This is a genomic window from Paraburkholderia sp. J7 (assembly GCF_905220155.1).
In the GTDB taxonomy this organism is placed as follows: domain Bacteria; phylum Pseudomonadota; class Gammaproteobacteria; order Burkholderiales; family Burkholderiaceae; genus Paraburkholderia.
In genome coordinates, this window is the sequence record NZ_CAJMYZ010000008.1 from 1 (window position 1) to 57,671 (window position 57,671).

The 57,671-nt window shown below is 64.7% G+C and carries 50 protein-coding genes (1 of these 50 running past the window's edge); 20 read left to right on the forward strand and 30 right to left on the reverse strand.

Annotated features, from left to right (window positions below):
* The first annotated feature begins 529 nt into the window (after positions 1–529).
* The gene (locus tag U5A58_RS14685; protein WP_321961947.1) at positions 530–1,744 is read left to right on the forward strand and encodes a mechanosensitive ion channel family protein; all 1,215 of its coding nucleotides are present in this window, start codon (positions 530–532) and stop codon (positions 1,742–1,744) included.
* Between the two features lie 105 nt (positions 1,745–1,849).
* Here the strand turns inward: U5A58_RS14685 and U5A58_RS14690 are convergent, their stop codons facing one another.
* A complete protein-coding gene (locus U5A58_RS14690) occupies positions 1,850–2,701 on the reverse strand; it encodes a 3-hydroxybutyryl-CoA dehydrogenase (protein ID WP_321961948.1) in 852 nt (283 codons plus the stop codon).
* Positions 2,702–2,738: 37 nt separating this feature from the next.
* A complete protein-coding gene (bktB, locus tag U5A58_RS14695; protein ID WP_321933248.1) occupies positions 2,739–3,926 on the reverse strand; it encodes a beta-ketothiolase BktB in 1,188 nt (395 codons plus the stop codon).
* Positions 3,927–4,297: 371 nt separating this feature from the next.
* Between bktB and U5A58_RS14700 the strand changes: the two genes are divergently transcribed.
* Complete coding sequence (locus tag U5A58_RS14700) at positions 4,298–4,900, forward strand: phosphatase PAP2 family protein (RefSeq protein WP_321961949.1); 603 nt, start codon at positions 4,298–4,300, stop codon at positions 4,898–4,900.
* 49 nt (positions 4,901–4,949) lie between these two features.
* On the opposite strand, the gene U5A58_RS14705 is transcribed toward U5A58_RS14700, so the two are convergent.
* A complete protein-coding gene (locus U5A58_RS14705; RefSeq protein WP_321916446.1) occupies positions 4,950–5,696 on the reverse strand; it encodes a carbonic anhydrase family protein in 747 nt (248 codons plus the stop codon).
* Positions 5,697–6,027: 331 nt separating this feature from the next.
* Here U5A58_RS14705 and U5A58_RS14710 point away from each other — a divergent pair, with 331 nt between their 5' ends.
* The gene (locus tag U5A58_RS14710; RefSeq protein WP_321961950.1) at positions 6,028–7,734 is read left to right on the forward strand and encodes a site-specific integrase; all 1,707 of its coding nucleotides are present in this window, start codon (positions 6,028–6,030) and stop codon (positions 7,732–7,734) included.
* 24 nt (positions 7,735–7,758) lie between these two features.
* Here U5A58_RS14710 and bfr read toward each other — a convergent pair whose 3' ends face one another.
* Positions 7,759–8,235 (reverse strand): bacterioferritin, encoded by a 477-nt coding sequence (gene bfr, locus U5A58_RS14715; RefSeq protein ID WP_254336224.1) that lies wholly within the window; start codon positions 8,233–8,235, stop codon positions 7,759–7,761.
* A 282-nt stretch (positions 8,236–8,517) separates the two neighbouring features.
* Here bfr and chrA point away from each other — a divergent pair, with 282 nt between their 5' ends.
* Positions 8,518–9,753, forward strand: a complete 1,236-nt coding sequence (gene chrA / locus U5A58_RS14720; protein ID WP_321961951.1) for a chromate efflux transporter — start codon at positions 8,518–8,520, stop codon at positions 9,751–9,753.
* Positions 9,754–9,763: 10 nt separating this feature from the next.
* Here chrA and U5A58_RS14725 read toward each other — a convergent pair whose 3' ends face one another.
* The 10 genes from U5A58_RS14725 to U5A58_RS14770 form a co-directional block, all read right to left on the reverse strand.
* Positions 9,764–10,387 carry a DAK2 domain-containing protein gene (locus tag U5A58_RS14725; protein WP_321961952.1) on the reverse strand — a complete coding sequence of 208 codons (624 nt, stop codon included), beginning with the start codon at positions 10,385–10,387 and terminating at the stop codon, positions 9,764–9,766.
* Complete coding sequence (locus U5A58_RS14730; RefSeq protein WP_321961953.1) at positions 10,384–11,412, reverse strand: dihydroxyacetone kinase subunit DhaK; 1,029 nt, start codon at positions 11,410–11,412, stop codon at positions 10,384–10,386. Before U5A58_RS14730 ends, U5A58_RS14725 begins: the two co-directional genes overlap by 4 nt.
* A 57-nt stretch (positions 11,413–11,469) precedes the next feature.
* Positions 11,470–12,474: an ABC transporter permease gene (locus U5A58_RS14735; protein WP_233271699.1), complete on the reverse strand. Its 1,005-nt coding sequence runs from the start codon at positions 12,472–12,474 to the stop codon at positions 11,470–11,472.
* Positions 12,471–14,018 (reverse strand): sugar ABC transporter ATP-binding protein, encoded by a 1,548-nt coding sequence (locus tag U5A58_RS14740; RefSeq protein WP_415774232.1) that lies wholly within the window; start codon positions 14,016–14,018, stop codon positions 12,471–12,473. Before U5A58_RS14740 ends, U5A58_RS14735 begins: the two co-directional genes overlap by 4 nt.
* Before the next feature lie 82 nt (positions 14,019–14,100).
* The gene (locus tag U5A58_RS14745) at positions 14,101–15,210 is read right to left on the reverse strand and encodes a sugar ABC transporter substrate-binding protein (protein ID WP_321933253.1); all 1,110 of its coding nucleotides are present in this window, start codon (positions 15,208–15,210) and stop codon (positions 14,101–14,103) included.
* Positions 15,211–15,334: 124 nt separating this feature from the next.
* Complete coding sequence (locus U5A58_RS14750) at positions 15,335–15,970, reverse strand: class II aldolase/adducin family protein (RefSeq protein ID WP_321962145.1); 636 nt, start codon at positions 15,968–15,970, stop codon at positions 15,335–15,337.
* Positions 15,971–16,041: 71 nt separating this feature from the next.
* On the reverse strand, positions 16,042–17,118 hold the full coding sequence (gene mtnA, locus U5A58_RS14755; protein ID WP_321916432.1) for an S-methyl-5-thioribose-1-phosphate isomerase: 1,077 nt from the start codon (positions 17,116–17,118) through the stop codon (positions 16,042–16,044).
* Positions 17,119–17,188: 70 nt separating this feature from the next.
* Positions 17,189–18,448: an S-methyl-5-thioribose kinase gene (gene mtnK, locus U5A58_RS14760; protein ID WP_321961954.1), complete on the reverse strand. Its 1,260-nt coding sequence runs from the start codon at positions 18,446–18,448 to the stop codon at positions 17,189–17,191.
* 35 nt (positions 18,449–18,483) lie between these two features.
* Complete coding sequence (locus tag U5A58_RS14765; protein ID WP_321916428.1) at positions 18,484–19,197, reverse strand: GntR family transcriptional regulator; 714 nt, start codon at positions 19,195–19,197, stop codon at positions 18,484–18,486.
* Positions 19,198–19,323: 126 nt separating this feature from the next.
* Positions 19,324–20,004: a MarC family protein gene (locus U5A58_RS14770; protein ID WP_321961955.1), complete on the reverse strand. Its 681-nt coding sequence runs from the start codon at positions 20,002–20,004 to the stop codon at positions 19,324–19,326.
* Between the two features lie 476 nt (positions 20,005–20,480).
* Here U5A58_RS14770 and U5A58_RS14775 point away from each other — a divergent pair, with 476 nt between their 5' ends.
* Positions 20,481–21,290, forward strand: coding sequence for a serine hydrolase (locus tag U5A58_RS14775; protein ID WP_321961956.1), 810 nt, complete (start codon positions 20,481–20,483; stop codon positions 21,288–21,290).
* 20 nt (positions 21,291–21,310) lie between these two features.
* On the opposite strand, the gene U5A58_RS14780 is transcribed toward U5A58_RS14775, so the two are convergent.
* The 6 genes from U5A58_RS14780 to cyoA form a co-directional block, all read right to left on the reverse strand.
* Complete coding sequence (locus U5A58_RS14780; RefSeq protein WP_321961957.1) at positions 21,311–21,928, reverse strand: histidine phosphatase family protein; 618 nt, start codon at positions 21,926–21,928, stop codon at positions 21,311–21,313.
* A 267-nt stretch (positions 21,929–22,195) separates the two neighbouring features.
* Positions 22,196–22,393, reverse strand: coding sequence for a CsbD family protein (locus U5A58_RS14785; protein WP_321916424.1), 198 nt, complete (start codon positions 22,391–22,393; stop codon positions 22,196–22,198).
* Between the two features lie 136 nt (positions 22,394–22,529).
* Entirely contained in the window at positions 22,530–22,904 is a 375-nt protein-coding gene (gene cyoD, locus U5A58_RS14790; RefSeq protein WP_321961958.1) for a cytochrome o ubiquinol oxidase subunit IV, read from the reverse strand.
* A complete protein-coding gene (gene cyoC, locus U5A58_RS14795) occupies positions 22,901–23,500 on the reverse strand; it encodes a cytochrome o ubiquinol oxidase subunit III (protein ID WP_321961959.1) in 600 nt (199 codons plus the stop codon). Before cyoC ends, cyoD begins: the two co-directional genes overlap by 4 nt.
* A gap of 3 nt (positions 23,501–23,503) precedes the next feature.
* Positions 23,504–25,513, reverse strand: a complete 2,010-nt coding sequence (gene cyoB, locus U5A58_RS14800; protein ID WP_321961960.1) for a cytochrome o ubiquinol oxidase subunit I — start codon at positions 25,511–25,513, stop codon at positions 23,504–23,506.
* A gap of 7 nt (positions 25,514–25,520) precedes the next feature.
* A complete protein-coding gene (cyoA, locus tag U5A58_RS14805) occupies positions 25,521–26,546 on the reverse strand; it encodes a ubiquinol oxidase subunit II (protein ID WP_321961961.1) in 1,026 nt (341 codons plus the stop codon).
* A gap of 171 nt (positions 26,547–26,717) precedes the next feature.
* Here cyoA and U5A58_RS14810 point away from each other — a divergent pair, with 171 nt between their 5' ends.
* The 4 genes from U5A58_RS14810 (at position 26,718) to U5A58_RS14825 (ending at position 31,419) form a co-directional block, all read left to right on the forward strand.
* Positions 26,718–28,112: a PLP-dependent aminotransferase family protein gene (locus U5A58_RS14810; protein ID WP_321961962.1), complete on the forward strand. Its 1,395-nt coding sequence runs from the start codon at positions 26,718–26,720 to the stop codon at positions 28,110–28,112.
* Between the two features lie 133 nt (positions 28,113–28,245).
* On the forward strand, positions 28,246–29,364 hold the full coding sequence (locus tag U5A58_RS14815; RefSeq protein WP_321961963.1) for a porin: 1,119 nt from the start codon (positions 28,246–28,248) through the stop codon (positions 29,362–29,364).
* Between the two features lie 292 nt (positions 29,365–29,656).
* The gene (locus U5A58_RS14820; RefSeq protein ID WP_321961964.1) at positions 29,657–30,553 is read left to right on the forward strand and encodes a fructose bisphosphate aldolase; all 897 of its coding nucleotides are present in this window, start codon (positions 29,657–29,659) and stop codon (positions 30,551–30,553) included.
* Positions 30,554–30,714: 161 nt separating this feature from the next.
* Complete coding sequence (locus tag U5A58_RS14825; protein WP_321961965.1) at positions 30,715–31,419, forward strand: transglycosylase SLT domain-containing protein; 705 nt, start codon at positions 30,715–30,717, stop codon at positions 31,417–31,419.
* A gap of 24 nt (positions 31,420–31,443) precedes the next feature.
* Here U5A58_RS14825 and U5A58_RS14830 read toward each other — a convergent pair whose 3' ends face one another.
* The 6 genes from U5A58_RS14830 to U5A58_RS14855 form a co-directional block, all read right to left on the reverse strand.
* Positions 31,444–32,805: a DUF1254 domain-containing protein gene (locus U5A58_RS14830; protein WP_321961966.1), complete on the reverse strand. Its 1,362-nt coding sequence runs from the start codon at positions 32,803–32,805 to the stop codon at positions 31,444–31,446.
* A gap of 56 nt (positions 32,806–32,861) precedes the next feature.
* On the reverse strand, positions 32,862–34,181 hold the full coding sequence (locus U5A58_RS14835; protein WP_321961967.1) for a DUF1254 domain-containing protein: 1,320 nt from the start codon (positions 34,179–34,181) through the stop codon (positions 32,862–32,864).
* A gap of 51 nt (positions 34,182–34,232) precedes the next feature.
* A complete protein-coding gene (locus U5A58_RS14840) occupies positions 34,233–36,347 on the reverse strand; it encodes an acetate--CoA ligase family protein (protein WP_321961968.1) in 2,115 nt (704 codons plus the stop codon).
* Between the two features lie 35 nt (positions 36,348–36,382).
* Positions 36,383–37,720, reverse strand: a complete 1,338-nt coding sequence (locus tag U5A58_RS14845; RefSeq protein ID WP_321961969.1) for an MFS transporter — start codon at positions 37,718–37,720, stop codon at positions 36,383–36,385.
* 136 nt (positions 37,721–37,856) lie between these two features.
* The gene (locus U5A58_RS14850; RefSeq protein ID WP_321961970.1) at positions 37,857–38,774 is read right to left on the reverse strand and encodes a LysR family transcriptional regulator; all 918 of its coding nucleotides are present in this window, start codon (positions 38,772–38,774) and stop codon (positions 37,857–37,859) included.
* A gap of 232 nt (positions 38,775–39,006) precedes the next feature.
* Entirely contained in the window at positions 39,007–39,954 is a 948-nt protein-coding gene (locus tag U5A58_RS14855; RefSeq protein WP_321961971.1) for a ProQ/FINO family protein, read from the reverse strand.
* Between the two features lie 211 nt (positions 39,955–40,165).
* Here U5A58_RS14855 and U5A58_RS14860 point away from each other — a divergent pair, with 211 nt between their 5' ends.
* The gene (locus tag U5A58_RS14860) at positions 40,166–40,942 is read left to right on the forward strand and encodes an SDR family oxidoreductase (protein WP_321961972.1); all 777 of its coding nucleotides are present in this window, start codon (positions 40,166–40,168) and stop codon (positions 40,940–40,942) included.
* A 70-nt stretch (positions 40,943–41,012) separates the two neighbouring features.
* Here U5A58_RS14860 and U5A58_RS14865 read toward each other — a convergent pair whose 3' ends face one another.
* Positions 41,013–42,101 carry an OpgC domain-containing protein gene (locus U5A58_RS14865; RefSeq protein WP_321961973.1) on the reverse strand — a complete coding sequence of 363 codons (1,089 nt, stop codon included), beginning with the start codon at positions 42,099–42,101 and terminating at the stop codon, positions 41,013–41,015.
* 538 nt (positions 42,102–42,639) lie between these two features.
* Between U5A58_RS14865 and U5A58_RS14870 the strand changes: the two genes are divergently transcribed.
* From U5A58_RS14870 to U5A58_RS14910, 9 genes are all read left to right on the forward strand, one after another.
* The gene (locus U5A58_RS14870; RefSeq protein ID WP_321961974.1) at positions 42,640–45,000 is read left to right on the forward strand and encodes a bifunctional salicylyl-CoA 5-hydroxylase/oxidoreductase; all 2,361 of its coding nucleotides are present in this window, start codon (positions 42,640–42,642) and stop codon (positions 44,998–45,000) included.
* Positions 45,001–45,002: 2 nt separating this feature from the next.
* Positions 45,003–45,782, forward strand: coding sequence for an SDR family NAD(P)-dependent oxidoreductase (locus U5A58_RS14875; RefSeq protein WP_321961975.1), 780 nt, complete (start codon positions 45,003–45,005; stop codon positions 45,780–45,782).
* Positions 45,779–46,342 carry a MarR family transcriptional regulator gene (locus tag U5A58_RS14880; protein ID WP_321916394.1) on the forward strand — a complete coding sequence of 188 codons (564 nt, stop codon included), beginning with the start codon at positions 45,779–45,781 and terminating at the stop codon, positions 46,340–46,342. The genes U5A58_RS14875 and U5A58_RS14880 overlap by 4 nt, the downstream gene beginning before the upstream one ends.
* 35 nt (positions 46,343–46,377) lie before the next feature.
* A complete protein-coding gene (locus U5A58_RS14885) occupies positions 46,378–47,232 on the forward strand; it encodes an enoyl-CoA hydratase family protein (RefSeq protein ID WP_321961976.1) in 855 nt (284 codons plus the stop codon).
* A 1-nt stretch (position 47,233) separates the two neighbouring features.
* On the forward strand, positions 47,234–48,421 hold the full coding sequence (locus U5A58_RS14890; RefSeq protein WP_321916390.1) for an acyl-CoA dehydrogenase family protein: 1,188 nt from the start codon (positions 47,234–47,236) through the stop codon (positions 48,419–48,421).
* Positions 48,422–48,461: 40 nt separating this feature from the next.
* Positions 48,462–48,878, forward strand: coding sequence for a RidA family protein (locus tag U5A58_RS14895; RefSeq protein ID WP_321916388.1), 417 nt, complete (start codon positions 48,462–48,464; stop codon positions 48,876–48,878).
* Positions 48,879–48,927: 49 nt separating this feature from the next.
* Positions 48,928–50,565, forward strand: a complete 1,638-nt coding sequence (locus U5A58_RS14900; RefSeq protein ID WP_321961977.1) for an AMP-binding protein — start codon at positions 48,928–48,930, stop codon at positions 50,563–50,565.
* 204 nt (positions 50,566–50,769) lie between these two features.
* On the forward strand, positions 50,770–51,057 hold the full coding sequence (locus U5A58_RS14905; RefSeq protein ID WP_321933287.1) for a helix-turn-helix domain-containing protein: 288 nt from the start codon (positions 50,770–50,772) through the stop codon (positions 51,055–51,057).
* Entirely contained in the window at positions 51,054–52,289 is a 1,236-nt protein-coding gene (locus U5A58_RS14910; RefSeq protein ID WP_321961978.1) for a type II toxin-antitoxin system HipA family toxin, read from the forward strand. The genes U5A58_RS14905 and U5A58_RS14910 overlap by 4 nt, the downstream gene beginning before the upstream one ends.
* Before the next feature lie 38 nt (positions 52,290–52,327).
* Here the strand turns inward: U5A58_RS14910 and U5A58_RS14915 are convergent, their stop codons facing one another.
* Positions 52,328–55,018, reverse strand: a complete 2,691-nt coding sequence (locus U5A58_RS14915) for an ATP-dependent Clp protease ATP-binding subunit (RefSeq protein WP_321961979.1) — start codon at positions 55,016–55,018, stop codon at positions 52,328–52,330.
* Between the two features lie 198 nt (positions 55,019–55,216).
* Positions 55,217–56,299 (reverse strand): AI-2E family transporter YdiK, encoded by a 1,083-nt coding sequence (ydiK, locus tag U5A58_RS14920; RefSeq protein ID WP_321916458.1) that lies wholly within the window; start codon positions 56,297–56,299, stop codon positions 55,217–55,219.
* A gap of 174 nt (positions 56,300–56,473) precedes the next feature.
* Between ydiK and surE the strand changes: the two genes are divergently transcribed.
* The gene (surE, locus tag U5A58_RS14925; protein ID WP_321916381.1) at positions 56,474–57,262 is read left to right on the forward strand and encodes a 5'/3'-nucleotidase SurE; all 789 of its coding nucleotides are present in this window, start codon (positions 56,474–56,476) and stop codon (positions 57,260–57,262) included.
* Positions 57,263–57,285: 23 nt separating this feature from the next.
* Here the strand turns inward: surE and U5A58_RS14930 are convergent, their stop codons facing one another.
* Positions 57,286–57,671: the 3' portion of a thioesterase family protein gene (locus tag U5A58_RS14930; RefSeq protein ID WP_321961980.1), read on the reverse strand. 52 nt of this gene lie beyond the right edge of the window; only the last 386 of its 438 coding nucleotides appear in the window; its start codon lies beyond the right edge, outside the window; its stop codon occupies positions 57,286–57,288.

Genomic DNA, 57,671 nt, shown 5'->3' on the forward strand with positions numbered 1-57,671 from the left:
AGGCCCAAGAACCACTCGTCAAGAGAATCTGGAATATTTATTTCTGGGGCCGCTACACTGATTATTCGACGCGAAGTCGGCGAGTGGTTTCCCTCTACAGAAATAGCGTTGTCGATCTCGTCCCGGTGCAGCCCGCCTGCGCTGATTTCGCAACGCAAGCGCTGCTCGCCAGCCTCCTGCAGCAATCACGAAAAACCCGCGAGCGGAACCGCGAGATGCCGGCATCCGGACGTCGGGATACGAAAGCGCCCTTGTCGGCCGACGCTGCCACAGGTGATGGCGACGGCCTGCCAAGGGGATCCGGGCCATGCCGGTGGATCGTACAAACCATGAAATGTATGATGCCGCTTAGCACGACAAGGCGACGCCACTACATTGACGCTCGGACAACGCGCTAGCCGAGCCAGGCCGCGTACGCACTGGGCACTCCCCGCCGGCAGGCTTCGCGCCGCAGCCGCTGTGTCGTCCTGTATTACCGGTTTGAACGGGGCTTGTCCGCAGAAACGGCTTACCGGCACTGGAGGGATCCATGTTCGACAAGGCGCTACGCATCGAGGGCGGTCCGGACTGGCATCACTTCCACATTTACACCGACAGCACGCTTGTGGCGGTGCTGCTAATCGCAGCCTTGCTGCTCGCGATCCTGCTGGCGAGCGCGATCTGCTACTACGTCACGCGCTCGATCATGCTGATGATCGTTGGCCGCCTTGCGCGCGAGCCGCAGCGCAAGTGGCTGCGCGCAGCCGAGTCCCACAAGGTATTCCATCGGCTCGCGCCGCTGGTGCCCGCCTTGATCCTCTATGTTTGCGCCCCGCTGATCTCGGGACTCACGTTCCCGCTGGTTGCGGCGCTCGGACATCCGTTGGCCGTGCTCGCGGCGTGCTACATGGTGTATACGCTCCTGCGCGCCGCGCTCGCGTTCCTCGAAAGCGTGGGTGAGCGCTACAGTCACTTCCCATCCGCAAGCGAGCGCCCGATCAAAAGCTTTTTGCAGACCGCAACCATCGCGCTCTACGTGATCGCGTTGATCGCGGGGATCTCGGTTTTGCTGGAACGCTCGCCGGCCTACTTCCTCACCGGCCTCAGCGCAATGACGGCGCTTCTGATCATCATTTTCCGCGACTCGCTGCTCGGCTTCGTGGCCAGCATCCAGCTCACCGTCTACGACATGGTGCGGGTGGGAGACTGGATTGAAGTGCCCGGCTTCGTCGCCGATGGCACCGTGATCGACATTGCACTGAACACGATCAAAGTCCAGAACTTCGACAATTCGATCGTCATGCTGCCAAGCTACGTCCTGCTCACCAACAGCGTGAAGAACTGGCGTGGGATGACTGAGTCCGGCGCTCGGCGCGTCAGGCATGCGATACATTTCGATGCCGACACTGTCTGCATTCCAGACGACGCACTGCTCACCCGGCTAGGCAACGACCCTGAAGGGCCACTTGTGCGAGTGGCGCCCGGCCACACCCAGCGCCGCACGAACCTCGGCCTGTACCGCCTCTATCTGGACGCGTATTTTCGCGATCATCCGTCGGTCCGCAAGGACATGCCGATCGTTATCCGGCAGGTGCAGTCGAGCCAGCCCGTCATCGCACTTGAAATATTTCTCTATGTCGACGAGACGCGCTGGGAACCGTACGAAAACCTGCAGTCGGACATGCTCGATCATGCCTACGGGGTCGTGTCGCAGTTCGGCTTGCGCTGCTGGCAGGAGCAGCGCGCGTCACCGCGGCAACTGTAATCTGCCCGACGCGACCTGCCGCTCCTGACCGTGCATTGGAATCCGGCGACACCGGTCATCGGCTGTCTTGATGCCGACCGCGACGCCGATTCCTTCAAAGCTCTCCTAGTCGTAACTGTAAACGCCGCGCCCAGTCTTGCGGCCCAGACGTCCGGCGGACACCAGTTCGCGAAGCAGCGGGCACGCGCGGTATTTCGAATCGCCGAAGTCCTTGTAAAACACGTCCAAGACCGAAAGGACCACGTCGAGCCCGACGAGGTCGGCCAGCGCCAGCGGGCCAATCGGCTGATTCGCGCCAAGACGCATGCCGGTGTCGATATCCTCGGCTGGCGCGACACCTTCGGCTAGCAGGAAAAAAGCCTCGTTGATCATCGGTACGAGAATACGGTTGACCACGAAACCCGGCGAATTGCGCACACTGATTGGCGACTTGCCGAGCCGCAAGGTCAGTTCGCGAACCGCCTCCGCGGCGGCGCTGCCGGTTGCGAGGCCCCCGATGATTTCAACAAGCGGCATCAGCGGCACTGGATTGAAGAAGTGCATGCCGACGAGGCGCGACGGGTCGGCGAGCGCCGCGCCAAGCGTGGTGATCGAGATTGACGACGTATTGGAAGCGAGAATGGCGCCGGGGCGCGCAACCGCTTCGATCTGCTTCAAGATGCGCAACTTCAGATCGAGGCTTTCGGTGGCCGCTTCGATAATGAGGCCTGCAGCGCCGAGCCGCTGATAGTCCGTAGACGTCTCGATGCGCGCAAGCGCGGCGTTGCCCGCCGCTGCGTCCAGCTTGTCTTTCGCTACGAGCCGATCGAGGCTTCCCCTCACCGCGGTGAGGCCTCTGTCGAGCGCCGCGTCGCTAACGTCGACCACGATCACGCGCAGGCCAGCGAGTGCGGCGACCTGCGCGATGCCGGAGCCCATCGTCCCGGCGCCGACGATTCCCAATGTTTCGATTTGCATTGCGTTTTTTTCGCGCGACCGAAGTCGCTTTCAACGATTACTGCAAGTTTTCGAAAATGGCGGCGATACCCTGCCCGCCTCCAATACACATCGTGACGAGCGCATAGCGGCCACCAATGCGCTTGAGTTCGTGCAGCGCCTTCACGGCAATCAGTGCGCCCGTCGCGCCAATGGGATGGCCGAGTGAAATACCCGAACCATTCGGGTTGACCTTTTCAGGATCGAGGCCCAGTTCCTGCGTGACCGCGCACGCCTGAGCGGCGAAGGCCTCGTTCGACTCGATCACGTCCAGGTCCGCGACGGTCAATCCCGCGCGCTGCAACGCAAGACGCGTAGCCGGCACCGGGCCAATGCCCATGTAGAGCGGATCGACGCCTGCGTGCGCGTACGCGACGAGTTTCGCCATCGGCGCGAGGCCGCGCGCCTCGGCCGCTGCGCGCGACATCAGCAGGACGGCTGCGGCCGCGTCGTTGATGCCCGAAGCGTTGCCCGCCGTGACCGTACCGTTCTCTTTCGCAAATACGGGCTTGAGTTTCGCGAAGTCGTCGATCGTTGCATCGTGGCGCAAGTGTTCGTCGGTGTCGAAAACGCTCTCGCGCCCTTTTACCGTGCGCTTGACCGGCACGATCTGGCTGGCGAACCGGCCTTCGGCGATAGCCCGCGCCGCACGGCGGTGCGACTCGAGCGCCAGGTTGTCCTGGTGCTCACGCGTAATGCCATAACGGCCCGCGACATTTTCAGCGGTGACACCCATCGGCACCGTGTGGAACGGATCGTTGAGCGCGCCCAGCATCATGTCGATGAGGCGTGCATCGCCCATCCGTGCGCCGAAGCGCGCCTCGGTCGTGATGTAGGGCGCGCGGCTCATGTTCTCGGCGCCGGCGCCGATCGCTACCTCAGCGTCGCCTAACAAAATGGTTTGCGCCGCGGAAACGATCGCCTGCAAACCCGACCCGCACAGCCGGTTGACGTTGAACGCAGGCGTCGACTCAGGAATGCCGGCGTTGATCGCGGCGACGCGAGACAGGTAGAAGTCCCGCGGCTCTGTGGCGATCACATTGCCGAACACCACGTGCCCCACGTCCTTTGCTTCGACGTGGCTACGCGCGAGCAGTTCGCGCACGACGATTGCACCGAGTTCGGTTGGCGGCACGTCCTTCAGGCTGCCACCGAATTTTCCGATCGCGGTCCGCACACCGCCCACCACCACGACTTCCCTGCTCATATGGATTCCTTAGTGATCTGTTAGCTGCCCGTGAAGCGGCGGCGCAGCGCGTTGCTACGCCTCGCCCCAACCTGTTTTGCAGGTATTCAAGGCACGTCACGCGAATCGTAGCGCCAACGGAAGCTGGGCAGACTGATGAAACCGGCCGACATACTGACAAAACTGGCCATGTCATGCCGTCAACGGCGGCCACGCGATGGACCTCGGGCGCGCCTGTCTGCCAGAGCACTCGTGGAGCGCGTGATTTCGTCAAGACCGATCCGGCACCGGTTAAGGTTTCGTTAAGCGGGCCGTGCGTAGAATCGATTTCGCCAACCGGAACCGCTCTCCAGCGGTGAGACAAGAACGCACGTGCAAGCAAAGGGCATCTTATGGATGCAGTCGAAACATTGAACCGAACCCTCTTTCTCATACTCAATGCCACACCCGCAACGCCGCACTGGCTCGTCGTTTCGGGCATCCTGATTGCCGACTATGCGATCCTGCTTGTTCCCGCCCTGCTGGTGGCACTATGGCTGACGGGCGCAGACGAGCGGCGCGCGTTGGCCGTGCGCGCTTGCCTTGCCGGACTTCTTGCCCTCGGCGTCAACCAGTTGATCGGTCTGACGTGGTACCATCCGCGCCCTTTCGCAAGCGCAACGGGTCATACGTTCCTCGCCCATGCGCCAGATTCTTCGTTTCCTAGCGATCATGTGACGTTGCTGTCCGCCGTTGCGTTCACGTTCCTGTATGGCGGAAAGCGAGGAATCGGCTTGCTTGCCGTGTTCGTCGATATCGCCGTTGCCTGGGCTCGCATATTCGTCGGGGTGCACTGGCCGCTCGACATGATCGGTGCGGCGATCGTTGCGTGGTTGACCTACGTGGTTAGCAGCCCCCTCTGGCGAGTCGGGGGCATGGCACTTACCCGCGCGCTGATCGCGCTCTACAGGAAGGTTCTCGCCGTGCCGATTGAGTTGCGGTGGTTACGGCCGTAGAGAGACGCACTGGCCGCGAGCGCGGCCATCGACACACCCGTTCGAATTCTCACAGGAAGGTTAGCTTGCCGTTCTTGATGTCATACATCGAGCCCGCCATCTTTACGCTCCCTTTGTTTTCCAGATCGGACAGAATCTGGCTTCCGCTGCGGATTGCGGCTATCGCGCCCTGAACATTCGATCGCGCGACGGCGTCGACAAACGCTTCGTTTTTACTGGTTCGTTCTCCAGAATATTGTGTTGCTGTGATCGCCGGCTGGATCTTCTGGAGCAAACCCGTCAAATTTCCTAGCTGAACGTTATCGATTGCCCCCTTTATCGCTCCGCATGCGGTGTGCCCCATCACCAGAATCACCTTTGCGCCGGCGACGGCACAAGCGAACTCCATACTCCCAAGTATGTCCTGGTTTGCGATGTTTCCCGCGATCCTGGCATTGAAGGTGTCGCCGATTCCCATATCCAGAATGATCTCGGCTGGCGCGCGCGAGTCGATGCAACTGAGGACGATCGCAGCAGGATACTGCCCGGCCGCGCTCGCTCGTTTCTGCGCGAGAAAATCCTGTTTTTTCATCTTGCCGGTGCGAAACCGCTCGTTGCCGGCCTTCATCATTTCGATGATTTGATCTGGAGTCAGCGCGTTGCGCTGCGATTCGGACAGCGCCGCCGCCTGCACATCGCCCGCGGCGAACTGGGCACCTGCAACGAGCGTAGCCACACTGATGCCGGCCTTGATCCACTTGCGCCTGCCGCCATCCTCCGGGTCGTCCGGGACATCAATCGCCGTGTTTGCAGACATTGGAAATCTCCTTCATTTGCGGGGCTCGAGCCGTGGCTCGGGGAGAAGTCTGGGCCGATGTTCGCTAACAGCCTGAAATCAGCACGTAGGCAATGTGAAGACGGCTGGTCAGCAGTATAGGCGGCACGTGAAATCGTGATAGTTGGCTGCGCCTGCGCCGGGAGGGTTGCGCTTCCTTCCAGCGCCCGATTTCAGCGGCCGCGAAACGCCCCCCGTAATCGACGTCGGCCCGGAACACCCCCCGTTTTCCGTGAAAAATTGCCATGGTTTGCAGCTATAAAGATAATCCTTCTTATCATAAGGTACTAATTTTTACGCTAAACTACGAGACATGAAAACGCGCCACACGCCCTTGCCAGCCCCCGCTCCCAGCGCACCGCCCGGATTCCCCGACGCCGACGAACTCGCCATGCTGCGCGCGTGGTACGCGGGCCTCGCCGTGCGCCCGGCTGTAGAGCGCTATTTGCCCTCGGCACTCGGCGACGGAAAATCGGCACGTGGCGTGCTCGGGCGCATCCGGCGCAGGCTGGTCGCCATCGCGCGTGCAGCGCATCGCGACGATCTGGTGGCGCTGTTCGAGCATCCGGCTGAAGAACGCGAGCGCCACGCCAAGGCTGTCGCGCAGGCAATCGACAGCCTGCGCACCGCCCGCCCCCCCGAACCCCAGATCGCCGACGACATCGCACAGTGGTTCGCCCCGCGCGCCGTGCGGGTGCTGTACGCGCACGGCATTACCACGCTCGCCGACCTTACCGTGCGCATTCCGCGCCGCCGCCAGTGGTGGAAGGCCGTGCCAGGACTCGGCATGGCGAGCGCCCGCGCAATCGAAGCGTTCTTTGCGGCGTGGCCCTCACTCACGGAAAAGGCGCGCGCGCTCATCGTGGCGAGCCAGCGCGGCGACATCGCGCCATGGGAAGCCCTGAAGCTGCCGCACGAAGTCGATGGCTCCGAAGGCGCGTTCCGTGCGCCACGCGCGACCTGCACGCTGGACGCCTCGAACGACTATGAAGCCGTGCAGACCTGGCTTGCGTTGCATGAATCGCCCGCCACGCAGCGCACCTACAAGAAGGAAGCCGAACGTCTGATCCTCTGGGCGATCGTCGAGCGCGGCCGCGCGCTCTCTTCGCTCACGACCGAAGACGCCATCGCCTACCGCGCGTTCCTGCGGCATCCCTCACCGCGCGGCCGCTGGGTCGGCCCCGTGCGTGCGCGCACCTCGCCAGACTGGCGGCCGTTCAACGGCAGCCTCTCGGCGCGCTCGGTCGCGCATGCGCTGTCGATTCTTGGCGCGCTGTTCCGCTGGCTCATCGAGCAGCGCTACGTGCTCGCCAATCCGTTTTCCGGCGTGAAAGTGCGCGGCGCGAGCGGCGCGCAGGTTCTCGACACCTCGCACGCATTCAGCGAAGGGGAATGGGCGCTCACGCGCACGATCGCAGACGGCCTGGAGTGGTCATACGGCTGGTCGGCGCCGGCGGCGCAGCGGCTGCGCTTCCTGCTGGATTTCGGTTATGCGACCGGCCTGCGCGCAAGCGAGCTGGTTGGGGCCACGCTCGGCCACGTCGAGACGGATGCGCGCGGCGATCACTGGCTGCGCGTAACAGGCAAGGGGAAAAAGCTCGCGCGCGTCGCCTTGCCGCCGCTCGCCTGGGATGCGCTCGCGCGCTATCTGGCCGAACGTGACCTGCCGGTCGTGCCCCAGCGCTGGAATCCGGCCACGCCGGTCATAGGCAGTCTCGAGGCCGACAGCGACGCCACGATCAGTAGCGCGCGCTTGTGGGGCGTGCTTCGGCGTTTCTTCGTGCTGGCCGCAAAAGCCATCGAGGCCGATCACGCGCCGCTCGCGGACAAACTGCGACGCGCGAGTCCGCACTGGATGCGCCACACGCATGCGACGCACGCGCTCGGGCGCGGCGCGGAACTCACCACGGTGCGCGACAACCTGCGGCACGCTTCTGTCTCGACCACCTCGATCTATCTGCACAGCGACGAGGTCAAGCGTGCACGGCAAATCGCAGACGCATTCGCCAAGCCAAAGTAAGCACGATCCACGCAAGCTTGCGTATCAGCTGACCGACCCCATTGCCGACTGTTGATAGTTTTCAAGGCCGATCTTGTCGATCAACCCAAGCTGGATTTCGAGCCAGTCGATGTGGTCCTCCGTGTCGTCCAGGATCTCGACGAAAATCTCTCTCGACACGAAATCCCGCACAGATTCGCAGTACGCAACGGCTTCCTTGCACTGTGCCTGCGCGGTGCGTTCGAGCTTGAGGTCGCACTCGAGCACCTCGCGTACGTCCTCGCCAATCAAAAGTTTGCTAAGGTCCTGCAGATTAGGCAGGCCGTCGAGCATGAGAATGCGCTCGATCAGTTTGTCGGCATGCTTCATTTCCTCGATCGACTCGTCGTATTCGTGTTTGCCGAGTCCTGCGAGGCCCCAATGGCCGTACAGCCGCGCGTGCAGAAAATACTGATTAATCGCCGTCAGCTCGTTCTTGAGTTCCGCATTGAGATATTCGATAACTTTTGGATCTGCTTGCATGACTCCCTCCTGGGTGCTGCGCCGCTGCCGCGTCGACACAATTAGAACGAGCATAGACATTCGGCGCGCGCGACGCACGAACGAGAGTGTCAATGAGAAGGATTCCGCGTTTTATCGGCCCGATTTAAGCAGAGGAATGACGTTTTGAACCTCTTCCTCAATCGGAGATCATGTTTGCGAACAACGGGATCAGCGCGGGACTTTCTCGGCGCGGCCTGGTCGCTGTCGGCACGATCGGCGGCGGCATCGAATACTATTCGTATTCCTTATAAATAAATTGCCATGGAAACAGGGATGTCGACGTCACAGCCGGCCCGTGCGGGATCCGCGTTTGAAGTCCTGCGAGTCTTTCTGAAACTCGGCCTGACGTCCTTTGGCGGCCCCATCGCCCATATCGGCTATTTTCGCCGCGAGTTCGTCGAGCGGCGGCGTTGGCTCGACGACGAAACCTTCACGGATCTGGTCGGCCTCTGCCAATTTCTCCCGGGTCCAGCCAGTAGCCAGACCGGATTCTCCATCGGTCTGCTGCGCGCCGGCTGGCTCGGCGGCCTCGCAGCCTGGTGCGGCTTCACGTTGCCATCCGCCGCGCTGCTGATCGCCTTTGCCATCGTGGCGCCCGAACTCGGTGGCCCTGCGGGAAGCGGGCTCATTCATGGCCTGAAACTCGTTGCCGTTGCCGTCGTCGCGCAAGCCGTCTGGGACATGGCGCGGCGCTTATGCCCCGACTACCGCCGCGCCGGCATTGCACTCGTTGCGCTCGTGCTTCTCGCTGTGATGACGACGGCCTATGCGCAATTGATCGTTATCGTGCTTGGCGCGGTGCTCGGCATCGTGCTGTGCCGGTCCACGCCTTCGGGAGCCGTCGTCGGCACGCGTGGGCATACGCAGGAATTTCATGTTTCGCGTACCACAGGTCTGTTCGCGCTTGCCCTCTTTTGCGCGCTGCTTTTCGGGCTTCCGGCGCTTGCCGCATTCGACACGACTCACACCATCCGCGTGTTCGACGCCTTCTACCGCTCGGGCGCTCTCGTCTTCGGCGGCGGTCACGTCGTACTGCCGCTGCTGCAGCGTGAGACCGTAGCGACCGGCTGGGTATCGCCTACCGATTTTCTTGCTGGCTACGGCGCTGCCCAGGCTGTGCCTGGTCCGCTTTTCACGTTTGCCGCTTTCCTTGGATGGATCATGAGCGGCCCATCCACTCACGCGCTGGGTGCGGCGGTGGCCCTGGCAGGCATCTTTCTGCCAGGCCTGCTTCTCGTGCTCGCCGCGCTGCCATACTGGCTAGCGCTGCGCGCCCACCCGTCGATGGCGGCCATGCTTGCGGGCGTCAACGCAGCCGTGGTCGGCCTGCTTGCCATGGCGCTCTACTCGCCCGTCTGGACGAGCGCCGTCCAGACGCGAATCGACTTTGCGATCGCGGCCATCGGCTTCTTGTTGCTCACACGCTGGAAAGCGCCGCCACTCGCTGTCGTGGTGCTTTCAGCAGTGGCTGGCGTCGCTGAAATGCTGTTGCGGTAAGCGGCAAACCTCAACCTCGCCAGGCTTGAAGAAACCTGAGCCACGCGGTCGCGCCAGGATCGGCGTGACCGATACTGCGTTCCTGCACCCACGCCGCGCGCCCCTTCTTCGACTGCAACGCGGCAGTCGCACGAACCTGTCGATCAGCCGTGTCGATCATCGCGTCGAGGAGCGCACGCTCGCCAACACTGCCTGATTCAAACGCTTCAAGCGTATCGAGGCTCGGGACGAGTGCGTCGAGCAACGTCTTGTCGCCAAGCTGCGATTTGCCCCGCTCGGCAATGCGCGCGGCCACCGCGCGCCCCATGGCGAGCGCTTCGGCCCTGCCCGCCTCCTGCCGGCCCACCACGGTCTTCGCAGCCGCGAGCAGCCCGCCGCCTACGAGCGCGCCGAACGTCGACGGGTTCGCCGTGGAGAACGCCTTGCCCACGGCGATCAGCACGTCGCCGAGCGCGGCGTCGGGGGGCAGCTTCGCGATGGCATCGGCCGCCGCGAGCGAGCCCGCCTTCACGGTCACGCCCAGGTCGCCGTCGCCGAGCGCAGCGTCGAGTTCGCGCAATTCTTCCGCGCTCGCGGGCATTTCGTTCAACGCACCAATGAGGCGCGCCTTGATTTCGCTTACCGAAAGAGTCATCGCGGACCTCGCTCGTCAACGCGCCATCCTTCGCGCCAGAACGGCGAACGCACCGGTGCGTCGAGCAGCGTGTCGAGTTCTTCGTCGAGTTGCATCACGGAGATCGAGGCGCCCGCCATTTCGAGGCTCGTCACGTACTCGCCCACGTAAGCGCGCGCCACGCGCAGCCCTGCTGCAGCAACGGCCTGTTCGGCACGCCGATACAGCAGATACAGTTCTTCGAGCGGCGTCGCACCGAGTCCGTTGACGAGCAGCGCCACGCTCGCGCCCGCCTCGGCCCGCAGGTCGCCCAGGATCGCCCCCGCAAGCCGCTCGGCTATGGCATCTGCGCTCTCGAGCTTGCCGCGGTGCGTGCCCGGCTCGCCATGAATGCCGATGCCTATCTCCATCTCGCCATCGGGCAGCGTGAAGGTGGGCTTGCCTGCTGCCGGCAGGATCGTGGGCGAGAGGCCCACGCCCATGCTGCGCGTTGCGCCATTCGCCTTCGCTGCAATGCGCGCGACTTCGTCGAGCGTGTCGCCGCGTTCGGCCGCCGCGCCCGCGCACTTGAAACCGAACACCATACCCGCCACGCCGCGGCGGTCCGAAGCCCGCTCGGGCGGCGCGGAAGCCACGTCGTCGGCTACGAGCACAGTGCGGGTCTCGATGCCGTCTGCGTCTGCAAGATCCGCGGCGAGATCGAAGTTGAAGACGTCGCCACCGTAGTTGCCGTATAGATAGAGCACGCCGGCGCCGCCGTGAACGGCCTTGGTGGCTTCGTAGATCTGCTCCGACGATGGCGAGGAAAACACGTTGCCCACGGCCACACCGCTTGCGAGCCCCTTGCCTACGTAGCCCAGAAAAGCCGGCAGGTGTCCGGACCCGCCCCCCGTTACAATCCCGACCTTGCCGGCGTTCGGCGCGTCGGCGCGCACGAGCGCGCGCCGGTCTGCGGTGAGCGGCTTGAGCCACCCCGGATGGGCGAGCAGCAAGGCGTCGATCATCTCGTCGACAAAATGATCAGGATGATTAATGATCTTTTTCACGTGTCGCGTCTCCTGTATGGATGGCCTTCGCACCACCGCTAACGTTGACTTCTGCGTTCAAAGCTTGCGCCGTTGGCTCAACGCGTCGAGCAAAACGGCTGCGAGAATCACGCCGCCCTGGATGAACTGTGTCCAGAACGGATTGACGCCAAGCAGCGAGAGCCCGACATTGATCACGCCGATCAGCACGACGCCGATGAATGTGCCGACAATCGAGCCGCGGCCGCCCGCGAGCGAGGTGCCGCCAATCACCACGCCTGCGATCACCTGCAGTTCCAGCCCGTTGGCGGCCGACGGCAACGCCGAATTGAGGCGCCCCGCGAGCACGATGCCCGCAATCGCGGCCGTCACGCCCGCGAACATGTAGGTCAGAAAGATCACGCGGCTGACCGGAATACCCGCGAGCCGCGCCGCTTCCTTGTTGCCGCCCACAGCGAACACCTGGTGACCAAATTCGGTTTTTCGCAGCAATACGTGCCCAATGACGAATACGGCCAGCATCACGAGCATCGGCGCGGGCAAGCCTGCAAACGTCTTCGCACCGAAAGCGGTAAACACATTGGGGAAGTCGAATTTCGTGCGCCCGTCCGAAATGGCAAGCGTGAGGCCGCGCCCCATCGCCATCATCGCGAGCGTGACGATGAACGGCACGAGCCGCAGCCACGCAATGCCGAAGCCGTTGAGTGCGCCCACGGCCGCACCGGTTACGAGCGCGATGACGAGGCCCGCCACGCCAAGGCCAACGGCGTCGGGGCTCGCCCCGGCCATCACCGTCGCCGCCACCATGCCGCTCAGCGCGACGAGCGAGCCCACGGAAAGATCGATGCCCGACGTGATGATCACGAACGTGCCGCCCACCGCCGCGATGCCGACCACGGACACCTGCACCATGATGTTGGTGAGCGTGCTCGTGGTGAGAAACTCCGGCGAGGCCAGCGAGAGCGCAACGCAGATCAGTACGAGCGCCGCAATGAGCGGTCCGAGGCCGCTGCGCATCTGGCGCAGCACGCGCTGTTGCAGGGTGGGTGTTTCTTCACGCGGTCGAACCGTGGTGGACGTCATGCTGCAACTCCGGTGGTAGCCCATTGAATGATCGTCTCCGAGCTGGCGTGCTCGCGCGCGACCTCGCCGACGATGCTGCCGCGATACATCACGAGCACGCGGTCCGACATGCCGAGCAGCTCGGGCAGTTCGGAGCTGACGAGCACGACGGCTGCGCCCGCGCGCGCCATCGCGACGATATGCGCATAGATCTCTGTCTTCGCGCCGACGTCGATGCCGCGCGTGGGCTCGTCGAGCAGGATGACTGCCGGCGACGTGGCGCTCGCGCGCCCGAGAATCACTTTCTGCTGATTGCCACCCGAAAGATTGCCGGTGAGCGACGTGACCGATGGCGCGCGCACCGCGAAGCGCTCGACCGCCTCGCGCGCGAGCCGGCGTTTTTTCGCGGCGCTAACAAAGCCGCCGCGCACCAGCGCGCGCAAGCTCGAAAGCGCAACGTTTTCCTCGATGCTCGCTTCGAGCACGAGTCCTTCGAGCTTGCGGTCCTCGGCGGTGTAGACAATGCCTGCGCGCATGCCTTGCGTGGGCGAGCGCAGCGCGATCCTGCGCCCGCGCAGCCGCAGTTCGCCACCGGTGAGCGGCAGCGCGCCGCATAACGTTTTCAGAAGCTCGGTGCGCCCCGCGCCCGCAATGCCGCCTATGCCCACGATCTCGCCCGCGCGAATGCTGAAACTCGCGTCGCGCAGAACAGGCGCGCTCGCCACGTTGTGCGCTTGCAGCACCACGTCGCCATAGGGACGTGCCTCCCATGGATAGAACGAGTCGAGATTGCGCGCGACCATGGCCTGCACGAGCGCCGGTTCGTTCCAGTCGGACATCGGCCGTGCGCCGACCGTTGCGCCGTCACGCATCACCACGGCCGAATCGGCGAGTTCGAACACCTCTTCGAGATGGTGCGAAATGAAGATGATGCCCATGCCCGACGCGCGCAGGCGCCGCACCACGGCGTAGAGATGCTCGATATCGTGATGCTGGAGCGCGGCCGTGGGCTCGTCCATCACGAGAATGCGCGCCTCGCGCGCGAGCGCCTTCGCCACCTCCACGAGCTGACGCTTGTTCAGCGGCAGATCGCCCAGGCGCATGGTCGGCGGCACGCCTTCCAGCCCCACCTGGGCGAGCGCTTCGCGCGCCATGGCGTTCGCGCGGCGATGATCGACGAGGCCATAGCGCCGCGGCATGCGGCCAAGAAAGAGGTTTTCGGCCACCGTCATGTCGTTGACGAGCGAAAGCTCCTGATAGATCACGGCCACGCCCGCGTCGATCGCGGCCTGTGTGCCGCGCGCGAGACGCACGCCGTCGATCTCGATCGTGCCTTCGTCCGGCTCGTAAGCGCCGGAAAGCGTCTTGATGAGCGAGGACTTGCCCGCGCCGTTCTCGCCGACGATCGCCATCACGTGCCCGGCGTGCAGTTCGAGGCTCACGCCTCGCAGCGCCTTCACGCCGGGAAAACTCTTGACGATGCCGCTCATGCGCAAAAGCGGCGGCGCGCCTGTCCTGCCCTCCGCGCGCGTGTTCTCTTGCTGCGATACGTGCATTGCGTGCATTGCCGAACCTGATTCGCGTTTCATCCGTTCATCCCGGGCGCCGGCGCACGCAACGCATGCGGCCGGCGCTTAAGACCGCCCGTTACTGCTTGACTTCGAGCGCCCACAGGCCGTATTGCTTCACGCCATCCGAATCGATATTCGACTTGTCGATCAGATAGGTCGGCCACGCGTAGTTCGCGGGCACGTCCTTCTTCGTCTCGTAGTCGGTGATGAACGTCATCGCCTTGGCGGACATGCCGATCGGGTTCTGCGAAATCGTCGCATCCTGCTTGCCCGCACGGATCGCCGAAAGCGCCTGCGCCGTGCCGTCCGCACCGATCACCATGATGTGGCCCGGGTCGCCGAGCGGCTTGTAGCGGCCCGCATTGTCGATGGCTTTTTCCGCGCCCACCGTGTTGTCGTCGTTCGCGCCGAACACCGCGTCGATCTGCGGATATTTCTGCAGGATGCTCGTCATCGCGTTGAGCGACTTCTCCTGATCGAAGCCGCCTTCCTGGCGCGCGACGACCTTGATGTCGGGATACTTCGCGATCTCTTCGGAGAAGCCCTTTTCGCGATCCGTCGCCGCCGTGGTGCCGATGAGGCCGATCAGGTCCACCACATTGCCCTTGGGCGAGCCGTAACGCTTGCTCAACTGGTCGGCGATCCACTTCGCGCCGGTGGCGCCAAGCGCTACGTTGTCCGAAGCGACGAACGAAGTGACCTTCCCGCCGTCCGAGCCCCGGTCGAGCATGAAGACCGGCACGTTCATCGAATTGGCTTTCTCGACGGCCGGGATAATCGCCTTCGAATCGATCGGATTGAGCACGATCGCCTGCACGCCCTGGCTCAGCAGGTTGAGCGTGTCGTTGACCTGCTGCTGGGCGTCGCCGTTTGCGTTGGTCTGCACGAGATCGAAGCCCTGCTTTTCCGCGCCACGCTCCACACCATTCTTCAGGCCGACGAAGAATGCGTTATTGAGCGTGGCGATCGAAAAGCCCACCTTGATCTTCGTGACCGGCGCCGCCGCGGCTTGCGCCGGTGCGCTCGCGGCAGCGGCATCGCTTGCCGCCGCCGTGGTCGAAGGCGACTCGCTCTTCGAGCAGCCTGCCAGCATTGCGGCGGCGGCGAACATTGTCACGCCGGCCGTTGCGCCCATGCGCGCGCTGCGCGCCACCCATCTGTCGAACCCTGCTGAACTCCACGCCATCACCGTCTCCTGTTTTTGATCTGCTGGTTTTTGACTGACCTGCGAACCGCCAACCGACTGCGTAATCGTTTTTACCGCGTGTGTTGCATCGCCGCGACTGCACGGGCGCGCGAGCGCCCGCGCATTACTTGCGCGGGCCGTAGCCCTTGAACTTCTCGATGACTTCCTCCATTTGCGCATCCGAAAGCAGCGGCGGCTCGCCCAGTTGGCACGCCAGCAAATACTGCTTCGCGAGCACTTCCACTTCGTGGGCGAGCCACAGCGCCCGCGCGAGATCGCGCCCAAGCGCAATGACGCCGTGATGCGCGAGCAGGCATGCGAGCCGCTCGTGCAGCGCTTCGAGCGCGTGGTCGGAGAGCGCCTGACTGCCGAAGGTCGCATACGGCGCGCAGCGAATCGAATTGCCGCCCGCCGCGGCCACCATGTAGTGATGCGCGGGAATGCCCCGGCTGTGAATTGCAAGCGCCGTGGCGGCTTGCGAATGCGTATGGACCACGGCGTTCACGTCGGCGCGCGCGCGCAGAATGTCGCGATGAAAACGCCACTCCGAAGAAGGGCGTTGTGCTTCGAACAGCTGATCGTCGTCGCGCACATCGAGCGGCATCCACACGATGCGCTCGCGCGTAAGCGCGGCGCTCGGCACGCCACTCGGGGTAATCAGGAGGCCGTCATGCCAGCGCGCGCTCACGTTGCCCGACGTGCCCTGATTGATGCCGAGACGCTCCATCTCGCGCGAGGTGTCGACGATCTGCTGGCGCATTTCGGTCTCCGCCCGCACATCGCGCGCGCGTTGCGCCGTCTCGCCCGCACGGCGCGCTTCGCTCGCGCCGCTCACGCTGCCGCTCCGGTCGCGAAAAGCGCCGCCAGATTCGCCTCGAATGGTGCGCGTACGATGCCGCGCTCCGTCACGATGCCGGTCACGAGCGCATGCGGCGTCACGTCGAACGCCGGGTTGCGCACCTGGATGCCCTCGGGCGCGGTGCGTTGCCCCGCGAGATGCGTCACCTCCGCGGCGCCGCGCTCCTCGATCACGATGTCCGCGCCGCTTGCGGTACGCAGATCGAGCGTGGACGAAGGACATGCCACGTAGAAGGGAATGCCGAAATGCTTCGCAGCGATCGCCACGCCAAGCGTGCCGATCTTGTTCGCGACGTCGCCATTCGCGGCCACGCGGTCGGTGCCGACGATCACGAGGTCGATAAGCCCCTGGGCCATCAATGTGGGCGCCATGCTATCGGTGATCAACGTCACGTCGAGCCCCGCCTGCTGCAACTCGTAGGCGGTGAGCCGCGCACCTTGCAGGAGCGGTCGCGTTTCGTCCGCATAGACACGAAACGCCACGCCGTCCCGATGCGCGCAGTAGAGCGGCGCGGTCGCCGTGCCGATGCCGGCCGTGGCCAGCGCACCGGCGTTGCAGTGCGTGAGCACGCCGCTGCCGGGTGTAATCAGCGCGCGCCCCGCTTCGCCGATCTGCGCGCACAACTCGATATCCTCTTGATGAATGCGCTTGGCCTCGGCAACGAGCGCTTCGTACTGCGCTGTTCCCGTCGCGCCCGGCGTGGCGCGTGCGCGCGAAAGCATCCGCTCTAGCGCCCAGCGCAGATTCACCGCTGTCGGCCGCGCGCTGTCCAGATACGCGGCGTGCGCTTCGAGCCGCGCGAGAAAAGCATCGCGTGAATCGGCCGGCTCGCGCCGCATCGCCACGCACAGCCCGTAGGCGGCGGCGACACCGATCGCGGGTGCGCCGCGAACGCGCAGTTCGTGTATCGCGCGCCAGACCGCCTCGACCGTGTCCACGGTTTCGACCACGCACTCGCGTGGCAAACGTGTCTGGTCGAGCAGATAAAGGGTGCCGTCGCGCCACTCGATGGTGGGGGGAAGACTCGATTGTTGCGCCTGCAACGTCATACTTTCTCCGTCGATGCGGGTTGTCCGGACTGTTCGGGCTCCGCCGCTCATTGTGGCAGCCGATTTTCGCTTACGCCGATTCCGCGAGTACCTGAGCGGCCAGTGCGGTGACCGCCTCGATCGAAGCCAGCTCGCGACGCCGCACCAGCAGCGCTTCGGCAAGTTTCAGGCAACGCACTTCGATCTGCGCACGCACTGTGTCGTCCTTGATACTGGTAATCTCCGCCACCTTCGCCATGCCCACGATGCGGCGGATCATCTTGCAGCCCGCAAAGCCGAGCGTATCGGCGAAGAGCCGCCTGATAAAAACGTCGCGGAAGGCCTCCGCCGCAGGCGTGCCTGCCGGACCGCCAATGTACGCCTGGCCCGTCTCGCGCTCGTGCGTGCGCCAGATCTGCCCGAACTTCTGCGCGAAAGCGTTCCATACCGCCTCGACTTGTTCGAGCAGCCAGCCCTGGTATGCGGCGGGCTCACGCCCTGCCTCGCGGTCGTGCCAGTCGCGCGCGTAATACGCGAGCAGCAGGTTCGCAATGAACGCGCCGGTATCGAAGCCCATCGGCCCATAAAAAGCGAACTCGGGGTCGATCACATAGGTCTCGTGCTCGTTCGCCATGATCGAGCCCGTATGCAGATCGCCGTGCACGAGCGTTTCCGCATGGTTCATGAAGGCCCATTTCATCTCGCCCGCCGCGATGCGCAACGGCTCGTGCGTGCGCAACCGTTCGATCGCCGCCGCGGGCAGCGCGGGGCTGTAGACGTTCGAAGGATGATCTTCGAACGGGAAGGTGAAGACGAGTTCCTCGGTGATCTTGCACAATTCCGTATTGATGTCGCCGCCCACCGCCGCTTTCTTCGCGTCCGGCGCAAGATAGAGGTCGGAGCCATGGAACAGCGTGCGCGCGAGATACGTGGAAATGTGCTCGGCGAGCCGCGGATACACGACGCCGTCGATCAGCCCCCCACGCAGCACGCGATGCGAATCGAGCCGCTGCATGACCATGAGGAACTTCTCGTTGTCCGCGTGAAAAACGCGTGGCACGTGCTCCGGGCACAGTGCGCCGAAGCGCCGCAACGCCGCCACTTCGCGCTCCATGCGCTCGCGCGGCAAGGGCCACGCTTCGCCAACCAGCCGCAGGTACGGCGGCGCCTGCTTCACAACGACGCTCAGGCGCGGGTCGCGCGCGCTGCTCACGAAGTAGACGTAGTTGAGGTTGCCGTCGCCCACTTCGACGACCTGCAATTCGCTGTCGTCGCCAAGCCTTGCGCAAACGGCCGGAATACCCAGCAGGTATTCGGTCAGTTCGGAAGAGCTGAAAGCTTCGAAGTGCATACGTTTCCTGTCGGGAAAATGGGCCGCTGGCCCGCCTAACGTCGCTTGCGCACGAGATCGAACTTGAAAATGCTGGCGTTGTAATAGTCGTTGCTGTAGCAGACCGCGCGACCGGTCTCATCGAAATCCACTTCGTCGATCAGCAGAAACATGCCGATGTTCTCCTGCAATTCCGGCAAATCGCGTGGGGTGAGAATGGTCGGCTGGATCGAACTATGGGTGTGGGAAAGCCGCACGCCCGCGCGCTCCAGCGTGCCGAACAGCGACTCGCCCAGTTCATGCCCTTCCAGCAACGCCTTCGGCACGATATCGATGCAGTACGCGGCAATCGCGTCGTCGGCGCGACGCACGCGCTCGAACCGCACGCAGGGATCGCCTTCGGCGAGGCCGAGTTTTAGCGCGAGACTGCCGGAAGCCGCGATCGTCCTCACCTGCAAGCGGCTCGTGGAAGGCACCGCCCCGACACTGCGTATCATGTCCGTCACAGACATCAGATCATCCAGACCGCCTTGCAGCTTGAGCGTAATTTGTCTGACGAAGGTCCCCTTGCCGTGCACACGCGTGAGAAGACCGTGGGAAATCATCTGCGCGACCGCCTCCCGCAGGCTGGAGCGGCCCACGCCCAACAGCTCGCAAAGTTCGGGCTCCGGCGGGATTTGATCGCCCGGCTTGAGCGAGCGCTCGCGGATCATTTCCAGCAGCGAATCCTGGATTCGCTCGCACATCGACTGATCGACGCTCAGGCGCATGTTTGCCGCATCGTTGCGTGGGTTGGGTACATAGGGCTCCAATCTACATCAGACGTCTGATGTCTTGGCTCGTGGTTTTCCCTCTCATGCGGCGCAACATGACGATGGCCGCGGCGGCGCGCGGCGTTATTTGATACTGACCGAAAGCGCCGCGGACTCGAGCAGTTCTTCGAGCCCGAGCCACAAAATCTGCAGGCCGATGCACAGCAGCACGAATGCGAGCAGCCGCATCAGCACTTCGGTGCCAACCGGCCCGAGCCGCTTGCCCACGTGCCCCGCGAAACGCACGCACAGATAAATGCAGCCGCAAAGCACGATCAGCGCGAGCAACACGCCCACGACATTGACGAGTTGCACGTGACCGCGCGGCCGGCCGGTGCCCAGCGCAATCGCGACCGCAATCGACCCCGGCCCAACGGTGACCGGCAGCGTGAGCGGATAAAACGCCGTGGCGCGCAGCGTCGCTCTGCGCACCGGGTCCGGCGGCGCCTGCGAGGCCGAGCTCTCCCCGCCGTCGGACGATTTGTGAAGCAGATTCCATCCCGCGAACGCAATGACCAACCCGCCCGCGACCCGCAAAACCGGTATCGATATGCCGAAAAACGAGAGCACATAGGCGCCCATGATCAGCGAACCGAGCAGAATGAACAGGCTGTTGATGGCGATGATGCGCGCGAGAAATGCGCGGTCGCTGGCGCTCGCATGCGGCAGCATGCTCAGCACGATGAACCCCGCCGCCGGCGGATTGAGCACAGGAAAGAGCCCGGCGAAGACGAGGAGGAACGTGTCGGAGAGTTGATTGAGCATCTCTGCGCCCCCTTGGCTTCGCGAAGTATATGGCCCGCTCGAGGCCCGTTCCATACGACGATGGTCCCACCGAACGATGATTATGGAGCCGGAATGGAACTTCATCGTCCAATGTGGCTCGAACAAAGCCGCCAAAATCCCAACGCACGCAGCACAAAGCCAGCGTTCAAGCCCAACTGTCGATGCCACTCGTTTCCCGACTTCGGTTGCTGCCCAGTCTACTCGTGCTGATTGCCGCGGGCCTCGCGGCTGGCGCGTCTCCCGCTTCGGCTCGCGCTACCGTTCATCACACGGCGGCCGAAGGAACTGCTCACGCACCGTCCAAAAAGAAAAAGAGAGTCGCGCACAAGACGAAACCGGCACATCGCTCGATGCCTGCCGATGCACCCGCCACCAGACTCTCGGGACCGAAGCGCCGTACCAAACGTGCGAAACCGAAGCCCAGCTCGCCGCCGGTTCCTCAACACACAGCACACGTGAGCGCCAAGAACGCGCACACCCCTCGCCTGCTCGCGCGCTGCGGCTTCACGCCGGCGTCGCGCAAGCAGCTCTTTTCGCATGCGATCTACGTTGTCGACGAAAACACCCACACGCCGCTCTACGCGCGCAACGCCGACGCAGTCGCGCCGATCGCGTCGGTGTCGAAACTCATGACGGCGATCGTCTGGCTCGACAGCGCGCATGCGCCGCTGCAACAACAACTCTCGGTCACGACCGCCGATCTCGACACGCTCAAATTCACGCATTCGCGCCTTGACGTCGGAGCCTCACTCACGCGTGCCAACATGCTGCACGTCGCGCTGATGTCCTCGGAAAACCGTGCAGCTGCGGCGCTCAGCCGCGACTATCCGGGTGGGCGGCCTGCGTTCATCGCGGCGATGAACGCGAAAGCACAGCGTCTGGGCATGACGCACACGCATTTCGCCAACGGGACCGGGCTTTCGCCGCAGAACGTTTCAACCGCGCGCGAGTTGGCGAGCCTCGTGCGGGCGGCCAATGGCTATCCGCTCATTCGCCGTTATTCGATCGACCATGAGGAACGCGTGGCCACGGGCCACGGACAGTTGCAGTACGTGAACAGCAATCGGCTAGTGCGCTACGGTCAGGTGCGCGCGAGCGTGCAGAAAACCGGCTTCATCAACGAGTCCGGCCACAATATGGTGATGCGCGTGATGGTGCACGGGCGGCGGCCCGTGATCGTCACACTCCTCGGGAGCGCCACCCCGGAGGGTTCGCGCCTGGACGGCGTGCGTGTTGCGCATTGGCTGTCGTGTTCCTTGCGCTGAGCAAACGCGCCAGGGCTACTTCACATCAACGCCCTGCGTTCGCCGAGCGCATTCCAGCGGCGTATGGCACGGCTCTCGTGGTCGAAGCCGAGAATGCTCACCGAAGCCGTGTCGAGATACAGATGCTCGCCTAGCGCCGCCGAACCGGAAATCCAGCAGCCCGCCAATGCGCGCAGGAAATGCGCGTGCGAAAACAAGGCCACGCGGCAATGCATGGCCAGCAAGCCGTCGATCACCGCCGCGGCGCGCGACTGAACGCGCGCGAGATCCTCCCCCTGCGCGATGGGCGAATGCCACACGCTCCAGTCGGGTTCGGTCTTGCGGATGTCGGCGGTCTTGAGGCCTTCGTAGATCCCGTAGTCCCATTCGTGCAGGTCGGCCGAAATTCTCATCTCGCCGCCAAGGCCCGCGAGCCGGCACGTCTCGATGGCCCGTGCCATCGGGCTGCAAAGCACCGCGTCGAAGCGCTGCGTGGCGAGCGACGGCGCCAGCGAGCGCGCCTGCTCGCGTCCGTGCTCGGTGAGCGCAATATCGGTGCGCCCGGTGTGCTGCCCAGAGAGGCTCCACTGCGTTTCGCCATGACGGATCAGCCAGACTTCGCGCAGTCCGGAGGACACGCTGGCAGGATTGGCAGACATCGGAAACTCCACGTTCGCGCCCCGCGCGGGACACACGGGATGCCTGCAGCATACCTGTTTCGAGGACATTTCGCCGCGCCGCGCGCCGCGCCGCGGCCACCGTGTTTCACACGGAATAATGAAGGCATATCGAAAGCGGCGAGGTCGCCGTGCCGCGCCGTCTCACCATCGATTGGCACTCCGTATCGATTCGCTTTCGCCGCATGTGCACAGCATGACGCCGCCGCCTCTTGCGAGACGGCGGCGCCGTGGGTTAGCCATCGTTCATCAGTGATGGCGCTTGATGTCCTTCGCCATGTCCTTTGCGGCCTCCTTCATGTCACCAACGTTCTTGCGTGCCTGGCCGGCTTCCTGCTGGAGGTCGCCCTTCAATTCACGCGCCGGGTTGTCGGTTGCGCGGCCCACGGCCTCGTTGATCTTGCCCTTCACCTTTTCAGCCGTGCCCTTCACCTGGTCCTTGTTCATGGTCCCACTCCACGTAAAAGCGACGGTGTGTCGCGACGCTTCGTGTAGCGCATGCACTGTGCCCGAGGTGCCAGATGGCCGCGCGCTGCCGTATTCCGCAGCGCGCTGATTCAGGGACGCAACGTATTTTCTGTCGTCAATCGTGCGCCATGGCCCGGTCGATCGAGATCTGCGTGGGCATCATGTTGACGTTCGCGTTGTGCATGACCCACAGCGAAAGCCCGACGATCACCGCAATCAGAAACGCCGTGCAGATAAAGATCGCCGTATTCGAACGCTGCTCGCGCGACGCGCCGATATGCAGGAAATACACGAGTTGCACGACAAGTTGCGCAATACAGAGCACGACGATGGCGGCCAGCCCGAAGCCCGGCGAAACGACTCGAAACATCACGACGCCGAACGACGCCAGCGTGAGCACGAGCGAGAGCACGGTGCCGATCATGTAGCCCTTGAGGCTGCCGTGCGACGCGTCATGCACGGCGTGATGAGTGGCATAAGATTGGCTCACAGGAAACCTCGCAGATAAACGAATGTAAACACACAGATCCACACGAGATCGAGAAAGTGCCAAAAGAGGCTCAGGCACGCGAGGCGGCGGCGGACCGTGCCGGTCAGGCCGAACTTGAAGGTCTGGTGCATCATGATCGCGATCCACAGCAGACCGGCCGTGACGTGTAGTCCGTGCGTGCCGACCAGCGTGAAATACGCCGACAGGTACGCGCTCGTGCCGGGTCCCGCGCCATCGGCGATGAGTTTGGCGAACTCGTTCAACTCCATCGCGACAAAGCCCGCACCGAACAGGAAGGTCACGGCGAGCCACACGATCACCTGGCCGCGCCGCTGCGCGTACAGATTGAGCATGGCCATGCCGAAGGTGACGCTGCTCGCGAGCAGCAGCAGCGTTTCGCCCAATACGTACGGAAGTTCGAACAGATCCTTCGCACCCGGACCGCCTGCCGTCGCATTCGCGAGCACGCCGAAGGTGGCGAAGAGCGTCGCGAAGATGAGGCAGTCGCTCATCAGGTAGATCCAGAAGCCTAGTGTGGTCTTGGCGCTGTCGTCGTGACCATGACCATGGGCGTGAGTAGTAGCAGCGTGAGCCATGGTTTAAGCCATCTCCTCGAGTTGCTCGGATTGATCGATACGCCGGATGCCGAGTTGCCTGAAGCGCGCGTTCTCAATGCGCTCGACCTCGGCCGCCGGGACCCAGTAATCCACATCCTGGTCGTAGGTGCGCACGATGAACGTGGCGATCATGCCCACGAGCCCCACCGCCGCGAACAGCCACATGTGCCACACGATCGCAAAGCCGAACAGCAGGCTGAATGCGGCGATGATGAAGCCCGCGCCGGTGTTGCGCGGCATGTGGATGTCTTCGTACTTGCGCGGCTGCACGTAGGCGCGGCCGGCTTCCTTGTTGTCCCAGTGCTGCTCCATCGAGGTGATCTCCGGCAGCACGGCGAAGTTGTAGAACGGCGCAGGCGAAGCCGTCGACCATTCGAGGCTGCGGCCGTCCCACGGGTCGCCGGTCACGTCGCGGTTCGCTTCGCGATCACGCAGGCTCACGACGATCTGCACGATGAACGCAAGAATGCCGAGGCCCACGAACACTGCGCCCACGAGCGCCACCACGAGCCACGGATGCCACTCGGCCACTTCGTAGTGGTTCATGCGGCGCGTCATGCCCTCGAAGCCGAGGATGTAGAGCGGCGTGAACGCGAGCCAGTAGCCGATCAGCCAGCACCAGAACGACACCTTGCCCCAGAACTCATTGAGCGTGAATCCAAACACCTTGGGGAACCAGAAGCTCACGCCTGCGAGGCAACCGAACACCACGCCGCCGATGATCACGTTGTGAAAGTGCGCAACGAGAAAGAGCGAGTTGTGCAGCACGAAGTCCGCGCCCGGCACGGCCAGCAGCACGCCGGTCATGCCGCCCACCGCGAACGTCACCATGAAGCCGATGGTCCACAGCGTGGCGCTGTGATAGCGAATGCGGCCGCGATACATCGTGAAGAGCCAGTTGAAGAGCTTCACGCCGGTCGGGATCGAAATGACCGTGGTCATGATGCCGAAGAACGCGTTGACGTTCGCGCCCGAGCCCATCGTGAAGAAGTGGTGCAGCCAGACGAAGAACGAGAGAATGCCGATCGACGACGTGGCATAGACCATCGACTTGTAGCCGAATAGCGGCTTGCCCGAGAACGTCGCGATGATTTCCGAGTACGCACCGAACGCAGGCAGGATCAGGATGTACACCTCCGGATGACCCCAGACCCAGATCAGGTTGATGTACATCATCGCGTTGCCGCCCAGCTCGTTCGTAAAGAAATGCATGTCGAAGTAGCGGTCCATCGTGAGCAGCGCGAGCGTGCCGGTGAGCACAGGGAACACGGCGACGATCAGGATGTTGGTGATGAACGCCGTCCACACGAACACCGGCATCTTCATCATGTCCATGCCCGGCGCGCGCATGCGCAGGATCGTGACGATGAAGTTGATGCCCGAGAGCGTGGTGCCGAGACCCGACAGCTGCAACGACCATATGTAGTAATCCATACCAACGGTCGGACTATAGCCAAGCTCCGATAGCGGCGGATACGCTACCCAGCCCGTAGCCGCGAAATCGCCCACGAACATCGAGACCATTACGAGCACCGCGCCCACGACGGAGAGCCAGAAGCTCAGCGAGTTGACGAACGGATAGGCCACGTCGCGCGCGCCGATCTGCAGCGGCACGACCACGTTCATCAAGCCGAGAATGAGGGGCGTGGCCACGAAGAAGATCATGATGACGCCGTGCGCCGTAAAGATCTGATCGTAGTGATGCGGCGGCAAATAGCCCGCCGAGTCGCCGTATGCGAGGGCTTGTTGCGCGCGCATCATGATCGCGTCGGCGAAACCGCGCAGCAGCATGACGACCGCAAGAATGATGTACATGACGCCGATACGCTTGTGATCGACCGAGGTGATCCACTCGCGCCACAGATAACCCCACTTGCCCGCGATCGTGATCGCGGCGAGCAAGGCGAGGCCGCCGAGCACGACGACTGCGCCCGTGCCCATGATGATCGGCTCGTGCCAGGGAACGGCGTCGAGCGTGAGTTTTCCGAACATGGTGTGATTACTCCGCTGCCAGAATGGCGCTACGGTTGAACGTGAGTGCCGGGGCGCTTGTGCCAGGGGTCACGCTGTGAGCCGCGCCGGGGACCGTGCCGCAAATCGGGTTGCCGTGCACGTCGCGCATGTATTTGCCGACCACGCCGTCGAACAGGCCCGGCGCGACATTCGAATAGAGCGTCACGGGCGTCTTCTCGCCGGGTTGCGCGAGCTGTTCGTAGGCCGCGCGGCTCAGCATCGTGGGCGACGCCTTGGCTTGCGCGATCCACGCGTCGAAATCGGCGCGGCTCTTGGCTAGCGTGTCGAAATGCATGTCGGAGAAGCCCGGACCGCTGAAGGCCGCCGAGCGGCCCGCATACACGCCGGGCTCGTTCGCGATGAGGTGCAGCTTCGTCTGCATGGCGGGCATCGCATACACCTGGCTGCCCAGTTGCGGAATGAAGAACGAATTCATCAGCGACTCGGCGGTGAGGTTGAACTCAACGGGCGTGTCCACGGGAATCGCGAGCTGGTTCACGGAAGCCACACCGTAATCCGGGTAGATGAACAGCCACTTCCAGTTGAGCGCGACCACGTCCACGCGCACCGGCTTCGTTTGCGATTCGATCGGGCGATACGGGTCGAGCGAGTGCGTGGTGCGCCAGATGAGCACGGCGAGCGTGAGCACGATCACGCAGGGAATTGTCCACACCACCACTTCGATGGCCGTGGAATGCGACCAGCGCGGCGCGTAGGTCGCGCTCGTATTGGAAGCGCGGTAGCGCCACGCGAACCACAGCGTGAGCGCGATCACGGGAATCACGACGAGCAGCATCAGCCCGAGCGCGATCAGAATCAGATTCTTTTCCTGCACGCCGATATCGCCCTTCGGGGCGAGCAGCGCCATGTTGCAGCCGCTGAGCAGCACGAGCGGCCCGGCCGCCGCGGCGAGGGCAGCCCGGCGCGCAAGGCGTGCAAGAAGCGGAGGACGTGATGAAGAAGGCGGGCCGGCCGTAGCGGCCCGCCCTGAGCGAGGGTCTGGATTGCGCATGTCTGGTTCCAAGGTTGACGTTCGCGCAAACCCATCCATACGTGCTCACTCTGCTGCCGCACGAGCCGCCCCGCAGGGCCGCACAGAAGCCATACATAGCCTATATGTATGGATTTACGCGCTTCATGCACGCATGCTAGAGTAAGACATGACGCATACATCCGCGACACAATGACACACAACCAACCTGCCGAAGGCAGCGGCGAGATCAATGTGTGGGCCACGGCAATGCAGTCCGGCAATGGCCCGCGCTATCTGCGGCTCGCCGACTTCATCGAAGGCGCGGTGGCGCAAGGCACGCTGCGCCCCGGCGAACGCGTGCCCGCGCAACGCAGCCTCGCCACCCTGCTTTCAGTCGATCTGACCACCGTCACGCGCGGCTTCAACGAAGCGCGGCGACGCGGGCTGATCGAGGCGCGCGGGCCACTTGGTACGTTCATCGCCGCGCCACGCGCCGAGTTGCTGCAGCGTGTGGACCTCAGCATGAACATTCCGCCCGCACCCGCTGGCCTCGACATGAACGCGCTGCTGCGCGAAGGCATGGCGCGCGTGCTGGTACGCAGCGACGCCGATCTGCTGATGACCTACCACATGGGCGGCGGCGGCCGCGCCGACTGGCAAGCGGGCGCGAAGTGGCTGCAGCCCATGCTCGGCCCCGTTGCGCCGGAGCGGGTGGTGGTCTGCCCAGGCGCACAAGCGGCGCTCGCCGCGCTCATCCTCGCCTTCACGCAGCCCGGCGACGTCATCCTCGCCGAGCCGCTGCTCTACCCGGGCCTGCCGCACGCGGCGGCGCAACTGGGCCGCCGTATCGAGCCCATTGCCGTCGATGCCCACGGCATGCGGCCCGACGCGCTGGAAGCAGCTTGCCGCGAGCACGCGGCACGGCTCATCTACCTGAATCCCACGCTGCAGAACCCGACCACGGCGACCATGCCAGAGGCGCGGCGCCTCGAGATCGTGCGGGTCGCGCAGCGCTGCGGCGCGCGCATCATCGAAGACGATCCTTATTGGCGCTTCGCGCCCGATGCGCCCGCGCCGCTCGCGCGCATCGCGCCCGCTCAGGTCTGCTATCTCGCGACGCTGTCCAAAACGCTCTCGCCTGGTTTGCGCACGGCCTATCTCGCGCTGCCCGATGAAGAGGCGCATACGCGCCTCGTGAGCGCGCTGCGCGCGTTCTCGCTCATGGCCGCGCCGCTTACCAACTCGCTCGCCACGCACTGGATCGAAGAAGGCATGGCCGAGCAAATCTTTGCCGATGTGAAGACCGAGGCGCGCGAGCGCCAGCGCGTCGCGGCGCACACGTTGGGATCGTCGGCGGGCGCGGGAATTCATCTCTGGTACACGCTGCCGCGCTACTGGCAGGCACGCGAACTGGCCGTCGCCGCGAGCAGCGAAGGCCTCGCCGTCGCGCCCTCCACGGCATTCCAGCAAGGCCCGGAAACCGCGAACGCGATCCGCATTTCACTAGGCGCGACGGGCGGCCGCGAACAGTTGCAGGCCGCGCTGCGCAAGCTCTCGGCGCTGCTCGCGAACGACCGCGGCACACAGACGCTAGTGATCGTGTGACGACCACGATTCATGCAAGAACTGCAATTTCGCCATGAAAACAATGCAGTAGACAGCTAGTTTTGGCGGCCCTCTAATTAGCACGGTCATGCTTTTTTGATGACTTTTCACACAATTAGAGGAGGAGACTTTCATGCGGGCACGCGTGCATGGAATGTGTGGCATCGCGCTGGCGCTGGCCGCCGGCGGCGCAGCGGCAGCCGATTCGAGCGTCACGTTGTACGGCGTCGCCGACACGTATCTGCAATACCTTGGCAACGGCGGCACCCATACGTTCGCCATGAAAAGCGGTGGCTCGACGGGCTCGCTGTTCGGCCTGAAGGGTGTGGAGGATCTGGGCGGCGGCCTCACGGCGCAGTTCACCGTGGAGTCGGGCTTCAACATCAACAACGGCGGGCTGTTCGCCGACACCAGCACGCTCTTTTATCGCCAGTCGTGGGTGGGCCTCAAGGACGAGCGCTACGGCTCGCTCACGTTCGGCCGGCAGTACGACGCGAGCTTCCGCGTGGTGTATCCGACCGACCCGTTCAAGGTCGACGAAACGCTCTCGCCGTTCGCCGCTTTCGTGCTCACGCCCGAGCGCAACACGCTCTCCACGCAGTACGACGGCGGCCGCCTGAGCAACTCCGTTCTGTATCAGACGCCCAAGCTCTACGGCGTGCAGGCCTACGCCATGTACGCGTTCTCGGCCACGGTTACGCAGCCCGTGCCGGCGACGACGGGCAACGTGCTGAACCTCGGCATCAACTATTCGGGCGCGGGTCTTTATGCCGGGTTCGCCTACCTGTATCAGCATCCCGGCCAGGAGACGATCACGGGGCTGCCGGGGCCGCTCACCCTGCTCGGCACCGAGCATTTCATCGGCGCGCTCGCTTATCGCATCGGCATCGTCAATCTTCAGGCGAACTACTCGTACCAGCGTGCGAATGATCCGGCGGCGCACACGCTCGCCGCAGTGCTCGGCACGGCGCATTCGCTGAGCATCGCCGAGGTCGGCGCGACGATTCAGGCCACGTCAGTCGACGAGATCCAGCTCGCGGCGCTGTATCGCAACGTGCGCGGCGCGCATGACAACACGCCGGGCTTCCAGATCGGCGCCGACCACTGGATCTCGAAGCGCACGAGCTTCTACGTGCGGGCGGGCTACTTCAAGAACAATGGCAGCGCCACCGTGAGTTGGCCCGGCGTGAGCGTGACCCAGGCGGGCACGAAGCAGTACATGGCGGCGCTCGGCATGACGCATCGGTTCTGAGGGGCGCGGCGGCGCGAGCCACGTCGCGCACTCGCGTGCACCAGCACGCGCCGGCAGGAATCAACACGCGCAAGCGCGGCTTTCACGGCTCGCGCTTGCGCTTTTTTGTGGCTTGCCCTGGCATCGCAATTGCTACGGTCTACCGTTTCGCTTCTTCGGTGCGGCTGCGCGGCCGCGCCCACATAATGGCAAAGACGCAGCTTTACGGCGCAAGTACACTCGGCGGAGGAGCCGACGGCCGGATTCGAGTAACCGCGCCCGCAAGGGCGCTCCAATTGCGGGAGAGACGAGAATGGCAAACGAGCAAATGCTTGCGCAGATGCGCGACAAACCGGGCTTCATCGCGGCGCTGGACCAGAGCGGCGGCTCGACGCCTGGCGCGCTGCTTCAGTACGGCATCCCCGAAAGCGCGTATAGCGGCGACGCCGAAATGTTCCGCCTCATGCACGAGATGCGCGTGCGCATCATCAGCGCCCCCGCATTCACGGGCGAGAAGGTGATTGGCGCGATTCTCTTCGAAGCGACCATGGATGGCCAGGCGCAAGGCAAGCCGGTGCCCGACTTTCTCTGGAACGAGCGCAGCGTCGTGCCGTTCCTCAAAGTCGACAAGGGTCTGGAGGCCGAAGCCGACGGCGTGCGCCTCATGAAGCCGATTACGGGCCTCGACGCCCTGCTCGAGCGCGCGGTGAAGGCAGGGATTTTCGGCACCAAGATGCGCTCCGTGATCGAGCATGCCTCGGCTTCGGGCATTGCTTCGATTGCCGCGCAGCAATTCGCCTTCGGTGCGCAGATATCCGCCCACGGGCTCGTGCCGATTCTCGAGCCCGAAGTCTCGATCAAGGCCCCCGACAAGGCCAAGGCCGAGAAGCTCCTGCGCGACGAACTGCTCAAGGGTCTCGACGCACTGCCCGCCTCGCAAAACGTGATGATCAAGCTCACGATTCCCGATACGCCCGACTTCTATCTGCCGCTCATCGAGCATCCGCGCGTGGTGCGCGTCGTGGCGCTCTCCGGCGGCTATTCGCGCACAGACGCGTGTGCGCGCCTCGCGAAGAATCATCGAATGATTGCAAGCTTTTCGCGCGCGCTCATCAACGACCTCACGAAATCGATGAGCGACGCCGAGTTCGACGCCACGCTCGCCGCGAGCATCGACGAAATCTGGAAGGCATCCGTGCGGAAGGACTGAACGCGGCCTGAACCCGCCCTGAACCCTGCCCGAAGCCACGCCGGGCGCGACGCCCGGCCCTGACGCCGATCCGGCACGTGAAAACTGGATGACACGCAGCCGGCCTCATTAATCGGGGCCGGTTATACTTGCGCCTTCGTTTTTCTTCTTATGCACCGGCCATGAGGCAGTTACTCTGCCTGCTCGCCCTGTTGCCGGCCCTCGTGCAAACCGCGGCCGCGCAGGCGCAGCAGCAGGCGCCCGCTAGCGACAGCGTCAGCGCATCGGCGGCGAGCGCGGTTGATCCCGCAAGCTCGCCCGCCGCTTCCAGCGCCGTTTCGAAATACCTCACGCAAAAGTTCGGTCTCGCGAAAGAGAAGGCCGCGCAGATTTCGCTCGCCGTGACCGGCGCCGCCGAGAAGTATTCGCTGCCGCCTGCGGTATTGCTCGCCATCATCTCGATCGAGTCGCGCTTTCGCGAAAAGGCGCATGGGGCGAACGGCGCAACCGGACTCATGCAGGTCGTGCCGTCGGCGCATCGCAATATCCTGCATAACAAGGACCTCACCGACCCCGAGGTCAACATCGACGTCGGCTCCTCGATCCTCTATGGCTACGAGCGCGCCGCGGGCGGCGACCTCAACGCCGCGATGAAGAACTACGGCGGCTCGAAAGCCTATGCGGAAAAGATCCGCACGCGCGCCATCGAGTTCAGCCGGGTACTCGACACGGCGAGCGCCCCTGCCGCAAGCGATGCACCTGTAAGCGCCGGGCTCGCGGCTTCGGCGGCCGGGGCCGGCTCCGCGCCTGTGGCGGCGCCCGCGCCGGTGTCGGCGGCATCGGCTCAGGCTGCCGTGCCCGGCACCGCTTCCGGCAGCGCGCGCTAACACCGCCGCGCGCGCCGCCTTCGCTCAGACGCCCTTGGCCTCACGCTGGATCGCCGGATAGACGAAGGTGCGCGCGAGATGCGTTTCGCGCGGCACATACAAGCGCAGTGCGAGATAGAAGCGCTCCGCAGGCGCAGGCAGCCAGTTGCGGCGCAAGGTCGGTTCGTCCGGCTCGCGCGCCGAGATGGCGATGCGCAGGCCGCCGTCGGCGTCGTATTCCAGGCCGCTCGTGCGGTCGCCGATCGAGTAACGCCCAATGGCATTTTCGGCCAGCATGTAAGTCGCCTTTTCGTAGGCGGTCAGCGACCAGAAAGCGTCGACTGCTGGCAGGTTGCCCGGCGCGAAGTGCAGTACATACGATGCGTTGCCGTCGAGTACGGCGCCCTGTGCGTCGGTATCGGCGGTGATGTACATCGCCTCCTGAGCCCCTAGCACGCCGATATAGCAAAGCGCCGCCTGGGCGCGCGTGCGGTAGTCCTCGCCAAACGTTGCGCGCACATCCACCGGCAACGCCCACCCTCCGCCCAAGGCGAGTGGTGGCTCGTCTGCAAGCTCGTGCGTGACGTGCGCAAGCGCCCTTTCGAGCAACGCGCGCTGTTCTTCATCGAGCGTCTTGTCAACGCAGGCAGCGCCGATTCCGCATGCCTCGAAGCGCGCGACATGCGCGCGCGCCTCACGTGGCGGCGGCTCAACAGCAAGCAGGCGATTCACGACCTGCGCAAAACGGTTCACATCTCCGAGCTTTTCGCCTGGCTGCATAGCGGCGTCGATCAGCTTGGGCACCTGCGCGGCGCTGCCGGGCGCCGGTTCGACCGTGAGCTGGTCCTGCAAATGGTTGGCTGCCTCGAGATCCGCTTCACCGTCCACCAGAATGCGGCCGATCAGCCACACCGTGCTGGTGGGACACGCTATCGCTTGCATGCCCTCGGGCACGTCTGCGCTCCAGTCCGGTCCATGCAGAAAGAATGCACCCGCGTCGCTGCCGGTGGTGCGCGTGCCGATATAACCAAACGGATTGGTATAAATGTCGAGCAGGCCCAGCACGTAGTAGCGCACTTGCATGGCGGGCACGCGGATGACGATCGGCCCGTCGCTCAGATCGAACCACGCACAGGAATAGAGCGTGTCGTTATTGGGCGTCACCACGCGGCGGTTCTGAGGGCCCTGCAGCACACGCGTATGAAACCATTCGTTAGCCCAGCGGTTGGGCGATTCCGGCGACTCGCCTGCGGGGCGCCCCGTGCGATCCACGCGCGGGCCGGTCGCCGAACGCATGCGTGCCATTTCGTAAAGCGGAAGCGCGAACTGGACCGCCTCGACGGCCAGATCGAAGCGGGACTGATCGGATGAAAGCGCGGCAATTTCGGGGGATTCGAATGAAGACATGATATTTCGTATAGCGAATTAATGTGAATCGATGGGATTGAGCATTCGGACGCGAGTCAGGCCGCGACGGCGCGCACCGGCGCAATGGCATAGCGTCCTTCGAGAAACGATGCCTGCGGATGGTAGAACCGCAGGATCAGATAAAAGCCTCCTGCCGGCGCGGGAAGCCAGTTCGACTGCGAGCTCGGCGCTTCGTGCTGGATCTGGATGCGCAGGCCTCCGTCCGCGTCGTATTGCAGACCGGGCGTGCGATCGCCAATTGCGTAGCGGCGTATCGCGTTGTCGGCAAAGTAGCGGTCCGCGCCATAAAGCGAGAGCGACCAGAGCGCGTCGACGGGCGGCAATTCGCCAGGCGGAAAATAGAGTTCATAGCGGCGGCGGCCGGTTAGCCGCTCGCCGGCTTCGTCGAAATCGGCGGTTGCATAGACTGCCTCGTCGGCCGCAAGCGCGCCCAGCCCCTTCATGGCGATGCAGGCGCGCAGCACGTGAGCGTGGCCGTAGCGGCCAAGTCCGAGGCTGTAAGTCCAGCTGCGCCGCGCGCGGCTTTCCGTGAAGGCGAGAATCAACCGCTGGGCGTCGGCGTAGGCAAGCCGCAGGCCTTGCTGCACGGTCTCGGACAACGCCGCCGCGCCGCGCCCGTCCAATGCGCGCACGCCCGCGCGTTCGAGCGCACTGAGCATCGCCGCTTCGTCGTCTTGCGGCGGAAAATCCGCGAACGATTCAAGAACGTTGTCGAAGAAGTCGAGCGCGGCGTCACCGCTTTCGTGCCAATGCCGCACGCAGGCCGGGCCCGCGCCCTGCGCGCCAGCGAGCCGGAAAGCGGCAGCCACGTGCTGCGCTCGCGCGAGATCGTCGTCGCCTTGTACGAGTACGCGGCCCAGCATCCACACGAGTTTCGAGGGGCACGCGAGTGGTACACCGTCGCCAGTCGGGCGCTGTTCCGGCGTGTGCAGAACGAAGCGGCTCCCTCGCGTGCCGGCATTGCGCGGGCTGAGGTTCGTGAAGTTGTTCGTGAAGGCGTCGAGCAGTTCGACCACGTAATAGCGGTCGTCGTCTACGGCTGGAATGTCGAGCACCACCGGCCCGCCGGAAAGATCGATCCACGCATTCAGATAGAGAAAATCGTTAGCGGGCGTCACGATGTCACGGTCTTCATGCGTCCAGCGCTGCATGCTCGCGTGAATCACGTTGAAGGGCCGGCGCAGCGGGCTGGTAGACTGCGCCAGCGTATGCAGCGCACAGGTGCGCATGACCTCGACGACGGGATAACGTGCGATGGCGAGCGGCCCAGCGTACATACGCACCAGCGCGGCGACTGGGTCTTCATGCAGTTTTTCTGGGTTCGCTTCTACAACACTCATTGTTTGGTTGTACATATCAAGATGCCTTGCAAGGATGCTCGCGGAATAAAAATGGCTGCGATTTGTCTACACCGCGCGCGCTAATGTGATGACAGCATCGGCCGCAACGAGGCCCTGCGGCGTCACGATGAGCGGATTGATTTCGAGCGTTTCGAGCGCATCGCCAATTGCCGCGGCGAGGCGTGTGAGCGCGACCAGCGTGGCCGCGGCTGCGTCGAGCGGCAGAACAGGGTTGCCGCGATGGCCGCAAAAGAGCGCGGCCACACCGCTCGTTTCAAGCATCGCCAGTGCGCGCTCGCGTGTAAGCGGCGCAAGCCCGAAGGCCACCTTGCGGCACAATTCGACGCCGGTGCCGCCCAACCCCGCCATGGCAACGAGACCGAACACGGGGTCGCGCTTCACGCCGACGATGATCTCGCCCCATCCCTTCACCATGCGCGCGACCACCACGTCTTCGAAGCCGCCCGGCACATCCGCTTGCGCAGCGGCATGCGCAATGGCTTCGAATGCATGACGCACGGCCGCCGCGTCGCGCAGATCGAGCCGCACCCCGCCGATATCGCTCTTGTGCAGCACATGGCGCGAGCGCAGCTTTAGCGCGACGGGAAAACCCAAAGCCTGCGCCGCTTCGACGGCTTCGCTCGCCGTGCGTGCCACGCGATGCGGCGCGACCGCCACGCCGGCTTGACCGAGCAGCGCCATGGCTTCGGCTTCGTCCAGTGAGGCGGCGTTCGGCGGCACGCTCGCAGGGAGCGCGACTTGCGCCGGCTCGGCCTCGACATCGACGGATTCGTGTGCGGCGCCGTTCTGTTGTGCGCGCAACAATGTCGCGATGGCTTCCATGGCATGCGCAGGCTCGCGATAGACGAGCACGCCGCGCGCTTCGAGCCACTGCCGTTTGGCGTCGTCGACAAGGCCCGCGAGGACGAGCGGCGCGCTCGCGCTGCCTTCGGCTGCACGCTCGACCGCCCGTTCGATCGCGGCCCATGTCGCGGGCACGTTGCCAGCACCGGCGATGAACGCGGCCACGCTGCCGAATGCGCCGCAGGCGGCGGCATCGACGAGCGTGTCGGCAAGCACCTCGGGCTGGGCGACGATCTGGCCGGTCACGTCGATGGGATTAGTCGCGGAAGCGAACGCAATACGCTCGCGCAGCCGAGCGCCGTTCGCTTCGGGCAGCGGCGGCAGTTCGAGGCCGAGCGCTTCGGCGCGGTCGGCCATCATGATGCCAACGCCGCCCGAGACGGTGACAATGGCGCTGGCGGCCGACTGCGGCCGACGGCCTTTCGAGAGCGCGTAGCCGAGACGGAAGAAGGCCTCGAGCGTATCGGCACGAAACACGCCGTATTCGTCGAACACGGCTTGATAAACGGCGTCCTCGCCCGCGAGACTCGCGGTGTGCGACTGCGCGGCGCGCGCGCCCGTCGCCGTGGTGCCGACCTTGGCCACGACCACGGGCTTGCCCGCCGCGCGCGCGGCGGCGAAGGCGCGGCGCAGCTTCGCGCCGTCCGTGCAGCCTTCGAGGTAAGCGAGAATGACCTTCGTATCCGGATCGGCGGCGAGCCACGCAATGGCGTCAGCCACCTGCACACCGGCCTCGTTGCCAGTCGTGATCCAGTGGCTCAGGCCGAGCCCCGCCTCGCGGGCAAGCGCAAACGCGTAGGCGCCGAACGCCCCGCTCTGGCTCACGAGCGCGACGTCGCCTCTGGGCGGCGCGCCTGCGAGCGCCACGGGCGAAAACGTTGCGTAGACCCGCTCGCGCAGATTCATCAGACCGAGGCAATTGGGCCCGAGCAGCGTCACGCCGCCTTGGGCCGCCGTGTGGGCGAGGTCGCGCTGCGCCGCGCGTCCCGCCTCGCCCGTTTCGGCAAAGCCCGCCGTGAACAGGACGGCCGAGCGCGCGCGCCGCCGCACGAGCTGCGCCATCACTTCCGGTACCGCGTGCGCGGGCACCGCGACGATCGCGAGATCGACAGGCTCCGGCACGCTGTCGAGCGTGGCGTGGGTGGGTACGCCCTGCACGTGCACCGCCTTCGCGTTGATCGCGTAGATCCGGCCCGCATAGCCGTGCTCGCGCAGCAGCCGCAAAGGCATGCCGCCAACCTTGGCGGCATCGGCAGAGGCGCCGACGATGGCAATCGATGCAGGACGCATGAGCGGCGTGAAATCGGCGTTTTTCATTGACGTTAGCATTCCTTTATATTTCAGCAGGCTCATTACTCGCCCGAAGCGAGCGGCTGGGCAACGCAAGTGTCCTGGCTGGCGTGTGCGAGCGCCGCAAAGCGGCGGCGGTCGGAAGCCGGATCGATCAAGCAGGCCGCGATCACACCCGCCACGACCGAGAACACGCCGGCCAGCATCATGCCGGTGCGATAACCGTCAACCTGTGCGGCCGCATGGTCGATCACCTGCCCCATTACCGCCGGCGTGACGAGCCCGGCCAGCGTAGTGATACAGATGTTGATGCCGAGCACGCCGCCGCGCTGGGCGGGCGGCACGATCTCGCCGGCCAGCGTCACGCCGCTCACGAACGTGAACGAGGCGAGCGAGAATGCGATCGTCGCCGCAACGATGAGGAGCGGCCCCGCCGGCAGCAGCGGCATGACCGCGAGCGCCGCGCCGGATGCCACGACCGACGCCGCCCCAAGCGTGCCGCGTGCATGACGGCTCGACACGCCGCGCGCCATCAGCCGCTGCGACCACCAGCTGAAAAGCGGCGAAACCACCATCTGCCCAAACGCGGGCAGCACGACAATCCAGCCGACCTCCGTGAGCGAATAGCCCGCCACGCGCACGAGATAGCTCGGCAGCCAGATCGTCGACATCGTGAGGATCACGTAGGCCGCGAAGCCGCTGAGATCGCTCCCGACGCAGGTGCGCGAGAGCAGCAGTGCGCCGAGGGGAATCTTGTGCGGCAACGCGAGCGCAGATGGGTGAGCGCGCAACGAACCCGTATCGCCCACGGTGTGCGTACCAAGCGGCCCCTCCTTGCCGATCCGCAGCCAGATCACGCTCCAGATCATGCCGACCACGGCCAGCATGGCGAACGCCGCATGCCAGCCGAAATGCACGATCACGCCGGTAATGACCGGCGCGATCAGGCCGGCGCCGAACGATGCCCCAATAGTGAGCACGGCGGAAGGCACCGCGCGCTCGTGGTCGGGGAACCACTTGTAAAGCGCATGCACGGCCACGGGATACGCGGGCCCTTCGCTCGCACCAAGCAGCACGCGCGAGACGATCAGCGTAAGCGGCGTTGCAAATACGAGCAGCGGCACCTGCGAAACCGACCACGTGATCGCCATCGCCAGCAGCAGCCAGCGCGCCTTCACGCGGTTGGCGAGCAGGCCGACAAGCAGCGCGGAAATGGAAAAAAACGTGAAGAAGCTGGCCGCGATGCGCCCGAACTGGGTGTGCGTGAGCCCGAGCTCGCGCATGATCGGCTCGGCGGCAAGTCCGATGAGCGCCTTGTCGGCGAAATTGATGGCGAGAAAGAAAAACAGGCCGACGACGATTACCCATCGCTGGCGCTTGCTGCGTGTCTCTGGTGTCATTGTGTCTCCGTGCGCGGCTATACGTTGGGCGCCGCTACGTGCGGGGCGCCGAAAGCTGCCGCGTTCGGGACATTGAACGACGCGGAAATCAATAAGACAACTGCATAATTTGCATCGAATCGATGCAATCAGCACATCAATCGATTTGCGGCTGAATGGCTTCGGCCGCGTCTTGCACGGCGCGAATGGCTTGTTCCGCCGCCGGCGAAAGCGTGCGGCCCGCGAGATGGACGATGCAGAACTGCAGCCAGAGCGGTGAGTGCGCGGGTAGCGAAAGCGGCACGAGACCGGCCATGCGAGCCGGATTCCAGAACGCGTGGCTCGTGAGCAGCAGCAGCGCGTCGGTCTTGCGCGCGTACTCCTGCAGCACGTTCACGTCGTTGCAGACGAGATGAAACTCGAGTTCGTGGCCGGGCGCGTAGCGCAGCCATTTGCGCAGCGCGTTGCGCATGGTGTCGGGCAACGGCACGGCGATGATCGGAAACGCCTGCAACTGGCGCGCCTCCAGCGTTTCGAACTGCGCGAGCGGATGGCCTTCGCGCACATACCAGGCCACGCGATGCCTCGGCAGCGGGATCACGCTGATTTCACTCACGGGCGGCGCGCCACGAATATCGACGATCAAAAAATCGAGCGTCTCGCTGTACAGCGCGTCGAGCAAATTTTTCCAGTTGTCGATTCGGGCATCGATGCGCAACTGAGGATGGCGCTGCGCGAGCATATCGAGCACGGCCGGCAGCAGCATGGCCGCGGGATACGGCCCCGCCCCGAAACTCACCGAACCGATGCAGTGATTGCGCAGCAGGTCCACGTCGCGCACGAGGCAGCGGGCCTCGAACAACACCTTCTTCGCCCGGCGCACGACGGTCTCTCCCGCTGGCGTGATCTGCACTTCGCGGGTCGTGCGGTCGAAGAGCACCATGTCGAGCTTTTCCTCGATGGCCTGGATGCTTCGGCTCAGGGCAGGCTGGCTCAGGTGCACGCGCTGGGCCGCGCGGGCGAAACTACCCTCTTCCGCGAGGGCGACCACGTGTTCGAGTTGGCGTAGGTTCATAGCGGGCGCGCCTGGCGCGACAGGCGCAAAGTGTGCAGATTGCCTGGGGTTGGGCGCAGGAAGACGCTGCGCGGCAACACAGCATAGCCTGGCCCGACAGGCCGGCAGCGCGCGCAGTCATCGCCCGGCACTCACCAGACGGACGCCCTACGCAAGCCAGACGTGCAAAAACCCTCGCGCGGCGGCACCGCGAGAGGGTTGTTTCTGACCGGATCGCTCCGGCGCGCGGGCTTCAGGCGCCGGTTGCGGGCGTCTCGCCGCTTTCCGGTTGCTGTACCGCTGCTTCCGGCACGTTGGACGAGGCCTGCGTTTCTGCGCTCTGGGCTTCGGGCTGGGGCGCGGTTTCGGTCTTCGCCTCAGCCTTCACTTCGGGCTTGGCCTCCGGCTGCGCCTTGCCCTCTTCGCGCGCCTTGGTTTGCGCTTCGGCCTTGGCCTTTTGACGCGCAAGCGCCGCATTGGCGCGGCCGACGTGCGACGGATCGATGCCCGGGCCTTCCGAGGCCGTGCCGTCGAGTTCGTAGCGCGAGCCGCCCGCTGCCACACGCTCGTGATAGCGCGGATGGTTCACGTGGCGCTTGAGCACGGCGACGATCATCGTGCGTTCGTACTCGGGGTGACGCGCAACGAGATCCTCGGCCACGCCGATCTTGAGCGGCAAACGGTCGCGGAAAGCCGGATAGTGCTTCGCGAACACATTCCAGACCGTGTTCAGCTGGCGGTTGCGCTCGATGCGCGCCTTTTCGGCCTCGCTCAGATTCGCTGCCGGCGGCTGCTGGGGACGCGCCGGACGGCGCCGCTGCTGCCCCGAACGCTCGCCTGCCTCCGGACCGCGAGCCGGCTTCGGCTGTTGCGGCCGGCGCGGCTGCTGGGCGCGCTGCCCCGGCTCCCCCGGGTTCTGCTCCTGCGCTCTCGCGCCCTGAGGGCGGCCGTGGCGCGAGCGCGAGCGCTCGTCCTTGCCGCCGGCCGCGCCCGCAGCCGCCGAACCGTCTTTCGGCGCACGCGGGCCCTTCGGGGCATGCGAGCCACCATGGCCCTTCGCGCCCTTGTGAGCGGGCTTGCCTTGCGATTTTTGCGCCTGTTCTTCGGCGGGCTGGCCTGCCCCGCCCCCCATGGTCTTCTTGATCTCAAGAAGACCTTCCTTGAAGCTCAGGGTACGGCGTTGTTGCGATGCGGCTTTCACGTCCAGATCTCTTCCATATGGAACCGGACGCTATGATACCGAAAACGCGGCCGACCCAACCGGGCAATCAATTGCCGCGGCCGGTTTTGAGTCCAATTTCACACGCCGCGCCGCGCTGCAAATCCATGCGGCGTGCGGCAAAATCCCTCGAATTGCACGTATCAACCCCTTGCGTGCGCAAGGATCGCATCCTTTTTTTCATCACGACACCATGACGATTTCGACATCCGCCCCCCGTTCTGCCATTCGCGCCATCGTCACCGGCCATACGCGCGGATTGGGTGCGGCGCTCGCGCAATCGCTGCTGCAACGGAACATCGAGGTACTCGGCCTTGGCCGCGGCGCGCACGAGGAACTGGCCGGCCTCCATCCTGAGCGGTTCTCGCAAGCTGTCGTGGATCTCGCCGATCCCGCCGCGCTCGAGCGCTGGCTGGCCGGCGACACGCTGAATGCGTTTGCGCGCGGCGCGCAATGCGTGCTGCTCTTCAACAACGCGGGCACCGTAGAGCCCATCGCGCCGCTCGGCGAACAGGACGCGCTCGCCATTGCCCGAGCCGTCACGCTCAATGTCGCCGCACCGTTGATGCTTGCAAACGCGCTCGCCGCCACGCAAGCCCTGAGCGCGAATGCGTCGCGCCGCATCGTGCACATTTCGAGTGGCGCTGCGCGCAACGCGTATCCGGGCTGGAGTGTGTACTGCGCGACCAAGGCCGCGCTCGACCACCACGCGCGCGCCGTCGCACTCGATGCGCCAGCCGGCCTACGCATTTGCAGCGTCGCGCCGGGCGTGATCGACACCGGCATGCAGGAAACGATCCGCGCGACGCGCATCGACCAGTTCCCGATGCGCGAGCGCTTCGAACAACTCAAGCAGAACGGTCTGCTGTCCACGCCCGAAGCAGCGGCACAGCAATTGGTCGACTATGCGTTGAGCGATGCATTCGGATCGGTGCCTGCGACCGACGTGCGCGAACTCGTCAAGGCATGAGCGCATCGCGCAACGCATGCGTTCATAGGCCTCCCGCAAACCCTCACCTTTGAATGTACGCCGTCGCGCTTCACGTGAGCGCGACGCGCGGCCGTACCGCTTTCAGGCGCCGCACGCTACCCGCGAGCATGAGCAGCGCACCGACCGCAAGCACGTCGCCTGCAAGCCGTGCCGGCAGTGAATCCGTGACATGCGTGGCACGCAGCAGCGTGTCGATGACATTCGAAGCCACCGCGCCACCCACGAAACAAACGAGGCCCTGCTGCCCCACGGTGACGACGGCGGGAAGCCGCTGCGCGAGCCACGCTATCCAGCCTTTGCGCACCGCCTGCGCGGCGAGCCAGGCCACGGCAGCGAAATTCACGATGCGCACGCTCGCGAGGTTCTGCTTCATGTAGCCCGGCTGCGGGTCCAGATCGGCGAACAACTGGATGAACGCGAACGTGGCAACGAGCACCAGCGCGAACGCCGTCACGGTGCGGCCGGCAAACGAAACCTGAAACGCGCGCGACACGGGATAGAGGCGACACAGCAGGCCCAGCATGAACATGGCCTGCCAGGCAAACGGGTTGAAGGGCCATATGGCGCCTGGCGCGGCAGGCAGATACCCCACGAGCCAGCACCCGCCGAACCACAGCACGAAGCTACTCACGAGCACGAGATCGGGCGAGCGGCGCGCAAACGGCATCACAAACGGCAAGGCCATCACGAGCACGATGTACATGGGCAGCACGCCGGCCAGATAGGGCTGATCGCGAAACACGGCGATATTCGCAAGCATCGTGAACGGATGAGCGGCAAAGCGCAGATAGCCCGACTCGGCAACCAGTGGCGAATCCACACGCAGCATGACCGCTGCGGCGCCCGAAAGCAGCATGAGCGCTGCCGTGCATAGATAGGCGGCGTAGATCTCGCGCCCGCGACGCCAGAAGCGGTGGTTGGCCGCGCCCGCTCCGCTGCGCCCGGCGATGGCAAGCCAGCTCGCCGCGCACACATAGCCGCTCACGAACACGAACACTTCCGCTGAGTCACAGAACGCGAAGTTGTGCAGCATCGCATGCGAGAGCACGCTGGACGGAATGTGATCGAGCGCGATGGAAATCAATGCGAAACCCCTGAAAAAGTCGATTTCGATCGATCGCTTCGCTGTTTGATTCATTGGTGACGACTCCCGTTCGTGTCGAAGATTACGATTGAAGGGATACGCGACCTCGACTCGATGAAGCTGTCAGCTTTATCGATCTTTTTGTAAGGATAACTGATCGATTCGTGGCCACACGCGCTACACATGAAAGGGTTCCGTAAAAGGCTGCACCCGAGCGCCGCCTCCATAAGCGACTTTAATGCCAGTTCGATACGAAATGGGCCTGCGTAACCCATGGTAAGCATTTCGCGCGCTTGACGCCTTCACGCAGTCGCACGCGCACGCCCGGACGGTGCGCGCCATGCACATCTAGCCAGCGCTCGCCCTTTTCTGGTGCCACATCGCGGAAAGCCGCGCGAAAGCCTGCGTGGTCACTTTGCTTGCGTCATGGCCAGTTGACGCGTGGGGGCGCCAAGGGTTCCGGAAAAATTCAGATGTTTCGCGCTCGCGCGCTGGGGGATCCCGCTTCATCGGCAAAACACAGCGGCAAATTACTTGACACCTAAAGTAATTAGACCTACATTGCCCTTGCAGACCGAACGAAGGAGCGAGCATGCGCATTGTTTGCATTGGCGGCGGGCCGGCAGGCCTCTATTTCGCCCTCTTGATGAAGCGCCGTCACCCTGACTACGAAATCACCGTGATCGAACGCAACCGCCCGTACGACACGTTCGGCTGGGGCGTGGTGTTCTCGGACCAGACGCTCGGCAACCTGCGCGCGGCCGACCCCGAAAGCGCAGACGAAATTCTCGACGCCTTCAATCATTGGGACGACATCGAGATTCACTTCCGCGGCAGTGCGATCCGCTCGTCGGGCCATGGCTTCTGCGGCATTGGCCGCAAGCGTCTGCTCAACATCCTGCAGGCGCGCTGCGAAGCGCTCGGCGTAAAGCTCGTGTTCGAATCGCAGATCACCGACGACGACGTGACCCACGCCGACCTCATCATTGCGAGCGACGGCCTGAACAGCGCCACGCGCCAGAAGTACGCCGCTACCTATCAACCCGATATCGACTTGCGCAATTGCCGCTTCGTGTGGCTCGGCACGTCGAAACTCTTCGATGCCTTCACGTTCGCGTTCGAAGAAACCGAATGGGGCTGGTTCCAGGCGCACGCCTACCGCTTCGACGACAACACGTCGACGTTCATCGTCGAAACGCCCGATCACGTGTGGCGCGCGGCCGGCCTCGACACCATGAGCAAGGAAGACAGCATCGCGTTCTGCGAGAAGCTGTTTGCGCGCTATCTCGACGGCCACGCGCTGCGCTCGAATGCGTCGCATCTGCGCGGCTCGTCGCAATGGATCCGCTTTCCGCGCGTGGTCAATCGCGAATGGGTGCACTGGAAAACCGCGGCCGACGGCAAGGAAATTCCCGTCGTGCTAATGGGCGACGCGGCGCACACCGCGCACTTCTCGATCGGCTCGGGCACGAAACTCGCACTCGAAGACGCGATCGAACTCGCCAACAGCATGGAAGAACACCCCACCGATCTGCGCGCGGCGCTCACGCACTACACGAACGTGCGCAGCGTGGATGTCCTGCGCATTCAGAACGCCGCGCGCAATTCCACCGAATGGTTCGAGCACGTGGACCGTTACGCAAAGTTCGATCCGGAGCAGTTTGCTTATTCGCTGCTCACGCGCTCGCAGCGCATTTCGCATGAAAATCTGCGCGAGCGCGACGCGGGCTATCTGTCCGGTTTCGAAGCATGGCTTGCGCAGCGTGCGGGTGGCGAGGCACGTGCAGTGCCGCCCATGTTCACGCCTTATACGGTGCGCGGCGTGACGTTGAAGAATCGCGTGGTCGTCTCGCCGATGGCCCAGTACTCCGCGCATGACGGCGTAGCCGGAGACTATCACCTCATGCATCTCGGCGCGCGCGCAATGGGTGGCGCCGCGCTCGTCATGACCGAGATGACCTGCGTCTCTCCCGAGGCGCGCATTACGCCCGCCTGCCCCGGCATGTATGCGCCCGAACATTTGCACGCATGGAAGCGCATCGTCGATTTCGTGCATACGAACTCAGACGCGAAAATCGGCATGCAGCTCGGCCATTCCGGCGCCAAGGGCTCGACGCGCGTGGCATGGGAAGGCATCGACCAGCCGCTCGACGATGGCAACTGGCCGCTCGTCTCCGCTTCGCCGCAGCAATATCTGCGCGGCGTGAGCCAGTGGTCGCACGAAGCGAGCACGGAGGAACTGCGCGAGATCCAGGCGCAATTCGTGCACGCCACGCAAATGGCGAACGATGCGGGCTTCGACTGGCTCGAATTGCACTGCGCGCACGGCTATCTGCTTTCGAGCTTCCTCTCGCCGCTCACGAACCAGCGTACTGACGAATACGGCGGCTCGCTTGAAAAGCGTCTGCGTTATCCGCTCGAGGTTTTCAAGGCGATTCGCGAGGTGTGGCCCGAGGACAAGCCGATTTCGGTGCGCGTCTCGGCGCACGACTGGGTGGAAGGCGGCAACACGCCCGACGACGCCATCGAGATCGCGCGCGCCTTCAAGGCGGCCGGCGCGGACATGATCGACGTCTCGTCGGGTCAGGTCAGCAAGGAGGAAAGGCCCGTTTTCGGCCGCATGTTCCAGACGCCGTTTGCCGATCGCATCCGCAATGAAGCAGGCATCGCGACGATCGCCGTAGGCGCGATTTCCGAAGCGGATCACGTGAACGGCATCATCGCGGCCGGGCGTGCCGACCTGTGCGCCGTTGCGCGGCCGCATCTGGCCAATCCGTCGTGGACGCTCACCGAAGCCGCACGCATCGGCTACCTCGACATCAAGTGGCCAAATCAGTACACAGCGGCCAAAACGCAACTCGAACGCAATATCGAGCGCGAGCGCGCGGCCGCAGCAGCGGCGGCAGGTCTCTCGCCGCTGGAACGCGCGCAACGCTCCGAAGGAACCGTGTAAGCATGAACCAGGCAATCCTCAACGATCGTCACGCAGTCGTGACCGGCGGCGGCAGCGGCATTGGCGCGGCGACCGCCGCAGCGCTCCTGCAGGCCGGCGCACGTGTCACGCTGATGGGCCGCGACGCCGCGCGGCTCGAGGCGCAGCGCACCGCGCTCGGCGGCGGCGAAAACGTGGCCTGCGTGAGCGTGGACATCACCGACGAAGACGCCGTGAATGCCGCGTTCGCACGCGCAGCCGAAACGCTCGGCGCCATCGATATCCTCGTGAACAATGCAGGCCAGGCCCAGGCCGCACCATTCGCGCAAACCGACCTCGCGCTCTGGAAACGCATGCTCGACGTGAATCTCACGGGCGCCTTCCTCTGCACGCGCGCAGTACTGCCCGCCATGCTCGCACGCAAGACCGGGCGCATCGTAAACGTCGCGAGCACGGCAGGCCAGGTGGGCTACCCGTACGTCGCCGCCTATTGCGCCTCGAAGCACGGCGTGATCGGCATGACGCGCGCGCTCGCGCTCGAAGTCGCCACGCAAGGCGTGACCGTGAACGCCGTGTGCCCCGGCTACACGGAAACGGAGCTGCTGCAGGCGTCGCTCGAGCAGATTACGCGCAAGACCTCGCGCAGCGAAGCCGAGGCACGCAGCATCCTCGTGCGCCACAACCCGCAGCAGCGCTTCGTCACGCCGGATGAAGTCGCGAACGCGGTGCTGTGGCTCTGTGCGCCCGGATCGTCTGCGATCACGGGCCAGTCGATCTCCGTTTCCGGTGGAGAAATCACATGACATCGCCAGCATCCACGCGCAAGAGCGCCACCACGAAAGCAGCAACGAAAGCGCCGCGCAAGGGCGTTGAAAAGCCAGCCGAGAATGTCGTCGACATGGAAATGAGCACAGGCGCCGACAGCCACATGGGCCTGCGCCTGTGGCTGCGCCTGCTCACCACGACGAACCTCGTGCAAGCCGAGCTGCGCCGCCGCCTGCGCGTCGAGTTCGATACGACGCTGCCGCGCTTCGACCTGATGGCGCAGCTCGAGCGCCACCCTGAAGGCCTGCGCATGACGGAGCTCTCGCGACGCCTCATGGTGACGGGCGGCAACGTCACGGGCATTACCGATCAGCTCGAAAAGGAAGGCCTCGTCGTGCGCGACGTCGCCCCCGACGACCGGCGCGCCTTTGTGGTCCGCCTCACGGCCGAGGGCCGCGCCCTCTTCGACCGCATGGCGGCCGCTCACGAGCAATGGGTAGTCGAATTGTTCGGCGGCCTCTCGCTCGACGAGAAGTCGAAGATGCACGAGCGGCTCGGCAAGCTAAAACAACATCTGCGCAACGGCCTGGAAGGCTGAAACCACTGAAATTGCAGAGATCCGGGAGACATATCTTGACGACACGTTCCAGCGCCGAAGCGCTCTTCGCGGGCAACCGCGTGACGCTCGCCGGTTATGAGGCGCAACATTTCGGCTGGTCGGTACAAGGCCGCGTGGCGACCATCACGCTCAACCGCCCCGAGCGCAAGAATCCGCTCACGTTCGAATCGTATGCAGAACTACGCGATCTGTTTCGCCAGCTTGCCTACGCGACCGATGTGAAGGCCATCGTGCTGCATGGCGCGGGCGAGAACTTCTGCTCGGGCGGAGACGTGCACGACATCATCGCGCCGCTCATCGATCTGCCGATGCCCGAACTGCTGATGTTCACGCGCATGACCGGCGACCTCGTGAAAGCCATGCGGCACTGCCCGCAGCCGATCATCGCCGCCGTGGATGGCGTATGCGCCGGCGCGGGTGCCATTCTCGCCATGGCCTCCGACATGCGCTACGCCACGGCACGTAGCAAGCTCGCATTTCTGTTCACACGCGTGGGGCTCGCGGGCTGCGACATGGGCGCGTGCGCGATCCTGCCGCGCATCATCGGTCAGGGCCGCGCGGCCGAGCTGCTCTATACGGGGCGCTCCGCGAGCGGAGAAGAAGGCCACGCGTGGGGCTTCTACAACCGTATTTGCGAGCCCGAAGCGCTGCTCGCCGAAGCGCAGAAGCTCGCCGCCGATCTCGCTTCCGGGCCGACCTTTGCGCACGGCATCACCAAGACGATGCTGCATCAGGAATGGACCATGAGCATCGACGAGGCCATCGAGTCTGAAGCGCAGGCGCAGGCGATCTGCATGGCCACGCGCGACTTTGGCCGTGCCTATGAAGCGTTCGCGGGCAAGACGCGTCCGGTTTTCGAAGGGGACTGAATTGAACGCTGCCGTTGAAACCCATCTCCACGACGCGCTTGCGTGGCCGTTCTTCGAAGATCGCCATCGTGCGCTTGCCGCGGGAATCGAAGCGTGGTCGCGCGAGCATCTCGCGCACGTGCCGCACGATGATGTCGATGCAACCTGCCGCGCGCTCGTGCGCCAACTGGGCGAAGCCGGCTGGCTGCGCTACGGCGTGGGCGGCACCGCTTACGGCGGCCACGGCGACACCATCGATACGCGCGCCGTCTGCCTGCTGCGGGAAACGCTTGCCAAGCACTCCGGCCTCGCCGACTTCGCGCTCGCCATGCAGGGCCTGGGCTCCGGCGCCATCTCGCTGGCCGGCAACGACGCGCAAAAGTCGCGCTATCTGCCGCGCGTGGCGCGCGGCGAAGCGATCGCCGCGTTTGCGCTCTCCGAACCGGAAGCGGGCTCCGACGTCGCCGCGATGGCGCTCGCCGCTCGCGCCGAGGGCGACGACTACGTGCTCGACGGCGAAAAAACCTGGATCTCGAACGGCGGCATCGCCGACTTCTACGTGGTGTTCGCCCGCACCGGCGAAGCGCCGGGCGCACGCGGCATCAGCGCGTTCGTGGTCGATGCCGGCACGCCCGGGCTCGAAATCGCCGAACGCATCGACGTGATCGCGCCGCACCCGCTCGCGCGCCTGCGCTTCACCGGCGCGCGCGTGAAGCGCAGCCAGATGCTCGGCGCCCCCGGCGAGGGCTTCAAGATCGCCATGCGCACGCTCGATATTTTCCGCACGTCGGTCGCGGCAGCTTCGCTGGGCTTCGCGCGCCGCGCGATGGCCGAAGGGCTCGCACGCGCCGCTTCGCGCAAGATGTTCGGCCAGACGCTAGGCGATTTTCAGTTGACCCAGGCAAAGCTCGCGCAAATGGCGCTCACCATCGACAGCAGCGCCCTGCTCGTCTATCGCGCCGCGTGGCTGCGCGACCAGGGCGAAAGCGTGACGCGCGAAGCCGCCATGGCGAAGTGGCACGCAAGCGAAGGCGCGCAACAGGTGATCGATGCGGCCGTGCAGCTTTGGGGCGGCATGGGCGTGCAAAGCGGCAATATCGTCGAATCGCTCTACCGGGAGATTCGCTCGCTGCGCATTTACGAAGGTGCGACGGAAGTGCAACAGCTGATCGTCGGGCGCGACTTGCTCAAGGCATACCACGCCGCGTAAGCGACTGCTGCGCGACGCTCTCTACGGAACCGGACGAAAGATGAAACAAGCCCTTCTTCCCGCAGGCTGGGTCAAGCCGCGCGGTTATGCCAACGGCGTCGCCGCTTCCGGCACACAGGTCTATATCGCCGGGCAGATCGGCTGGGACGAGAACGCGCGTTTCACGAGCCGCGAATTCGGCGCGCAGGCCGTGCAGGCGCTGCGCAATATCGTCGCCGTGCTCGAAACGGCGGGCGGCAAGCCCGAGCACCTCGTGCGCATGACCTGGTACGTGACCGACAAAAAGGAGTACCTGGCATCGCTGAAGGAAATCGGCGCGGCGTTTCGCGAGCTGATCGGCGACTACGACATCGCGATGAGCGCGGTTCAGGTGGTGGCGCTCATGGAAGACGACGCAAAAGTGGAAATCGAAGCGACGGCCGTGATTCCCGACGGCGCACGCCTCACGCGCCAATAGACCGCCCACGCAACGGAACGATCAGCTCATATAGCCAGCCGGAGACGCCATGCAACCCACCGCCCATGTCGATACGTTCGCACGCGATCATCTGCCGCCCGAGTCGCAGTGGCCCGACATGCTGCTCGACAATCCCGACGTCGCCTACCCCGCGCGCATGAATTGCGCCGTCGAGTTGCTCGACCGCGCGATCGAGGCCGGTCACGGCGAGCGCCCGGCCATCTGGTCGGATGTCGACGGCAAGCCGCAAGCGACCACGTATGCCGAGTTGCTCGCGCTCGTCAATCGCAGCGCGCGCGTGCTGGTGGAAGACATGAGGCTGCAGCCGGGAAATCGTGTGCTGTTGCGCGGACCGAACACGCTGCAGATGGCGGTGGCGTTTCTCGCGTCGCTCAAGGCAGGCCTCGTGGTGATTCCCACCATGCCACTGCTGCGCGCGAAGGAGCTCAAGCAGATTGCAGACAAGGCGCAGGTTTGCGCGGCTTTGTGCGACGTGCGGCTCACCGAAGAACTCGCGCGCTGCATGGACCCCGCCGACGAATTCTTTTACCAAGGCATCAAACAGGTCTGCTATTTCCACGACGACTCGCCTGGCACCCTGGAGGCGCTTGCTGCAGGCAAGCCGGCGGACTTCACGGCCTGCGACACGGCCAGCGACGACGTCTGCCTGATCGCCTTCACGAGCGGCACAACGGGCATGCCCAAGGGCTGCATGCACTTTCACCGCGACGTGATCGCAATGTGCGACCTGTTCCCGCGTTATGTGCTGAAGCCCACGGCCGAGGACGTGTTCTGTGGCACGCCGCCGCTCGCGTTCACGTTCGGGCTGGGCGGCCTGCTGTGTTTTCCGCTGCGCGCCGGCGCGTCGACCGTGCTGATCGAAAAGCTCACGCCGGCGCTGCTGCTCGACACGATCCAGCGCTTTCACGCGACGATCGCCTTCACCGCGCCCACGTTCTACCGGCAGATGGCGCCGCTCGTCACGCAGTATGACCTTGCCAGCCTGCGCAAGACGGTATCCGCCGGCGAGGCGCTGCCGCAGGCCACGCGCAACCTGTGGCGCGACGCGACGGGTATCGAGATGATCGACGGCATTGGCGGCACCGAACTGATCCACATCTTCGTCTCGTCCGCGGGGGCCGATGTGCGTCCCGGCTCGATCGGCCGCGCGGTGCCCGGCTACGTCGTGCAGGCGCTGGACAACGACCTGCAGCCGGTGCCGCCCGGCGTGACGGGCAATCTCGCCGTGCGTGGCCCGACCGGCTGCCGCTACCTCGCCGACGAACGCCAGACGGTGTTCGTGCGCGGCGGCTGGAACCTGCCCGGCGACGCGGTTTCCATCGACGCCGACGGCTATGTGTTCTATCAGGCCCGCTCCGACGACATGATCGTTTCGTCGGGCTACAACATCGCGGGGCCCGAAATCGAGACGGTACTCATGCAGCACCCTGCCGTGGCCGAGTGCGGCGTAACGGGCGTGCCCGACGAAGTGCGTGGGCAGGTGGTAAAGGCGTTCGTCGTCTTGCGCCCCGGCTTCAGCGCTGGCGACGCGCTGGTTGCCGAATTGCAGGAGTTCGTGAAGAACGCCGTGGCGGCGTACAAGTACCCGCGCCTGATCGCGTTTATCGACGCGCTGCCGCGCACCGAGACCGGCAAGCTCAAGCGCTCGGCGTTGCGGTCGATGTGAGGCGGCATCGGACCAAAGAAATACTACGTAAACCGTCAATTTTTTAACACCGTTGATCTGTCGCTCGGTCACGATATGTGCGTTATTTTGCTCATATTGAGAGACGATTGCAGTTTTGCGCAAAATTGCGCGCATTCTTCGCTGGTGGACGGCTGCCGTTTCGATGCGCAAAATTATGCGCAAAGAGTCCAATCCCAACCTATAATGCGCACCATGATGCGCAAAAAAACCGCAAATCTCTCGATTTCCAACGTCGAGCGCTTGTCAGAAGGCCTGCGCGCGACGCGCCGCGAGCGCAAGCTGACCCAGCAGGCCTTGGCGGAGCAGGCGGGCGTTGCCCGCCGTACCGTCACGAACGCTGAGCACGCAGGCAACGTCGGCATACGTGAACTCTGCCGCCTCGTCAACGCGCTCGGCTATGAAGTCGTGCTCCGCCCCATGGACACCGTGATCCTCGAGGACCTGAACGACATCTTCAAGGACGACGAATGACCGCCGACGCATCATTCGACCTCGAGCGGCTCCTGCGCGAAATCCGCAGTCTGGAAGTCCATACGCCGCAGGGCCCGAGCGGTCTGCTCGCGCGCGAAAGCCGCTTCGTCTTCAATTACGGCGACGTCGCGGACGTGGCCGCGGTGTCGCTCACCATGCCGGTGCGGCGCCAGAGCTATGCGAGCGGCGACCTCATGGGCGTCTTCGCGATGAACCGGCCAGAGGGCTACCTGCGCTTCGTCATCGAGGAGCGGCTCGCGCGCTACGGCGCGCCGGGCGACATGTTTCTGCTCTTTCTCGCTGGCACCAACCAGATAGGCCGGCTCACCTATTCCGTGCCGGGCGAGCGTGTGCCGCACAGCGATGGGGAGCGTCTGGACGAATTGCTGTCGTCGCCCTCGGGCCGGCTGTTCGAGCGCCTGATCGACCGCTATGCGCTCGGCTCGGGCATCTCCGGCGTGCAGCCAAAGGCCGTTGTGCCGCTCGCCGCCGAGGCCGCCTCGCGCCCCGCGGAACACACGGCACTGCCCCTGCGCACAGTGATCGTGAAGGCCGAAGGCGACGACTTTCCCGGGCTCGCGCGCAACGAATACTTCTGCATGTCGGTGGCGAAGGAGGCGGCGCTGGAAGTCCCCGACTTCTGGCTTTCCGACGACGGCAAGCTCTTCGTGATGTCACGCTTCGACCGCACGGCGAACGGCACGCCCCTCGGATTCGAGGACATGAGCGTGCTCACCGGCAAGGCGAAGTACGAGGGCAGCTACGAGATGATCGCGAAGGCCGTGGACATCTATACGCGTTCGGACCCGGCGCAAAAGCGGCGCCTGTTCGAGCGCATCGCTCTCTCGTGCCTGTTGCGCGACGGCGATGCTCATATGAAGAACCTGGGAATCCTCTATATTGATCCGACCGGGCCGCGCCGTCTTGCTCCGGTGTTCGACGTGGTCTGCACGGACATCTATCCGGATCTCGACGGGCGCATGGCGCTGAGCCTGAACCGGAGCAAGACTTTTCCGCTGCCGGCGGAACTCCATGCCTTCGCCCGGCGCCTCGATCTGCGGCAGACCGAAAGCGAGGAGATCATGGAGCGCCTGCACGACGCCTATCGCACAGTCGCCGAGCGCCTCTCAGACGACCCGCGATTCCACGAGGGCGATCTGCTCGCGAGGATCCGGCGAGCCGTCGAGCGGCCGGGCGTGAAACCCATCTCACGCCCGAAGCTCGTGCGTTAGGCGCGCGAGCACGGACATCGACGCGCCGGCCGCCCGCATCAGCTCTTGCCCGCCTCCTGCACCGCGAACGCCATGCGTTTGTCCACGGCGTCGTAGCGGCACACGACTTTGGCGCCCTCCTTCACGCCGCCCTTGAGCATTTCCTTCGCCAGCTCGTTCTCCACCGCCTGCTGCATCTTGCGCTTCAACTCGCGTGCACCGAATTCCGGCCGATATCCCTCCGATGCAAGGTGATCGATCACGCTGTCGTCGAACGTCAGGTCGATATCCTGGCTACGCGCCATGCGCCGGACCTGCTCGAGCTGCAGCCGCACGATCGAGCGCAGCTCGTCGCTGTTGAGCGGTTGGAACACGATGATTTCGTCGATGCGATTCAGGAACTCGGGCCGGAAGTGCTGGCGCAGCTCGCCCATCACGGCACTCTGCATCGACCCTTCGGCGCTGGAGAGGAAACCGGGCCCCGAGCGCTTTTGCCCCGAGACCACGTCGGAGCCAAGATTGCTCGTCGCGATCACGACCGTATTGCTGAAGTCGACCACGCGTCCCTTGCCGTCGGTGAGCCGCCCGTCGTCGAACACCTGCAGCAGCACGTTGTAGACGTCGGAGTGGGCCTTTTCGATCTCGTCGAGCAGGATCACGCAATAGGGACGGCGGCGCACCTTCTCGGTCAACTGCCCGCCTTCGTCATAGCCGACATAACCCGGCGGCGAGCCGATCAGCCGCGACACCGCATGGCGCTCCATGTACTCGCTCATGTCGATGCGCACGATGGCGTCCTCGTCGCCGAACACCACTTCGGCCAACGCCTTCGCAAGCTCGGTCTTGCCGACGCCCGTCGGCCCGAGGAACAGGAACACCGCCGTGGGCCGCCGCCCGCGCCGCAGCCCGGCGCGCGAGCGGCGCACCGCGTCGCTTACCGCGACGATGGCCTGCTCCTGGCCGATCACGCGCTCATGCAGCCGCTGTTCCATTTCGAGCAGTCGCGTGCGCTCCTCGGCGGTCAGCTGCGTGACCGGCACGCCCGTGAGCTTCGAGACGATCTCCGCGACATCTTCGCTCGTCACGTCGGAGGTCACCGTGCCGAGCTGACCTTTCCAGTCATTGGTGGCCTGCGCAAGCGCCTTTTCCTTGTCGGCGATCGGCTCGTCGAGCGTGTGCGCCCGCTCGAAATTCTTGCGCGTCGCCGCGTAGTCCTGCTCGCGCCGCAACTGCGCCAGTTCGGCTTCGAGCTCGAGAATCGCCGCGGGCCGCGAGGTGGCCGAAAGATGCACGCGCGCCGCCGCCTGGTCGACCAGGTCGATCGCCTTGTCGGGCAGGAAGCGCCCCATCACGTAGCGGTCCGACAGCTCGGCCGCCGACACGAGCGCGTCGTCGCGAATGGTGACGTGATGATGCACCTCGAGCTTGTCGCGCAAACCGCGCAGGATGTTGATCGTCTGATCGACGCTCGGCTCGGAGACGAACACCGGCTGAAAGCGCCGCTCGAGCGCCGCGTCTTTCTCGATGTACTTCTGGTACTCCGAGAGCGTCGTCGCGCCGATCAGGTTCAGTTCGCCGCGCGCCATGGCCGGCTTGAAGACGTTGGCGATGTCGAGGCCGCCTTCGCCGCCGCCCTGGCCCGCACCGACGATCATGTGCACTTCGTCGATGAAGAGCACGAGGGTCTCTCGCTGCGCCGCGATTTCCTCCATCACGCCCTTCACGCGCTCTTCGAATTCGCCGCGGTACTTCGCGCCCGCGATCAAACCGTTGACGTTCAGCTCGACGAGCCGCCGCCCGCGCAGCGATTCGGGCACGTCGCCGTTGAGCATGCGTTGAGCGAGGCCTTCGGCGATCGCCGTCTTGCCCACGCCCGGTTCACCGATCAGCACCGGGTTGTTCTTGCGCCGTCTCGCGAGCACTTCCACCACAGTCTCGATCTCGCTCGAGCGGCCGATCACCGGGTCGAGCTTGCCCTCGCTCGCGAGCGCCGTGAGGTCGCGGCTGTATTGATCGAGCTGCGGCGTCGCGCTCGGGCCTTTCGCGGCGGGCCGCTCGCGCTTGTCGCCTTGCGCCTCCACGAGCCGCTGCAACACCTTTTGAGGCGTGACGCCATAGCGGCCCAGCAGATGGCCCGCAAAGCTCTCCGGCACCTGCGTAAGGCCGAAAAGCAAATGCTCGGGGGCCACGTAGCTGTGACCCAGTTCGCGCGAAACAAGAAATGCGCGGTCGAGCGCGCCCTTCAGGCGTGGCGAGACGCCGATGCGGCCGTCTTCGGGAACGCCCGCGCCTTCGCGCTTTTGCGCATTGGCGTCGATGAACGCGCGCACGTCGTCGGGCTGAATGCCCAGACGCTTGAGGATCGCCGCGCCGGCGTCGTTGCCCGCGAGTTCGTAAAGCAGATGCTCCGTGTCGACCTCGCGCCGCCCGAACTGCACCGCCCGCTCCGCCGCGCGCTGCAGCAATTCGCGCGCCACGTCACTGAAATAGCGCTCGACGATGGCGCCGTCGCCGGCTTCCATCGCCTGCGGCGCGGGTTCGCCCGCCGCCTCACCGGCGTCGCCTGTGCCGTCGGCCTGCTGCGAGGCGCGAAACAGCGCCTCCAGCGGGCTCAAGGTGCGTTGATGCCGTGTCAGTTGCGCGTAGTGATAGTCGCAGACATCGAGAAAACGCCGCCTGCCGTCCTGCAATACGGCGACCCGCACCGTCGCGGGGCGCACGCCGCAGATATCGCAGTTGAACTGAGCCATTTCGTCTCCTTGGAAGCCGTGCGCAGCGCGCGCGGATGCGCCGCCCGCGACCAGGAATGGCACGAGGCATGCCCACGCGAGCGCCGCATGATTGCTCTAACGAATGCCGAAGCGAAGTTCAGACGTCATCGTAGCGTCGAATCGAACTGCGCGTCGTCAAGGAGACGTTTGCGAATCGATGAAAGGACTTGCGCCGCCTCAACCGTCCTGGCGGGCTGAGGAGTTGGCCGCATCGCGGGCTTGCGCCGCCGGGTCGCGTATCCATGCGCTCAGCAGGGTGGACGAAACGGCGAGGATCACCGGCCCGATGAAGAGCCCGACGATCCCGAAGGCGAACAAGCCGCCGAGCACGCCGGAGAGAATCAGCAGCATCGACAGATTGACGCCGCGCCGGATCAGCACCGGACGCACGAGGTTGTCGAGCATGGCGACCATCACGGACCACACCGCGAGCAGGATGGCCGCAACATGCGCGTCATGCACGAACAGCCAGATCACGCCGCCGAGCAGCGGCAGCGTCGGGCCGATCTGCGCGAGGCAAAACATGAGCATCACGGCGGTGAGCACGCCCGCTCCCGGCACCCCGGCCACCCACAGGCCAATGCCGCCGAGCGCCGACTGCAGGATCGCCGTCACGACGATGCCCAGCGCCACCGCGCGAACCGAAGCGCCCGCGAGCTTGACGGCCTGCTCGCCATAAGCGGGCGCCACGCGAATGGCGAAGCGCGTGACATAGTCGGCGGCCTGCTCGCCGCTGCTGTACAGAATGCCCGTGATGATGATCGTGATGAACATGTGCATGACGAACACGCCCACCGATGCGGCATGCCCGATCAACCAGTGCGCGGCGATCGAAACGTACGGTTCGAGCTGCGCGAGCAGGCCGCCAGGACCGGCGTCCGAAAACTCCTGCCACTTGCTGGCAATGCGGCCGCCCACCACGGGAATGTCGCTGACCCACTGCGGCGGCGCCGTCAACGCGTAGTCGGGCAGCTTGCGGATCAGCTCCATGATCTCGCCGCCGTGCAATGCGAGCGTCGAGATGGCTTCATAGAGTGGCAGCACGATCACGACCAGCAGAATGAGCAGCATCACGAGGGTGGCGAGCCAGCGGCGGTTGCCGCAGCGCCGCTCGATCGCTCTCATGGCGGGCCAGGTCGCGACGACGATCGTCGTCGCCCAGATCAGGCCCGGAAGGAACGGGCGCATGACGTAGAGGCTGCCGGTCGTCAGCGCGCAGAGTATGGCAACAACGAACAGGATGCGTGCCAGGTCAGGCATGGCTTGCGGCTTCACGTACTTCTCCTCACAGCAGGGCGCGCCTCATGGCGCCGACGCGCTAGTCTATATCGGATACGCTACGAATCCCTTTTAAAAGTGCCGCAGCGCTGCCGCCCGGAATGCACTCTGGAATAATGGCCCTTTCCCCGACCTTGCAACGAAGAAGAGCCAGCCATGACCGCAACCGATAGCAAACTGCCCTGCGTGCTCCTGACCAACGACGACGGCATCGACGCGCCCGGCCTCGCCGTGCTCGAAGCCGTGGCCGCCGAACTCGCGCACGAAGTCTGGGTCGTCGCGCCCGAACACGATCAGAGCGGCACCTCGCACTCGATCAGCCTGCATACGCCGCTGCGCGTCTCCCGGCACGGCGAACGGCGCTTCGGCGTGCTCGGCACGCCGGGCGACTGCGTGGTAATGGCCGTGCGCCAGCTCATGGGCGACGTGCGCCCTTCGCTCGTGCTCTCGGGCATCAACCGCGGCGGCAACCTCGGCGTGGAGACAATGTTCTCCGGCACGGTAGGCGCAGCCATGACGGGCCTGCTGCTCGGCCTGCCGTCCATCGCGTTGAGCCAGACCTTCCGCGACCGCGAGCGGGTGCGCTGGGACACCGCCCGCGCGCTCGCACCGGACGTGATTCGCCGCCTCGCCGCCGTGGCGCACGACGCGCCGGTCTGCCTGAACGTGAATTTTCCCGATATCGACGCGAGTGCGGCGGGACCGCTCACGGTCACGCGCCAGGGCGTGGGGCTCGTGCAAGGCATCGACGTCGTACCGCAGATCGACCCGCGCGGCATGGATTACCACTGGCTGCGCTTCAATCGCGGCCCGCGCGAAAACGGGCCGGACAGCGAAACGGCCGTGGTGAACTCAGGCCGCGTTTCGGTCACGCCGCTGCATTTCGAGCGCACCGACGAAAAAACCTTTGTCACGTTGCAGGCGGCGCTCGGCGCTGCCGCCTGAACATGGCTCGATCATCGTGACGATCATGCGCGCGCGGCGGACGCCATCGCCCGCGCGATGGCGTCGCGTATGTCATCAGGAATGCCAATCGACTTGTGGGTGTCGAGCGAGGTCGTCACGATGGTCTGGCGCGCCGCCATGCGCAGCACGCCGTCCACGCCCGTGCACGCCCACGCGAGCGTGAGCGACGCCCCGCCGAGACGCTCGACGTCGAGCGAAAGCCAGACCTCGTCGCCCATCTTGCTCACCGCCTTGAAATCCACTTCGAGCCGCACGGTCGGCATGCCCACGCGGCGAGCGCCGATCACGCCGTGATAACCCTCTTGCGGCAGCAACTCGTCGATCCACGACTCGACGAGATCGTTGAAGAGGACGAAATACTGCGGATAGAACACGATCCCGGCGGGAT

Bases quoted from the DNA above. Each gene is read 5' to 3' on its own strand.
- U5A58_RS14685 (WP_321961947.1), top strand. From the start codon at position 530: ATGTTCGACAAGGCGCTACGCATCGAGGGCGGTCCGGACTGGCATCAC.
- U5A58_RS14690 (WP_321961948.1), bottom strand. From the start codon at position 2,701: ATGCAAATCGAAACATTGGGAATCGTCGGCGCCGGGACGATGGGCTCC.
- bktB (WP_321933248.1), bottom strand. From the start codon at position 3,926: ATGAGCAGGGAAGTCGTGGTGGTGGGCGGTGTGCGGACCGCGATCGGA.
- U5A58_RS14700 (WP_321961949.1), top strand. From the start codon at position 4,298: ATGGATGCAGTCGAAACATTGAACCGAACCCTCTTTCTCATACTCAAT.
- U5A58_RS14705 (WP_321916446.1), bottom strand. From the start codon at position 5,696: ATGTCTGCAAACACGGCGATTGATGTCCCGGACGACCCGGAGGATGGC.
- U5A58_RS14710 (WP_321961950.1), top strand. From the start codon at position 6,028: ATGAAAACGCGCCACACGCCCTTGCCAGCCCCCGCTCCCAGCGCACCG.
- bfr (WP_254336224.1), bottom strand. From the start codon at position 8,235: ATGCAAGCAGATCCAAAAGTTATCGAATATCTCAATGCGGAACTCAAG.
- chrA (WP_321961951.1), top strand. From the start codon at position 8,518: ATGGAAACAGGGATGTCGACGTCACAGCCGGCCCGTGCGGGATCCGCG.
- U5A58_RS14725 (WP_321961952.1), bottom strand. From the start codon at position 10,387: ATGACTCTTTCGGTAAGCGAAATCAAGGCGCGCCTCATTGGTGCGTTG.
- U5A58_RS14735 (WP_233271699.1), bottom strand. From the start codon at position 12,474: ATGACGTCCACCACGGTTCGACCGCGTGAAGAAACACCCACCCTGCAA.
- U5A58_RS14740 (WP_415774232.1), bottom strand. From the start codon at position 14,018: ATGCACGCAATGCACGTATCGCAGCAAGAGAACACGCGCGCGGAGGGC.
- U5A58_RS14745 (WP_321933253.1), bottom strand. From the start codon at position 15,210: ATGGCGTGGAGTTCAGCAGGGTTCGACAGATGGGTGGCGCGCAGCGCG.
- U5A58_RS14750 (WP_321962145.1), bottom strand. From the start codon at position 15,970: ATGCGCCAGCAGATCGTCGACACCTCGCGCGAGATGGAGCGTCTCGGC.
- mtnA (WP_321916432.1), bottom strand. From the start codon at position 17,118: ATGACGTTGCAGGCGCAACAATCGAGTCTTCCCCCCACCATCGAGTGG.
- mtnK (WP_321961954.1), bottom strand. From the start codon at position 18,448: ATGCACTTCGAAGCTTTCAGCTCTTCCGAACTGACCGAATACCTGCTG.
- U5A58_RS14765 (WP_321916428.1), bottom strand. From the start codon at position 19,197: ATGCGCCTGAGCGTCGATCAGTCGATGTGCGAGCGAATCCAGGATTCG.
- U5A58_RS14770 (WP_321961955.1), bottom strand. From the start codon at position 20,004: ATGCTCAATCAACTCTCCGACACGTTCCTCCTCGTCTTCGCCGGGCTC.
- U5A58_RS14780 (WP_321961957.1), bottom strand. From the start codon at position 21,928: ATGTCTGCCAATCCTGCCAGCGTGTCCTCCGGACTGCGCGAAGTCTGG.
- U5A58_RS14785 (WP_321916424.1), bottom strand. From the start codon at position 22,393: ATGAACAAGGACCAGGTGAAGGGCACGGCTGAAAAGGTGAAGGGCAAG.
- cyoC (WP_321961959.1), bottom strand. From the start codon at position 23,500: ATGGCTCACGCTGCTACTACTCACGCCCATGGTCATGGTCACGACGAC.
- cyoB (WP_321961960.1), bottom strand. From the start codon at position 25,513: ATGTTCGGAAAACTCACGCTCGACGCCGTTCCCTGGCACGAGCCGATC.
- cyoA (WP_321961961.1), bottom strand. From the start codon at position 26,546: ATGCGCAATCCAGACCCTCGCTCAGGGCGGGCCGCTACGGCCGGCCCG.
- U5A58_RS14810 (WP_321961962.1), top strand. From the start codon at position 26,718: ATGACACACAACCAACCTGCCGAAGGCAGCGGCGAGATCAATGTGTGG.
- U5A58_RS14815 (WP_321961963.1), top strand. From the start codon at position 28,246: ATGCGGGCACGCGTGCATGGAATGTGTGGCATCGCGCTGGCGCTGGCC.
- U5A58_RS14820 (WP_321961964.1), top strand. From the start codon at position 29,657: ATGGCAAACGAGCAAATGCTTGCGCAGATGCGCGACAAACCGGGCTTC.
- U5A58_RS14825 (WP_321961965.1), top strand. From the start codon at position 30,715: ATGAGGCAGTTACTCTGCCTGCTCGCCCTGTTGCCGGCCCTCGTGCAA.
- U5A58_RS14830 (WP_321961966.1), bottom strand. From the start codon at position 32,805: ATGTCTTCATTCGAATCCCCCGAAATTGCCGCGCTTTCATCCGATCAG.
- U5A58_RS14835 (WP_321961967.1), bottom strand. From the start codon at position 34,181: ATGTACAACCAAACAATGAGTGTTGTAGAAGCGAACCCAGAAAAACTG.
- U5A58_RS14840 (WP_321961968.1), bottom strand. From the start codon at position 36,347: ATGAAAAACGCCGATTTCACGCCGCTCATGCGTCCTGCATCGATTGCC.
- U5A58_RS14845 (WP_321961969.1), bottom strand. From the start codon at position 37,720: ATGACACCAGAGACACGCAGCAAGCGCCAGCGATGGGTAATCGTCGTC.
- U5A58_RS14850 (WP_321961970.1), bottom strand. From the start codon at position 38,774: ATGAACCTACGCCAACTCGAACACGTGGTCGCCCTCGCGGAAGAGGGT.
- U5A58_RS14860 (WP_321961972.1), top strand. From the start codon at position 40,166: ATGACGATTTCGACATCCGCCCCCCGTTCTGCCATTCGCGCCATCGTC.
- U5A58_RS14865 (WP_321961973.1), bottom strand. From the start codon at position 42,101: ATGAATCAAACAGCGAAGCGATCGATCGAAATCGACTTTTTCAGGGGT.
- U5A58_RS14870 (WP_321961974.1), top strand. From the start codon at position 42,640: ATGCGCATTGTTTGCATTGGCGGCGGGCCGGCAGGCCTCTATTTCGCC.
- U5A58_RS14875 (WP_321961975.1), top strand. From the start codon at position 45,003: ATGAACCAGGCAATCCTCAACGATCGTCACGCAGTCGTGACCGGCGGC.
- U5A58_RS14880 (WP_321916394.1), top strand. From the start codon at position 45,779: ATGACATCGCCAGCATCCACGCGCAAGAGCGCCACCACGAAAGCAGCA.
- U5A58_RS14895 (WP_321916388.1), top strand. From the start codon at position 48,462: ATGAAACAAGCCCTTCTTCCCGCAGGCTGGGTCAAGCCGCGCGGTTAT.
- U5A58_RS14900 (WP_321961977.1), top strand. From the start codon at position 48,928: ATGCAACCCACCGCCCATGTCGATACGTTCGCACGCGATCATCTGCCG.
- U5A58_RS14905 (WP_321933287.1), top strand. From the start codon at position 50,770: ATGCGCACCATGATGCGCAAAAAAACCGCAAATCTCTCGATTTCCAAC.
- U5A58_RS14910 (WP_321961978.1), top strand. From the start codon at position 51,054: ATGACCGCCGACGCATCATTCGACCTCGAGCGGCTCCTGCGCGAAATC.
- U5A58_RS14915 (WP_321961979.1), bottom strand. From the start codon at position 55,018: ATGGCTCAGTTCAACTGCGATATCTGCGGCGTGCGCCCCGCGACGGTG.
- ydiK (WP_321916458.1), bottom strand. From the start codon at position 56,299: ATGCCTGACCTGGCACGCATCCTGTTCGTTGTTGCCATACTCTGCGCG.
- surE (WP_321916381.1), top strand. From the start codon at position 56,474: ATGACCGCAACCGATAGCAAACTGCCCTGCGTGCTCCTGACCAACGAC.